Source organism: Paenibacillus sp. 1182, from assembly GCF_017833915.1.
GTDB classification, from domain to species: domain Bacteria; phylum Bacillota; class Bacilli; order Paenibacillales; family Paenibacillaceae; genus Paenibacillus; species Paenibacillus polymyxa_D.
Window position 1 is genome coordinate 173,014 of record NZ_JAFICR010000011.1, and the last position, 57,671, is coordinate 230,684.

The 57,671-nt window shown below is 47.2% G+C and carries 53 protein-coding genes and 1 riboswitch (1 of these 54 running past the window's edge); of the genes, 36 read left to right on the top strand and 17 right to left on the bottom strand.

From position 1 onward, the window contains the following. The 11 genes from JOD82_RS21265 to JOD82_RS21315 form a co-directional block, all read left to right on the top strand. Positions 1-24, top strand: the 3' portion of a protein-coding gene (locus tag JOD82_RS21265) for a GH1 family beta-glucosidase (protein ID WP_209949901.1). Its footprint begins 1,323 nt before the window's first position; the window shows 24 of its 1,347 coding nt (coding positions 1,324-1,347); its start codon lies beyond the left edge, outside the window; it ends in the stop codon at positions 22-24. A 220-nt stretch (positions 25-244) separates the two neighbouring features. Then, the gene (locus JOD82_RS21270) at positions 245-493 is read left to right on the top strand and encodes a hypothetical protein (protein WP_029519233.1); all 249 of its coding nucleotides are present in this window, start codon (positions 245-247) and stop codon (positions 491-493) included. A gap of 344 nt (positions 494-837) precedes the next feature. Further along, positions 838-1,821, top strand: a complete 984-nt coding sequence (cyoA, locus tag JOD82_RS21275) for a ubiquinol oxidase subunit II (RefSeq protein ID WP_029519232.1) — start codon at positions 838-840, stop codon at positions 1,819-1,821. 25 nt (positions 1,822-1,846) lie between these two features. Beyond that, positions 1,847-3,823: a cbb3-type cytochrome c oxidase subunit I gene (locus tag JOD82_RS21280; protein ID WP_025723659.1), complete on the top strand. Its 1,977-nt coding sequence runs from the start codon at positions 1,847-1,849 to the stop codon at positions 3,821-3,823. Further along, positions 3,823-4,431 carry a cytochrome o ubiquinol oxidase subunit III gene (gene cyoC / locus JOD82_RS21285; RefSeq protein WP_013373104.1) on the top strand — a complete coding sequence of 203 codons (609 nt, stop codon included), beginning with the start codon at positions 3,823-3,825 and terminating at the stop codon, positions 4,429-4,431. Before JOD82_RS21280 ends, cyoC begins: the two co-directional genes overlap by 1 nt. Next, positions 4,432-4,767, top strand: a complete 336-nt coding sequence (cyoD, locus tag JOD82_RS21290) for a cytochrome o ubiquinol oxidase subunit IV (protein ID WP_029519230.1) — start codon at positions 4,432-4,434, stop codon at positions 4,765-4,767. A gap of 185 nt (positions 4,768-4,952) precedes the next feature. Continuing rightward, entirely contained in the window at positions 4,953-6,077 is a 1,125-nt protein-coding gene (locus JOD82_RS21295) for an NADH:flavin oxidoreductase (protein ID WP_209949902.1), read from the top strand. 149 nt (positions 6,078-6,226) lie between these two features. Continuing rightward, positions 6,227-6,595: an ArsR/SmtB family transcription factor gene (locus JOD82_RS21300; protein WP_007432172.1), complete on the top strand. Its 369-nt coding sequence runs from the start codon at positions 6,227-6,229 to the stop codon at positions 6,593-6,595. A 188-nt stretch (positions 6,596-6,783) separates the two neighbouring features. After that, positions 6,784-9,120, top strand: a complete 2,337-nt coding sequence (locus tag JOD82_RS21305; protein WP_209949903.1) for a heavy metal translocating P-type ATPase — start codon at positions 6,784-6,786, stop codon at positions 9,118-9,120. A gap of 305 nt (positions 9,121-9,425) precedes the next feature. Then, positions 9,426-10,877 carry an aldolase/citrate lyase/malate synthase family protein gene (locus JOD82_RS21310; protein WP_209949904.1) on the top strand — a complete coding sequence of 484 codons (1,452 nt, stop codon included), beginning with the start codon at positions 9,426-9,428 and terminating at the stop codon, positions 10,875-10,877. Between the two features lie 430 nt (positions 10,878-11,307). Beyond that, a complete protein-coding gene (locus JOD82_RS21315; RefSeq protein ID WP_049817084.1) occupies positions 11,308-13,290 on the top strand; it encodes a heavy metal translocating P-type ATPase in 1,983 nt (660 codons plus the stop codon). A gap of 100 nt (positions 13,291-13,390) precedes the next feature. On the opposite strand, the gene JOD82_RS21320 is transcribed toward JOD82_RS21315, so the two are convergent. Together JOD82_RS21320 and JOD82_RS21325 are read right to left on the bottom strand one after the other, a co-directional pair. Continuing rightward, positions 13,391-14,914, bottom strand: a complete 1,524-nt coding sequence (locus JOD82_RS21320) for a DHA2 family efflux MFS transporter permease subunit (RefSeq protein ID WP_029519221.1) — start codon at positions 14,912-14,914, stop codon at positions 13,391-13,393. 9 nt (positions 14,915-14,923) lie between these two features. Continuing rightward, positions 14,924-15,559, bottom strand: coding sequence for an HlyD family secretion protein (locus JOD82_RS21325; RefSeq protein ID WP_025724158.1), 636 nt, complete (start codon positions 15,557-15,559; stop codon positions 14,924-14,926). A 134-nt stretch (positions 15,560-15,693) separates the two neighbouring features. Between JOD82_RS21325 and JOD82_RS21330 the strand changes: the two genes are divergently transcribed. Both JOD82_RS21330 and JOD82_RS21335 read left to right on the top strand, forming a co-directional pair. Beyond that, positions 15,694-16,251, top strand: coding sequence for an NAD(P)H-dependent oxidoreductase (locus JOD82_RS21330; RefSeq protein WP_165149444.1), 558 nt, complete (start codon positions 15,694-15,696; stop codon positions 16,249-16,251). A 10-nt stretch (positions 16,252-16,261) separates the two neighbouring features. After that, entirely contained in the window at positions 16,262-16,723 is a 462-nt protein-coding gene (locus tag JOD82_RS21335; RefSeq protein WP_209949905.1) for a hypothetical protein, read from the top strand. Positions 16,724-16,804: 81 nt separating this feature from the next. Here JOD82_RS21335 and JOD82_RS21340 read toward each other — a convergent pair whose 3' ends face one another. Further along, positions 16,805-17,536 carry a ZIP family metal transporter gene (locus JOD82_RS21340; protein WP_013311970.1) on the bottom strand — a complete coding sequence of 244 codons (732 nt, stop codon included), beginning with the start codon at positions 17,534-17,536 and terminating at the stop codon, positions 16,805-16,807. 281 nt (positions 17,537-17,817) lie between these two features. Between JOD82_RS21340 and trxB the strand changes: the two genes are divergently transcribed. Together trxB and JOD82_RS21350 are read left to right on the top strand one after the other, a co-directional pair. After that, positions 17,818-18,759 carry a thioredoxin-disulfide reductase gene (gene trxB, locus JOD82_RS21345; protein ID WP_023990316.1) on the top strand — a complete coding sequence of 314 codons (942 nt, stop codon included), beginning with the start codon at positions 17,818-17,820 and terminating at the stop codon, positions 18,757-18,759. 58 nt (positions 18,760-18,817) lie between these two features. Then, complete coding sequence (locus tag JOD82_RS21350; protein WP_007432162.1) at positions 18,818-19,048, top strand: glutaredoxin family protein; 231 nt, start codon at positions 18,818-18,820, stop codon at positions 19,046-19,048. 93 nt (positions 19,049-19,141) lie between these two features. On the opposite strand, the gene JOD82_RS21355 is transcribed toward JOD82_RS21350, so the two are convergent. Further along, positions 19,142-20,314, bottom strand: a complete 1,173-nt coding sequence (locus tag JOD82_RS21355) for an ROK family transcriptional regulator (protein WP_165149440.1) — start codon at positions 20,312-20,314, stop codon at positions 19,142-19,144. A gap of 134 nt (positions 20,315-20,448) precedes the next feature. Between JOD82_RS21355 and xylA the strand changes: the two genes are divergently transcribed. Together xylA and xylB are read left to right on the top strand one after the other, a co-directional pair. Continuing rightward, entirely contained in the window at positions 20,449-21,765 is a 1,317-nt protein-coding gene (xylA, locus tag JOD82_RS21360) for a xylose isomerase (protein WP_039273722.1), read from the top strand. Positions 21,766-21,813: 48 nt separating this feature from the next. Further along, positions 21,814-23,337 carry a xylulokinase gene (xylB, locus tag JOD82_RS21365; protein ID WP_029519213.1) on the top strand — a complete coding sequence of 508 codons (1,524 nt, stop codon included), beginning with the start codon at positions 21,814-21,816 and terminating at the stop codon, positions 23,335-23,337. Between the two features lie 86 nt (positions 23,338-23,423). Here the strand turns inward: xylB and JOD82_RS21370 are convergent, their stop codons facing one another. From JOD82_RS21370 to JOD82_RS29340, 3 genes are read right to left on the bottom strand one after another with little or no spacing between them, the layout of a single operon-like run. Further along, positions 23,424-23,600 carry a FeoB-associated Cys-rich membrane protein gene (locus JOD82_RS21370; RefSeq protein WP_080658679.1) on the bottom strand — a complete coding sequence of 59 codons (177 nt, stop codon included), beginning with the start codon at positions 23,598-23,600 and terminating at the stop codon, positions 23,424-23,426. A gap of 37 nt (positions 23,601-23,637) precedes the next feature. Next, a complete protein-coding gene (gene feoB, locus JOD82_RS21375; RefSeq protein ID WP_029519211.1) occupies positions 23,638-25,647 on the bottom strand; it encodes a ferrous iron transport protein B in 2,010 nt (669 codons plus the stop codon). Continuing rightward, positions 25,638-26,066, bottom strand: a complete 429-nt coding sequence (locus JOD82_RS29340) for a FeoA family protein (protein ID WP_239645267.1) — start codon at positions 26,064-26,066, stop codon at positions 25,638-25,640. The genes feoB and JOD82_RS29340 overlap by 10 nt, the downstream gene beginning before the upstream one ends. A gap of 101 nt (positions 26,067-26,167) precedes the next feature. Between JOD82_RS29340 and JOD82_RS21385 the strand changes: the two genes are divergently transcribed. Continuing rightward, positions 26,168-27,295 carry a transglutaminase domain-containing protein gene (locus JOD82_RS21385; protein ID WP_069012161.1) on the top strand — a complete coding sequence of 376 codons (1,128 nt, stop codon included), beginning with the start codon at positions 26,168-26,170 and terminating at the stop codon, positions 27,293-27,295. Between the two features lie 46 nt (positions 27,296-27,341). Beyond that, positions 27,342-28,718, top strand: a complete 1,377-nt coding sequence (locus tag JOD82_RS21390) for an MFS transporter (RefSeq protein WP_029519207.1) — start codon at positions 27,342-27,344, stop codon at positions 28,716-28,718. 130 nt (positions 28,719-28,848) lie between these two features. Here the strand turns inward: JOD82_RS21390 and JOD82_RS21395 are convergent, their stop codons facing one another. The 4 genes from JOD82_RS21395 to JOD82_RS21410 form a co-directional block, all read right to left on the bottom strand. Continuing rightward, positions 28,849-30,315, bottom strand: a complete 1,467-nt coding sequence (locus JOD82_RS21395; protein WP_029519205.1) for an amino acid permease — start codon at positions 30,313-30,315, stop codon at positions 28,849-28,851. Positions 30,316-30,449: 134 nt separating this feature from the next. Then, positions 30,450-30,652, bottom strand: a riboswitch (Lysine riboswitch). 121 nt (positions 30,653-30,773) lie between these two features. Continuing rightward, positions 30,774-31,907 (bottom strand): virulence factor, encoded by a 1,134-nt coding sequence (locus JOD82_RS21400; RefSeq protein ID WP_069012160.1) that lies wholly within the window; start codon positions 31,905-31,907, stop codon positions 30,774-30,776. 386 nt (positions 31,908-32,293) lie between these two features. Next, the gene (locus tag JOD82_RS21405) at positions 32,294-33,526 is read right to left on the bottom strand and encodes an MFS transporter (protein ID WP_069012159.1); all 1,233 of its coding nucleotides are present in this window, start codon (positions 33,524-33,526) and stop codon (positions 32,294-32,296) included. 91 nt (positions 33,527-33,617) lie between these two features. Beyond that, positions 33,618-34,172, bottom strand: coding sequence for a MarR family winged helix-turn-helix transcriptional regulator (locus JOD82_RS21410; RefSeq protein ID WP_029519201.1), 555 nt, complete (start codon positions 34,170-34,172; stop codon positions 33,618-33,620). 351 nt (positions 34,173-34,523) lie between these two features. On the opposite strand from JOD82_RS21410, the gene JOD82_RS21415 reads away from it, so the two are divergent. From JOD82_RS21415 to JOD82_RS21425, 4 genes are all read left to right on the top strand, one after another. After that, on the top strand, positions 34,524-35,870 hold the full coding sequence (locus JOD82_RS21415; RefSeq protein WP_209949906.1) for a cytochrome ubiquinol oxidase subunit I: 1,347 nt from the start codon (positions 34,524-34,526) through the stop codon (positions 35,868-35,870). Next, positions 35,867-36,898: a cytochrome d ubiquinol oxidase subunit II gene (locus JOD82_RS21420; protein WP_029519198.1), complete on the top strand. Its 1,032-nt coding sequence runs from the start codon at positions 35,867-35,869 to the stop codon at positions 36,896-36,898. Before JOD82_RS21415 ends, JOD82_RS21420 begins: the two co-directional genes overlap by 4 nt. A gap of 6 nt (positions 36,899-36,904) precedes the next feature. After that, positions 36,905-37,015: a cytochrome bd oxidase small subunit CydS family protein gene (cydS, locus tag JOD82_RS29805; RefSeq protein WP_007432143.1), complete on the top strand. Its 111-nt coding sequence runs from the start codon at positions 36,905-36,907 to the stop codon at positions 37,013-37,015. A gap of 211 nt (positions 37,016-37,226) precedes the next feature. Further along, positions 37,227-38,237 (top strand): MBL fold metallo-hydrolase, encoded by a 1,011-nt coding sequence (locus JOD82_RS21425; RefSeq protein ID WP_029519196.1) that lies wholly within the window; start codon positions 37,227-37,229, stop codon positions 38,235-38,237. Positions 38,238-38,358: 121 nt separating this feature from the next. On the opposite strand, the gene isdG is transcribed toward JOD82_RS21425, so the two are convergent. Genes isdG through JOD82_RS21445 form a run of 4 tightly spaced genes read right to left on the bottom strand, consistent with a single transcriptional unit; the run spans position 38,359 to position 41,487 of the window. Continuing rightward, on the bottom strand, positions 38,359-38,709 hold the full coding sequence (gene isdG, locus JOD82_RS21430) for a heme oxygenase (RefSeq protein ID WP_029519194.1): 351 nt from the start codon (positions 38,707-38,709) through the stop codon (positions 38,359-38,361). A 1-nt stretch (position 38,710) separates the two neighbouring features. Further along, positions 38,711-39,502 (bottom strand): ABC transporter ATP-binding protein, encoded by a 792-nt coding sequence (locus JOD82_RS21435; RefSeq protein ID WP_069012157.1) that lies wholly within the window; start codon positions 39,500-39,502, stop codon positions 38,711-38,713. After that, complete coding sequence (locus JOD82_RS21440) at positions 39,499-40,497, bottom strand: FecCD family ABC transporter permease (RefSeq protein ID WP_176715747.1); 999 nt, start codon at positions 40,495-40,497, stop codon at positions 39,499-39,501. Before JOD82_RS21440 ends, JOD82_RS21435 begins: the two co-directional genes overlap by 4 nt. 9 nt (positions 40,498-40,506) lie before the next feature. Continuing rightward, the gene (locus tag JOD82_RS21445; RefSeq protein WP_069012155.1) at positions 40,507-41,487 is read right to left on the bottom strand and encodes an ABC transporter substrate-binding protein; all 981 of its coding nucleotides are present in this window, start codon (positions 41,485-41,487) and stop codon (positions 40,507-40,509) included. 398 nt (positions 41,488-41,885) lie between these two features. Between JOD82_RS21445 and isdC the strand changes: the two genes are divergently transcribed. The 8 genes from isdC (at position 41,886) to JOD82_RS21485 (ending at position 52,470) form a co-directional block, all read left to right on the top strand. Next, entirely contained in the window at positions 41,886-42,401 is a 516-nt protein-coding gene (isdC, locus tag JOD82_RS21450) for a heme uptake protein IsdC (protein ID WP_069012154.1), read from the top strand. A 72-nt stretch (positions 42,402-42,473) separates the two neighbouring features. Next, positions 42,474-42,941: an NEAT domain-containing protein gene (locus JOD82_RS21455; RefSeq protein ID WP_029519187.1), complete on the top strand. Its 468-nt coding sequence runs from the start codon at positions 42,474-42,476 to the stop codon at positions 42,939-42,941. A gap of 31 nt (positions 42,942-42,972) precedes the next feature. Then, on the top strand, positions 42,973-43,470 hold the full coding sequence (locus JOD82_RS21460; protein WP_029519186.1) for an NEAT domain-containing protein: 498 nt from the start codon (positions 42,973-42,975) through the stop codon (positions 43,468-43,470). A 97-nt stretch (positions 43,471-43,567) separates the two neighbouring features. Continuing rightward, positions 43,568-47,551, top strand: coding sequence for an NEAT domain-containing protein (locus JOD82_RS21465; protein WP_209949907.1), 3,984 nt, complete (start codon positions 43,568-43,570; stop codon positions 47,549-47,551). 280 nt (positions 47,552-47,831) lie between these two features. After that, a complete protein-coding gene (gene isdE, locus JOD82_RS21470) occupies positions 47,832-48,791 on the top strand; it encodes a heme ABC transporter substrate-binding protein IsdE (RefSeq protein ID WP_165149420.1) in 960 nt (319 codons plus the stop codon). A 14-nt stretch (positions 48,792-48,805) separates the two neighbouring features. Further along, the gene (locus JOD82_RS21475) at positions 48,806-49,789 is read left to right on the top strand and encodes a FecCD family ABC transporter permease (RefSeq protein ID WP_069011983.1); all 984 of its coding nucleotides are present in this window, start codon (positions 48,806-48,808) and stop codon (positions 49,787-49,789) included. Further along, positions 49,779-50,558, top strand: coding sequence for an ABC transporter ATP-binding protein (locus JOD82_RS21480; RefSeq protein ID WP_069011985.1), 780 nt, complete (start codon positions 49,779-49,781; stop codon positions 50,556-50,558). The genes JOD82_RS21475 and JOD82_RS21480 overlap by 11 nt, the downstream gene beginning before the upstream one ends. Before the next feature lie 283 nt (positions 50,559-50,841). Beyond that, positions 50,842-52,470, top strand: coding sequence for an ABC-F family ATP-binding cassette domain-containing protein (locus JOD82_RS21485; RefSeq protein WP_013311942.1), 1,629 nt, complete (start codon positions 50,842-50,844; stop codon positions 52,468-52,470). Positions 52,471-52,652: 182 nt separating this feature from the next. Here JOD82_RS21485 and JOD82_RS21490 read toward each other — a convergent pair whose 3' ends face one another. Further along, positions 52,653-52,838: a hypothetical protein gene (locus JOD82_RS21490; protein ID WP_029517162.1), complete on the bottom strand. Its 186-nt coding sequence runs from the start codon at positions 52,836-52,838 to the stop codon at positions 52,653-52,655. Positions 52,839-53,292: 454 nt separating this feature from the next. Here JOD82_RS21490 and JOD82_RS21495 point away from each other — a divergent pair, with 454 nt between their 5' ends. After that, a complete protein-coding gene (locus JOD82_RS21495) occupies positions 53,293-54,162 on the top strand; it encodes a cation diffusion facilitator family transporter (protein WP_029517164.1) in 870 nt (289 codons plus the stop codon). A gap of 191 nt (positions 54,163-54,353) precedes the next feature. Continuing rightward, a complete protein-coding gene (locus JOD82_RS21500; RefSeq protein WP_029517165.1) occupies positions 54,354-55,520 on the top strand; it encodes a C40 family peptidase in 1,167 nt (388 codons plus the stop codon). Positions 55,521-55,645: 125 nt separating this feature from the next. Here the strand turns inward: JOD82_RS21500 and JOD82_RS21505 are convergent, their stop codons facing one another. Further along, positions 55,646-55,813 (bottom strand): DUF1328 domain-containing protein, encoded by a 168-nt coding sequence (locus JOD82_RS21505; RefSeq protein ID WP_029517166.1) that lies wholly within the window; start codon positions 55,811-55,813, stop codon positions 55,646-55,648. Positions 55,814-56,073: 260 nt separating this feature from the next. On the opposite strand from JOD82_RS21505, the gene JOD82_RS21510 reads away from it, so the two are divergent. The 3 genes from JOD82_RS21510 (at position 56,074) to JOD82_RS21520 (ending at position 57,603) form a co-directional block, all read left to right on the top strand. Beyond that, positions 56,074-56,595, top strand: a complete 522-nt coding sequence (locus tag JOD82_RS21510; protein WP_029517167.1) for a DUF948 domain-containing protein — start codon at positions 56,074-56,076, stop codon at positions 56,593-56,595. A 51-nt stretch (positions 56,596-56,646) separates the two neighbouring features. Then, positions 56,647-57,165, top strand: a complete 519-nt coding sequence (locus JOD82_RS21515; RefSeq protein WP_029517168.1) for a hypothetical protein — start codon at positions 56,647-56,649, stop codon at positions 57,163-57,165. 96 nt (positions 57,166-57,261) lie between these two features. After that, complete coding sequence (locus tag JOD82_RS21520) at positions 57,262-57,603, top strand: YflT domain-containing protein (RefSeq protein ID WP_023990277.1); 342 nt, start codon at positions 57,262-57,264, stop codon at positions 57,601-57,603. Positions 57,604-57,671: the final 68 nt, after the last annotated feature.

Genomic DNA, 57,671 nt, shown 5'->3' on the forward strand with positions numbered 1-57,671 from the left:
AACTGGTTGGAGACCAGACGTTAAACGAAGAGCAATTTTTTTAAAAAATATAGCAAAGACGGATCTGTCTTCATTCCCTTTTGTTTGAATACTGGGTCTTCCGGGGTAATAATAGTCAGGATATGCAGAGGGTTGTTTCAGGTATGTAGAGACCAAAGGGAATAAAGAAGCAAGATGTGTGCATACTGACAAAAATACCGAACGAGGGCGTTAAAATTATTTTGGACCGAAGGGAGTGGAGGGGATGGCTGCAAATTTTAGAAAATCAGGATCAACTGACGGGCAGATGAGCCGTACGGTATCTGTTATCGCTTTGATCGCTTGTATTGCAGGTATTATCCTTATTTTGCTTGATATAGGAAATTTGACTGATCGAAATATATATTTAATGACAGGCATTGGCTGCGTTGTTGCCGGGATTTTTATTTTTCTCGTTGGGAAATCATTTGTCATTGCACGCAAGAAGGAAGACCAGGAAAACGGTCGCAGTTAATAAAATTAAAAATGATTTAAAGCAAATATATACTGAAAACAACAACGTGGGGCTTCGAGCAGTGTAGGATGATAACTGTAGGGAGTCCCGCTTTTTTCTTTAATATAACTTCTTTAAGATACACAAATAACGTTTTTAATATGTCATCTTTGAATTATAATATATTTTGAATTTGCAAGAGAAATTTTATTTTTAGAGATATTTTTCACAAAAATCGGACAAATAATCGACAATTCTGTTAACAATAAAAAAAGTGGCCGCTTTTCTGCTATCTTATATAGGGGCAACATTACAGGAGTTCGTTAAGTTTTGAGTAATTTATTATTTAAGGAGAGGGGAACAACATGAACAAAAAACCAAAAGCGATTATTGCGTTGGTTTTGACCGTGCTCACGGTAGCATTGCTCATTTGGACGTGTTTTTATGCTGGCGGAAAATACGTTGTTTTCGATCCGAAAGGACCCATTGGGCAAGCACAAAAAGAGCTGATCATTCTTACAACGGCATTGTCTGCGCTAATAATTGTACCGGTCATGATTTTGACTTTCTTCATCATTTGGCGGTATCGTGATACACCGACAAACAAGGTGAAGTACCAACCCCACTGGGATGACAGCAAAAAGCTGGAGACCACATGGTGGGCTATTCCAATTATCGTTATCTGTATTATTGCGGTTATTACTGCAAGATATACCTACTTGCTGGAGCCTTCCAAGCCGTTGGCAAGTACGCAAAAGCCAGTAACCATTCAAGTGACTTCACTGGACTGGAAATGGCTCTTTATGTACCCAGAGGAAGGTATAGCTACAGTTAACCAAGTTCACATTCCTAAAGGTGTTCCAGTCCGTTTTGAACTGACTGCTGACGCACCGATGAACTCGTTCTGGATTCCGCAATTGGGCGGACAAATCTACACCATGTCAGGCATGGCTATGAAACTGCATTTGCAGGCCGATCACGAAGGAACTTACTTTGGTTCGGGTGCAAACTTTAGCGGTGAGCATTTTGGACAAATGCGTTTTGATGTAGAGGTCCAGTCGGATGAAGAGTATAAAAACTGGGTCGCTGACATCAAGAAGCAGTCTAAGCCGCTGACGAAAGACGGCTATTTGGCGCTTGCAAAACCAGGTTTGTCCCAGCCTGATGAGTATTCTTCGATTCCAGATGGCTTGTTCAAAGAGATTGTCAACAAGTATGTAGTGGAAGGGGCTCCTAACCCCCATGCTGGACATGGCGGAGCTACATCCACAGAAGATTCAACCAAGTCCGGCACAGAAGATCATGCTGGAATGGACATGAGTCATATGAATATGAGCGGACACAATTAAATGATTATAAGGAAGGAGGCCCCCAATGCTTGACAAAATAAAAGAGTTTGCATCCACTTTCTTCGTTACTGGAGACCCAATGATCTATGGAGCGGACGTCTCCATCGCATTAGCGACGATCGGGATCGTGTTTGTGCTCACTTATTTCAAAAAATGGGGCTGGCTTTGGAAAAACTGGTTGACTACTGTTGACCATAAAAAAGTCGGTATTATGTATATTCTTGCGGCCATCTTGATGTTATTCCGCGGAGGCGTGGATGCATTATTGATGCGTGTTCAACTGGCTACACCGGATGTGACACTTCTGCATCCTGAGCATTACAATCAGATTTTCACAACTCACGGCACGATCATGATCCTGTTTATGGCGATGCCGTTGATGTTTGGTTTGTTTAATATCGCCGTACCCCTTCAAATTGGTGCGCGCGACGTTGCGTTTCCTTTCCTGAACGCATTGAGCTTTTGGCTTTTCTTTATGGGAGCGATGTTGTTCAACTTGTCCTTTGTTATCGGCGGTTCGCCAGATGCAGGGTGGTTGAGTTATCCACCGCTTTCAGAACTGCAATTTAGTCCTGGCGTCGGTCAGAACTTCTATATCTGGGGTATTCAGATTTCTGGTATAGGTTCATTGGCTACGGGGATCAACTTTATTGTGACCATTATTAAAATGCGTGCACCTGGTATGACTTGGATGAAAATGCCTGTCTTTACGTGGTCCGTATTTTCGTCATGTGTTATTATCATTTTCGCATTCCCGATTCTGACGGTTACTTTGGCATTGCTGTTCCTTGACCGCTTTGGAGGAGGACACTTCTTTACGCTTGATTTCGGCGGTAACCCGATGATGTATATCAACTTGATCTGGATGTGGGGTCACCCTGAGGTATACATTGTAGTTTTGCCTGCCTTCGGTATTTATTCCGAGGTCATCAGTGTATTCTCCAAAAAGAAATTGTTTGGCTACAAATCCATGGTTTACGCTATGTTCATGATTGCGATCCTGTCCTTCTTCACCTGGGCGCATCACTTCTTCACGATGGGATCAGGCGCAGATGTTAATGCATTCTTTGCGATTTCGACGATGGTTATCGCTATACCGACAGGGGTTAAAGTATTTAACTGGCTGTTCACGATGTATCGGGGTAAGATTACATTCAAGACCCCTATGATGTGGTCAATTGCTTTTATTCCGAACTTCTTGATTGCTGGTTTGACGGGCGTCATGTTGTCTGTAGCGCCTGCTGACTTCCAGTTCCATAACAGTTACTTCTTGATCGCTCACTTTCACTCCGCTCTGATTGGTGGTGTAGTGTTTGGTTACTTGGCAGGTCTGTACTATTGGTGGCCTAAAATGTTCGGTTTCACATTGCCTGAAACGCCTGGTAAATGGGCTTTCTGGTTCTGGAACATCGGTTTCTATGTATGTTTTATTCCACAATATTCTCTCGGTCTGATGGGTATGACGCGTCGTCTGAGCACTTATGGCTGGGATACCGGCTGGCAGCCGCTTAACCTCGTTTCGACCGTTGGGGCATTCCTGATGGGGATTGGGTTCTTGTTCCAGGTTCTTCAAATTCTTCTGGGCATCAAGAATTACCGCAAGCTGAAGGATACAACAGGCGACCCTTGGGGTGGCCATACGTTGGAATGGTCGATACCTTCACCTGCACCGGAATACAATTTTGCTACCATTCCACAAGTAGAAGAACGTGATGACTGGTGGGCAGAAAAAGATAAACGTGCAAAAGGTATTTTCAGAAAGCAACCGCCAATTGAAGCGATTCATATGCCGAAAAACTCGGCGATTCCATTCATTATGTCGGTATTCTTTTTCATTGCAGGTTTCGGGTTCGTATTCGGATGGTCGTTCTTCTATATTCCAGGGCTGATCGGTGTGGCAATTTGTATGATTTGCCGTTCGTTCTTCTCCTACGATGGCGACTACTATATCCCTGCGGATGAAGTAAAACGCACGGAAGCGGCAATAAGGGGGTCTGTATAATGGCACAAGCTGCAGCACATCACAGCCATGATCATGACCACGGGCATCACGATCCGCAAGAGCTGAAGATGCTTGGTTTTTGGATCTTCCTCGTAACGGACGTAATCCTGTTCAGTACCTTGTTCGCAACCTTCGTTGTCCTTCGGAATAACACGGCCGGAGGACCAGGTGGCGCAGAGCTGTTTAACATGACGGGCGTTATTATTGAAACGTTCCTCTTGCTCACGAGCAGCTTCACAAGTGGTCTGGCTGTGTTGGCTATGAACAAAGGAAGCATGAAGGGATTAATCAGCTGGTTAATCGTAACAGCGATCCTGGGTCTTGGTTTTATCGGTTTTGAAGTTTACGAGTTTGTTGAAATGGTACACGAAGGAGCCAATTTTGGAACCAGTGCGTTCTTGTCGGCATTCTTCACTCTAGTCGGAACGCACGGACTTCACGTTTCGTTAGGTCTGGTTTGGATGATTGGACTCATGTTCCAGTTGAAAAAACGCGGGCTTACACCAGAGACGAAGGGGAAAGTTTCGGCATTGAGCTTGTACTGGCACTTTTTGGACGCTGTCTGGATCTTCTTGCTGACAGTCGTCTATTTGATGGGGGTGATGTAGATGGCACAGCATCAATCAGGAGCGGGTTCGCATGGTCATGATGATTCTCACGGTTCAGTGAAATCCTATGTTATCGGGTTTATTCTGTCCATCGTACTGACCATCATTCCTCTCTTCGTGGTGATGAATCATATGTTGAGCCGCACTTCGACCATGGTTGTTATTTTAGCCGCGGCAGTGCTGCAATTTCTGGTTCAGCTTTTCTTCTTCATGCACATCCGTGAAAGCAATGGACCACGTTGGAATGTTATGACCTTGATTCTTGGTGTAGTGATCCTGTTGACCGTCGTTGGTGGTTCAGTATGGATTATGGAATACAACATGGTAGCACACTAAAAATCACACAAGTACAAACTAATTAGGAAAGAAGGAGCGGACTTAGAACCGCTTCTTCTTTTTTTGTGTTGCTTATTAAAATTAAAACTGTGGCTTCTTGAACTCAAGTTTACATATGTGTAAAATGGAATTGTATAACAGTAGAGTGAAAACGATAATACTAGTGGAGAGCGGAGGGAAAAGTAATGAACACAGAATTACTGTTTAAACCTTTTAAGGCAGGTAATTTAACTCTTCCCAATCGGATTGTTATGGCGCCAATGACACGAAATTTTTCTCCTCAAGGTATCCCAGGGCCTGACGTGGTGATGTATTATCGTCGGCGTGCAGAAAATGCGGTTGGTTTGATTATTACGGAGGGAACTGCTATTAATCATCCCGCAGCTGTAGAGCACACCAGCATTCCTAATTTTTATGGTGAGGGATTAAAGGGGTGGGCCAAGGTAGTCGAGGAGGTTCATGCGGTAGGTAGCAAGATTATACCGCAGCTCTGGCATGTGGGTACAGCTCGCCAAATAGGTGCGGATAACCAACCGAATCCCGAGGCATTGCCTGTCGGTCCGTCCGGTATTTCTCCTGCCGGTGAAAAGGTAGTTGAGCCGTTGACCGAGACCGAGATTGCTGATATTATCGCAGCCTATGCTCAGGCCGCTGCCGATGCCCAGCGAGTGGGTTTTGACGGTATTGAGCTCCATGGAGCACATGGCTATTTAATTGATCAGTTTTTCTGGGACAAAACGAATAAGCGTACCGATCAATATGGAGGCAATCTGGTCCAGCGTACTCGGTTTGCGGTGGAGGTCATTGAGGCTTGTCGGCGTGCAGTAGGACCGGATTTCCCAATTATACTGCGATTCTCCCAGTGGAAGATGTACCACTATGAAGAAAAGCTGGCACAGACACCTCAGGAACTTGAACAGTTTCTCGCTCCATTAGTGAAGGCAGGAGTGGATGTATTCCATTGCTCAAGCCGCCGTTTTTGGGAACCGGAATTTGAAGGGTCCGATCTAAACCTGGCAGCTTGGACGAAAAAGGTAACAGGTAAGCCAGTTATTACTGTAGGCTCCATTGGCTTGGAGAAGGCGTTTTTGAGTGATTTTGAAAAAAATAATAATCGTCAAACCGAACAATCCAGTAGTGTAGAGGCAAGATTAGAACAACTCGTGGGACAAGTAGAACGAGAGGAAGCTGATCTGGTTGCGGTTGGGCGTGCTTTGCTGGTTGATCCAGCGTTTGCGATGAAGTTACGTGATCAACAAATAGAAGAAATTATTCCTTACAGTGATGAAGTATTAAAGACGCTGAATTAAGCTTTATGTACTGTAAAGCTATAGCGTTAGGCAAGCATTTGAGACTTGGAAGTCTTCTGTTACAGGGCAAGCTGTAATATAAGCTATTCGTAAACTCTACGAATTTGCTATAATAGGAGCATCAAGTCGAAATACACGGGGTGAAAAGGATGAATTCTGAAACGGAAGCTTTGGATTGCGAGCCGGCTTGTCACGGTTCAGATCAGGAAATCGAGCGCATAAAATCTTCCCTTGTTGAGGATTCCATCGCATACAAAATGTCGGAGTTGTTTAAAGCACTGGGTGACCCGACACGAATCAAGCTGATTTATGCCCTGGCACAAAAAGAACTGTGTGTTCATGATCTGACCCAGGTGCTCAATATGGGACAATCTGCGGTATCCCACCAGCTTCGTTATTTGCGCAACCTGCGTATTGTCAAACGACGCAAGGAAGGCAAAACGGTGTTTTATTCATTGGATGATAATCATGTGGAGCAGATCTTTTTACAAACCCATCAACACATATCACATCAATAATCTTTGGGATAAAACAACAGAGGGCGCCAAGCGATTGGCGCTCTTTTGGTGTTTGTTCATTGCATTCGTTTTTTTTTGGCAAAAAGGGCTAGATGTCATTGACTTTTGACCCTGATCCTGAATATAATGACCTTAATAAATAATATATGAACAGTTGCTCATATATAGTTAATTGGAGGCCAATGATTATGGATGCTCTAAAAAGAACGGAACGGCATGAATGGATTTTGGAAGGTTTGGATTGCGCCAACTGTGCGCTCAAGATTGAAAATGGAGTCAGTAAAATAGAAGGGGTCATGGATTGCTCGGTCAATTTTGTTACGAAAACGTTGACGATGACCACAAGTTCGGATCAAAAAGAAGAGGTTTTTCGCCAGACGGAACGGAAGGTTCATAGACTTGAGCCACATGTTCGGATGGTGGTAAAAAGTGCCCGTGGCCACCTACATGAAGACAGTCGAAGCCATGCTGGTGCAGTACAATCAGATAGCGTAGAGGATTGTGCATGCGGTCATGAGCATAATGATGAAGGTGAAGGACATACACACGAGCATCACAACCACCATGCAGAGCACAAACATGGTGAATCCACCCATGCTCATTCACATTCGCATGGAGATGATAGCCACGCTGGGCATACGCATGATCACGGTACGGACGGTATGCGCCGCATGATTGCGCGTTTGGCTATTGGTGCGGTCGTTGCGGCTGTTGCCTGGTGGTTACCTGTCGAAGGTGTAGGCAAGCTGGCCCTATTTTTACTGGCATATATCATCGTTGGCGGTGATGTTGTCTTGCAGGCTGCACGCAGTCTGGTGCGTGGAATGGCCTTTGACGAGTACTTCCTGATGACGCTGGCTACTGTTGGTGCATTTGCGATTGGGGAATACCCGGAAGGCGTAGCTGTCATGTTCTTTTATCAAATCGGAGAACTGTTTCAAGGTGTTGCAGTTAACCGTTCACGTAAATCCATCAGTGATCTGATGGATATTAGACCGGACTATGCGAACCTGAAGACGGCTGAGTCCGTACGGAGAGTGTCTCCAGAAGACGTTCGCATTGGGGATTTGATTGTGATTAAGCCAGGCGAGAAGATCCCGCTGGACGGTAAAGTTGTAGATGGTAAATCGCATGTGGATACCTCTGCGTTGACTGGTGAATCGGTGCCTCGTACTGTGGAGCCGGGAAGTAGCGTGTTGAGTGGATTTATCAATACGAACGGGCTTCTAACGGTAGAGGTTAGCAAAGAGTTTAGTGAATCCGCGGTCTCTAAAATTTTGGAATTAGTGCAAAATGCGAGTGCCAAAAAAGCGCCGACTGAAAAGTTTATCACGAAATTTTCCAGATACTATACTCCCGTAGTGGTTATTGTAGCGCTGTTGTTGGCGGTTGTTCCACCGCTTGTTGTGCCAGGTGCACAATTTGCAGATTGGGTGTACCGTGCGCTTGTTTTCCTCGTTATTTCTTGTCCATGTGCGCTGGTAGTATCTATTCCATTGGGCTTCTTTGGGGGAATCGGGGCAGCCTCCCGTTCAGGTATTCTGATCAAGGGCGGGAATTATCTTGAAGCTCTGAATCATGTAAAATACGCTGTTTTTGATAAAACAGGCACACTCACCAAAGGTGTTTTCCGTGTAACAGGGATTTATCCTGCCGGGGATTTTACAAACGAAACCCTGCTCGAAACCGCCGCTTTGGCGGAGCTGCATTCGACACATCCTATTGCTGCATCTTTGCGTGAATCCTACGGTAAAGAACTCAGAGCAGAACGGGTTCAGCAGTATAGTGAAATATCCGGTCACGGGATTCAGGCACAAATAGATGGTCGTCTGGTATCGGCCGGGAACGCCAAGCTGATGAAGCGGGAACATGTTGCTTTTAACGTGGCGCAGCAAGCAGGGACGCTGGATGAAGGAACGGTCGTACATGTGGCGGTAGACGGAACGTATGCCGGGTGCATTCTGATTTCAGATGAGGTTAAGGAAGACGCAGCCCAAACGGTTACTTCACTGAAAAAGTTGGGTGTGGTGAAAACCATCATGCTGACGGGTGACAATCGGACAGTTGCCGAGGCTGTAGGACGACAGCTGGGTTTGGATGAAGTAAGGGCAGAGCTGTTACCTCAGCACAAAGCCGAAGCCATCGAGCAGTTGTCTGCAAGTAAAAAAACGAGCGACAAAATTTTGTTCGTGGGCGATGGAATCAATGATACACCCGTACTGGCGCTGGCCGATGTCGGTGTAGCGATGGGTGGCTTGGGTTCGGACGCTGCGATTGAGGCGGCAGATATCGTAATCATGAACGACGAGCCTTCAAGGCTGGTTACGGCCATCCATATCGCCAAGCGCACACGTCGTATCGTATGGCAAAACATCATTTTTGCACTAGGTGTCAAAGCTGTGTTTCTTACGCTGGGAGCATTCGGTATTGCTACGATGTGGGAGGCTGTATTTTCCGATGTAGGTGTAACATTGCTAGCCGTATTGAATGTGATGCGTGTATTGAAGGTTCGTTCTTACGAGTAAAAAATAAACACCCCCGGGTTAACATCGGATGTAGGCATCCTGTGAAAACCGGGGGTGTTTATTTTATAGGTTCCTTTTTCGAGTGGTCTTGTACCAGCAGTATAGAGATTACTTGTGGGTTGTAGGGGAGCTGTGCCCAGATGTATAAATGCGTGGCGTGCCTAATACGTTAAGGTAGGGGCTTTACAAGTAAGGCCCATGTAAGATTCGGTTGCTCCATTATGAGTAAGCGTTTTCCTTATTTGGAGGGGTACTCAAATTCGTGTGTGCCAACTTGCTGACGGAAGAAAGGATGGATTAATAGCATGGAGGCTAAACTGATGCATGTATTCGCAGAGCTGTTGGGCGGCAAAAACAGCCGGGATCTCAAAGATCCAGAGTCGGTTATGGAGACTGCTGCACAGAGGTTGGCTATGGAGACGCTAAGGGCAGGCAGCCATGAAGTATCTGCTACGCAGGGGGAAGATCCGTTGGGCTGGCTGGTTGGTTTAGCTGAGCAGGGCGTAATCAGCCGAGCGGAGGCTTTGATGGCTGCGAATCCCGAATTACTTGGGGAAACGATGCTGAATAGCGGCAACGATATTGGGCAAGCAATGGGTACACTCCTAAAATGGAGCGATGAATACAGACGTACCTTCATACGGATTTATGCCGATGCTCCTACAAGTATGAGTCGTATAAGTACAGAGATAGCATCAGAAATAGGCAGTTTCGACGGTTATAGTCTTCTGCATGGCCCCTTGTCACAGGCCTCTGGCCGCGTTGGGGAATTATGCTATGCCTATCTGGACGTAGCTGAGTCTGGACAGACGATTCATGCCCCTGACGGGGAGCCCGACCCCATCCTTATTCCCGGCTCTCGTGCATCTGACACGTACAAAACCTTTAACCAGGCATCTGGCCTGCCTGGATTGTGTGAGCATTTGTCCCGCCGGATTATCAGCTTGCTGGAAACAGAGTATGAAGGCTTATTCGAGTCTCTGAACGGATCGCCACTCACTGTTGCCCTAATGGAGCAGAACAATGCAGTGGGTATTGGCAGCTTGCAAGATATGCAGCTGGAGGCATTACTGCGTGCGGCGTTGCGGAGCGTGCGGCAGGGGGGAGAACCCAAGCTGGAGATTATGGTACGCAATCCGGCTGACGTGGACGAATTCCGGGCAACCCGAGACTGGATTGACGGCGTTGCGGAGCAGACCTTATGCGGACGTCTTCGGTGCATTCCATATCGGGTAGGCGTGCTTTTGACAGTTGCCCCGTCTTTGGTGCCTAACATAAGCCCAACATGGAACAAGGAAGCCGCACGGTCGGAGGAGTCAGCCAACCCCAATAACATATCCAAAGTGGGTGCACGACATATCAAGCAGGTGGCTCAAGCTGCAGATCTGACACGTTTTGCCGATACGGTCATTTTAGAAGTCATACCAACTCCATCCGATGATATTAGGACTGAGGATCAGTTGATTCCACCCGGTGTCGATGGTCATGAGAATACTAGTGATACGATAAAATGCATAATGGAAGCTGTTCGACGTGTAAAGCCCGAGCTTCCTTTATGGGTAGCAATAGATGAAATTAACCAGTCTCTGGATGGGATTTCGATCTGGGAGAATGAGCTGACGGGGGTCATTTGCCCGGACACAGCAGTTCCCGCCGCACGCCTTGCAGCTGCGCGTTTGGGACTGCAACAGCCCGCAGATCGTCAGCGCACTTCTGGGGCTGCACACAACCATGCGTGGAAGTTTCCTTTAGCCTGAAGATAACCTGAATTCATGTAATAGAGGATTTTGCAAAAATCCAATAAGCGATTTTCAAAGAACAAAATATAGATCGAAATGGCCTAGTTCGTCTATATATTACACTTTGGAGCGACTGGAATCGATTTTTGCAAATCCTGAATCGGATGCTCTAAATATGGAGGATACCTGCAGTGTTTGCGCGGGTATCTTTTTTTATTTAGACCATTGCTGGTTTACAAGTGGAAAAGAAAAGGTATATAATAAAACAAAAGTTTCTCTAAACCAAAATAATTGTATAGACGCAAAAATGATTATCATTCTCATTTGCTAAACATGCTGCTTCGGGCTTCCCGAAGCAGCATGTGCTATTTTAGGGCACTTAACAATGGATATCATTCTCAATGAGATGCTAGTACAAGGAACAAAATATGGAAAGGAACGTGACATGATGCAAGCTGTTCAACGATTACAAGATACATTGTCTCCCTCTAACCGAACCCTTTCAAAAAACAGTGGCAGCGGACGACCCGGTCCGAATCGTAAGCCGCAATTTCAGCTTAAAAGTATGCTGAAAAACAAGGAGATGCAAGCTGCTCTAGGTAGTGGATTGCTGATGTTGATGGCATGGGGAGTCTCACATTGGTGGCAATGGCTATCGGTCATTCTGTATGTGGTGTCCTATGCCCTTGGGGGCTGGTCCAAAGCCAGGGAAGGAGTCGAAACACTGATCCGAGAACATGATCTGGATGTTAACCTGCTCATGATTGCTGCCTCCCTAGGAGCTGCGGCCATTGGCTATTGGAATGAAGGAGCCATGCTGATCTTTATTTTTGCACTCAGCGGTGCGCTGGAGAGCTATACCACCGAGCGTAGTAGTAAGGATATTTCTGAGCTTATGGCGTTGAAGCCGGAAACGGCTTTGCGCTTGTCTCGCGAGGGGACCGAAACGGTCGGCATTGAGCAGCTGTTGCCAGGCGACCTGCTGCTGGTGAAGCCGGGCGAACTGATTCCGGCGGACGGCCGAATCTCTAAGGGCGTTTCGGCAGTGAATCAGGCATCGATTACCGGTGAATCTATTCCGGTAAATAAGGTGGAAGGTGACGAGGTATATGCGGGCACCATTAATGGAGAAGGGGTGCTATATGTGGAGGTTAGTCAGTCCTCAGAGAACACTTTATTTTCGAAAATCATTCGTATGGTGGAAGAGGCTCAGACCGAAGTTCCTGATTCCCAGCGTTTTATTAAAACGTTCGAATCGGTGTACGCTCGAATTGTTGTTGCTGTCACGCTGATCGTCATTGCCGGTGCACCCATAGCATTAGGCTGGACGTGGGCAGCAGCGTTTTACAAGGCTATGGTGTTCCTCGTCGTGGCCTCCCCCTGTGCGCTCGTATCATCCATTATGCCAGTAATGCTATCGGCCATTTCCAACCGTGCCCGACGGGGCATCCTGTTCAAAGGTGGTGCACATGTGGAGAATATGGCATTGACTTCTGTTGTTGCTTTTGACAAAACAGGCACGTTAACGATGGGGTCACCTGTCGTCACGGATTGGATTACCGCCGCAGAATACGATGCCGATGAGTTATTGCATATGGTCGCCACAATTGAAAGCTATTCTTTGCATCCACTGGCGCGAGCGATTGTAGCCAAAGCCGAAGCTGATTTGGGACAGAGAGATCTTCTTCCAACCGAAGAAGTGCAGGCACTCACCGGATGGGGAATGGAAGGCATCATAGGTGGGGTGAAGTGGAAAATTGGGCGTACAAATGTACTGGATGAACCTGGTTCTCTGGCAGAGCCAAAGTGGATGGAGAGTCGGGCCCGGCTGGAAGCTGAGGGCAAAACCGTATCCATCATCCTCGCGAATGATCGGATTGCCGGAATGCTGGCACTACGCGACGAGCTGCGTCCGCAGGCCCAAGAGTCCGTGAAACGACTGCAAGCGCAGGGTATCCGGGTTGTCATGCTAACCGGGGACCGTCCAGAAACGGCCGCTGTGATCGCGGCGCAGGCCGGAGTTGACGCCGTGTATGCTGGCTTAATGCCGGAGGACAAAGTCAGCCATATTCGCATGCTGCGGGAGCAGTACGGGCATGTCGTCATGGTCGGCGACGGTGTGAACGACGCTCCTGCGTTGACAGCGGCAACCGTAGGACTAGGCATGGGGATGCATGGCAGCGGAGCCGCACTGGAGGTCGCAGACGTTGTGCTGATGAACGATGGAATCGAGGAGATTGCTCCGACGGTAGCACTGGCCCGCAAGGCGCAGCGGGTGGTTAAACAAAATATGATCTTTGCGGTAAGTGTCATTTTGCTGCTTGTGATCAGCAACTTTGTGCAAGATATAGCCCTGCCATTTGGGGTTATTGGGCATGAAGGTAGCACATTACTGGTTATTTTGAATGGCCTGCGCTTATTACGGTCATAGGGCTAATAATCAGAAGTTTATAAACAGGAAGGAGCATTCAAACCTCTTAAAATCCAAGGGGTGAATGCTCCTTCTTTTGCAGCCTCGCAACGCTGTACGTCTATCTTCGGCGTGGCGTAGACCGTCGTAAGAACAAGGAAAACAATAGCCCTGCCAGCGCAATCCCTGTAGCAATGATAAAGGCATCATTAATGCCATGGATCGTCGATTCCGTAACAGCATTTCGGTACACCTGTTGTAGCGCCAACGATGAACCACTTTCTGTTGAAATACCCGCCGTTTGCGCGAGGGTTTGTCCCAACTGTGCTACCCCTTCGGTTAAAGGAACATTGGCGGTGGTAGCGACATTCGCATAATCCGCTACATGAATCGTGGTCCGGCTGCTCATTACAGTAATGAGCCAAGCGGTACCGATAGACCCGGCAATTTGCCGTACTGTATTGGACATGGCTGTACCATGGCTACCGAGATGGGGAGGCAACTGGTTTAGCCCTTCCGTCTGGACGGACATCATCAGCAGTGACATTCCGAAGCTGCGAATCGTATAGATGATCATAATATGTCCGTAGGTGGTGGCGTCGGTTAGCAGACTGAACTCCCATGTCGTGACTGCCGTAATGATCAGCCCAATGATCGCCAACGGCCTTGCGCCTATACGGTCAAATACTGCCCCTGATATGGGTGACATCACACCCATCAGCAGTGCACCCGGCAACAGCAGCAGACCGGATTGCAACGGTGTAAAGCCGCGTATATTTTGCAAATAGATTGGCAGCAGCAGCATACCGCCAAACATCGTCATGTTGACGGTAGCCCCGACTAAGGTTGATACAGTAAAAATATCATATTTAAACACACGGAACTCCAGCATCGGCTGTAGCATGTTCAGCTCGCGCACGATAAACAATACAATAAACACAATCCCGGCAGCGAGTGTGAGTATTACTGTATTGCTACCCCAGCCTTTGTCCCCAGCTGAACTAAAGCCATACAGCAGGAAGCCAAACCCAAGGGTGGAAAAGACGGTTCCCAGCAGGTCAAAGTTCGGTTTCGTTAGCTTGGATACATTTTTGAGCCAGCGTATGGCAAACAGAATATCAATGACCGCCAGCGGAATAACAAGTAAAAATAGCAGCCGCCAGCTGTAATGCTCCACAATATAGCCGGATAAAGTTGGTCCAATCGCCGGGGCAAACATCATGGCGATTCCCATAGTACCCATGGCAGCGCCCCGTTTTTCTGGAGGAAACACAGTCAGGAACACGTTCATCACCACAGGCATGATGATGCCTGCTCCGCTGGCCTGGATAACACGTCCAACCAGCATAGGCGCAAAGCCGGTACTGGCAGCACAGACGACAGACCCGGCAGTAAATAACCCCATCGCGGAGATGAACAGCGCACGTGTTCCGAAGGACTCAATCAGAAAAGCAGTGATAGGAATCAAAATCCCGTTGGTTAGCATATATCCGGTGGAAAGCCATTGAACGGTTGTGGCAGACACATTGAAATCATTCATTAAGTGTGGAATGGCCACGTTAAGCAGCGTTTGATTCAAAATCGAAATGAAGGCGCCTAGCAGCAGCACGGACAGAATACGTCCGACGGACATTTTTTGATCCATGACAGCCCCCTACTTGTGAACTCTGATAGTCGCACTCATTCCCGGGATAATACCCAGCCCCTTGTAACCTTGAATGGAAATATTGACAGGCACGACCTGCGTCACCTTGGTATAGTTGGCAGTGGTGTTGGAAGTGGGCAGTAGTGAAAAAGTCGATGCGGTCGCCAGGCCGATCTTTTCGAGTTTACCGCTCAGGGACGTATCCGGGTAAGCATCAATATATACATCTACGGTTTGTCCTACTTGAAGATCCTGTACAGCCGTTTCGTCTATATTGGCGGTAATCCATAAATTGTTTAGATCAAAAGCCTTCGCTAAAGGCGTGCCTGCCCCAACAATTGAGTTGTTGACCGCAGATTGCTGCACGATGGTACCATCGGTTGGAATCGTAACGCTAATTCGGCTTCCGCCTCCTTCTACATTACCCAGTGTGCTTCCAGCGGTGTAGGTTTTACCAACTTCAGCATTCCAGCCTGTGAGCTTGCCAGCGCCTGGAGAGGCAACGGTAACCGCTTGTCCACTCACTTGGGCATTATCGGTTTTTATGTAGTTGGCGGATTGATTGTAGTAATAGGCGGCGGCTCCACCTCCTGCCAGAATAATGATAATAACTAGCAAGTTGACTAATATGGCGCGTGAATTCATGTGTTAACATGCCTCCCTAGTTCTTGGATTTTCAAAGTATGCGTCAAACGATTCATAATATTCAGATGGATTTTGGGCAAGGTTAAGAGCGCATGCGAAAAGGATGATTTTGCTGACAAAGGATGATGCGCATAATGACGACGACCAGAATCATGATTGTATATGACAGTGAAAATGGGCATACCGAACGTCTCGCACGCTCAATTGCAGAAGGAGCACACCTTGAGCACACGGAAGTGTTGTTAAAGCATGTAAATGAGGCCGATGTGAATGAGCTAGTGAGTGTGGATGCGATCCTATGGGGTTGTCCGGGGCATTTTGGTACGATCAGCAGCGGTCTGAAAAGCTGGATTGATAAGCTGGGGTATCTGTGGGCGCAGGGCAAGCTGGTGGACAAAATCGGCGCTGTGTTTTGCACAACCGCTACCGTTCATGGTGGATTGGAATCCACACTTCTGAATTTGATTACTCCAATGCTTCATCAAGGCATGATTATTGTAGGACTGCCCGCCAATATTACGGAAAATGCATTATACGGCTCCTATTACGGCGTAGGGATAACATGTCCGGTGGAGACTGACCCCAATGGACCACCTAATCTTCCAACGGGTGATGATCTTGCACTAGGCCGCTCTTTGGGCAAACGGGTCGCTGAAATAGCGGGACGGTACCGTAGCGCTGAAAGAGAATAGGAGGCTACCGATGACCATTGCTTTTATCGTAGTAGCTGCGGTTGCCTTTATTTTTTTGCTGGTATTTAATACGAAGATGACGCGCAAGTCCTCTTCCAAGACTCGCTCTACCGAAGAGGACTCACGGCAAAGAAGCAAACGTCCTTATCCTGTACAGGTGGAACCCGAGGCGCGTGAATGGATAGATCCTGCGCAAGAGACGCCTCCTAAGGATATCGATGTCGAAGAGCATCATGCGGAGGAACAACACAAGGTGCCTGATATCCAGACGGATAAGAAGGTGGAAAAAGATCGCGAGAATATTAAAGATGCTTACGGAGATCAGGATTATCGTGCGGCTTTACGTGGTTTTGCCAAAAAGGACGAAGAAAAGGAAAGACATTCCCCAATATCCAATGGAGAGAAGGAGACTCACAAAAGTGAGGACGAGCAGTATCGTGAAGCATTGCGCTCCATGAACCAAAAAAAATGAGGTATCTCCATGTGAACACGCCAAAAAGGCTGCTTATCTGTCTGGATTACAGGCAGAAGGCGGCCTTTTTGTGTTGCTCGGCTATAGCCATTCGGTTAGCCCAATCATCGTAATTAAGCCGAGAATAAAAGAGAATGTGGCGATCCGCTGGTTGCCATCCCCGTGACTCTCGGGAATCAGTTCCTTGTAGACGATAAACATCATGGCTCCGGCGGCAAAAGCAAGGCCGTAAGGTACCAGTCCGTTCACCCAGCTACTCAAATAAAAGCCGATCAGACTCGTAATGATTTCCACAGCTCCGGTGAGGGTAGCAATGCCCAAGGCCTTGAAACGGCCGATGTTTTGATTCACAAGGAACAACGCTACGATAAAGCCTTCCGGGGCATTTTGCAGGCCGATAGAGAAGGCGATCAGATTGCCGAGATTGTGAGTCTCACTCGCATAGCTGACCCCAACAGAGAGTCCTTCCGGTAAATTGTGCAATGTAATAGCTGCGATGATGAGAAAAGATTTGGATTCCAGTTGAAAGGTCTTGGAATCTGGGTCCTCCAAATCCGCATGGGGAATGTACATCTCCATCACCAGTAATACGAGGCAGCCGAGCAGAATTCCCGCAGTCAGCACGAACCAATTGGAATGCTGGATCGCTTCGGGAATGAGGTTATACACGGAGGCAGAGGTCATAATTCCTGCGGCATAAGCCAACAGAACATCGCGAAGCCGATGCGTGATATTACGCATAAACAGTATGGGCACGGCGCCGAGTCCAGTGGACAGGGCAGAAATAAAGCTACCTACAAAAACGTCATTCATAATCGGGATAATCCCTCCATACCTGATTTATCTTTAAGCTTCGCTTCATGAAAACTTCATTTGACTGTTTACAGCTATTTCCGCATAATGAAATTAGGATTTAGAATCAGTCTAAGTCATAAAAAGCTACAAAACAAGTGATTCGTTTTTGTAATATCCGGGTGTCCACATTTTGGGATAAGCTTCTGGCGGAATTACTTTTAGAGTATATGCAGTTGCCCAGCGCCCGGTTCCGAAAACTCGTTATATAATACTTATGATATTTTAGGAGGAACCAAGATATGTACAAGTCCATTATTATAGGTACCGGCCCTGCCGGTTTGACCGCTGCAATTTATCTGGCACGCGCTAACATGAGCCCACTGGTGATCGAAGGACCACAGCCAGGCGGACAATTAACTACGACTACGGAAGTTGAAAATTTCCCAGGTTTTCCGGAAGGAATCATGGGACCCGATTTGATGGATAATATGCGTAAGCAAGCGGAGCGTTTTGGCGCTGAATTCCGCACAGGCTGGGTAAACAAAGTAGACACAACTGCTCGTCCATTTACTTTGGATGTAGAGGGTTTGGGTGAACTGGTTACCGATACGCTGATTATTTCCACAGGAGCGACTGCCAAGTACCTGGGTATTCCCGGTGAACAGGATAATATCGGACGTGGCGTAAGCACTTGCGCAACATGCGACGGCTTCTTTTTCCGTGGCAAAGAAATTGTTGTCATCGGCGGCGGAGACTCTGCACTGGAAGAAGCCAATTTCCTGACTCGTTTTGCCTCTAAAGTAACGTTGGTGCATCGTCGTGAAGAAATGCGCGCCTCCAAAATTATGCAGGATCGTGCTCGTGCGAACAACAAAATTGAATGGGCGCTTAATCGTACTCCTGTAGAAGTGATTGCGGACGAGAACGGAGTCACTGGCTTGAAAGTACTGAATAATGCAACAGGTGAAGAGGAAATCATTACAGTTAGCGGCGTATTCGTGGCGATTGGTCATCATCCGAATACGGGCTTCCTCGAAGGACAAATTACAACGGATGCGAACGGTTATATCGTCGTAAATCCGGGTACTTCCGAAACAAACGTGCCTGGCGTATTCGCTTGTGGCGACGTACAGGATACACGCTACAGACAAGCAATTACCGCAGCAGGTAGTGGCTGCATGGCTGCTATGGACAGCGAGAAATACATCGAAAGCCTGGAGCACAGCGCACTGGCCCTGTAATGATCCACGCAAGTTTGAATAAATATGATGTAACAAAATAAATGATGAGGTGATATTCATGGAAAAAGCAATCGTATACACATCTACAAACTGCCCGCATTGCCGTCAAGTAAAAAGCTACTTGAGTGAAAAAGGCGTGGAGTACGAAGAACGCAACATTGAAACCAATGAAGCTTTTGCTCAAGAGGTTTGGGATATGGGCATTCGTGCCGTTCCATTGACTTTGATCGGGGAAGAACGTATTTCCGGTATGAACAAAACCAAGTTTGAAAAAGTGTTGAACGCTTAATCCAACCTAACAGCAGACGACGGTCCTATGATCGTTATATGGTTAAGAAAAGGCTCCTATCGCAGCTACATACTGCAATGGGGGCCTTTTTACTTATAAGGACACGCGTACACGCCCGAGAAAAGGAGCGGTTGCTGCATAGGCGGCGCCTAGCATCGTCGAACGGCTGCCAAGCGTGGAGAAACGAATCTGTAGTTGCCGACGGTGATAGGGCAAGGCACGTTCGTCAATCACTTCACGCATACTTTGCTCCAACCAAGGTCTGGCTTCCGCCAGTGGACCGCCAATGATAAGCATCCCGGGGTTAAGGCTGTTCACAATGCTGGTAATACCCACACCCAAATATCGTCCAATATCTTCAAGGACGCTTAATGTACTCGCTTCACCTTGCTGAGCAAACGGCAGTAGTTCCGCTGTATTATGTGCAGGCAGTTTCAATGTGGATGATGCATACGCCTTCTCTGAAGCATACAGCTCCCAGCAGCCGCGACTACCACAGGAGCAGAGCCGTCCGTTCCAATCAATGGTCATATGACCCGTCTCTCCGGCGTACCCCCAAGCTCCTTGATACGGTTTGCCGTCAATGATAATCCCGGCCCCGATTCCAGACCCTGCACTGATGTAGACCAGATCCCGCACCAGCTGTCGGTGATCGCCGTCCATACCATAGTACAACTCGCCCTGCGCGCCGACGTTGGCTTCGTTATCTACTACGACGGGCAGACCTAGCTCAGCCTCAAGCTGCTGCCGCAGCGGAACCCCTTCCCAGCCCAGATTGGGTGCGAACAGCACGGTTCCGGTCTCATCCACCATACCCGGTACCCCCAGTCCAATGCCGACAATACCATGAGGGGAGGGAGGAGTGACCTGCATAAGCTCCTGAACGAGCTTTCGAATCTGTTCCATAACAAAGGCGGGATCATGCTGGGTTAGAGAAAAGGTAAGCTCCGTTTCAATGGTACCTGCCAGATCGGTCAGAGCGCCCTTGATGTACTGTACGCTGACCTCAATACCGAGTACAAAGCCTGCACGGCTATTGAACAGCAGCATTAAAGGCTTACGCCCACCGCTGGATTCTCCTAATCCTGTCTCATACACCAATCCATCGGTAATGAGCTCTGCCACCAGATTGGAAACGGTTGCCTTGTTTAATCCAGTTTGACTGGATAACTGTGCCCGGGATAGCGGAGCATGAAGGCGAATACGCTCCAGCACAATGGATTTATTCAGCTTTTTGACAAGCGCCTGATCGCCAGTGACATTCATGGTTCATTCACTTCCTGTTGGTGTAATTCCTGATATTATATCATAAAAACAAACTTAGTTTAAGCAATAGACAAAGTCTTTTGGCTGTGCTAGAATCGTTTTTGTAAACGTTTACTATAAAGGAGGAACTTATAATGGCTTATTTCGAACAGGTATCTAAAATTAACTTTGAGGGCAAGCAATCCGACAATCCTTTTGCGTTCAAATTTTATAATCCACAGGAAATTGTAGCGGGAAAAACGATGGAGGAGCATTTACGTTTTAGCATGGCCTACTGGCATACACTGGTTGCAGGCGGCTCCGATCCTTTTGGTGTAGAAACAGCGGAACGTCCATGGTCCAAGTTTACCGGGCTGGATTTGGCGAAGGCACGTGTGGAAGCTGCCTTTGAACTGCTGGATAAGCTGAATTTACCTTATTTCGCTTTCCACGATGTGGATATTGCACCGGAAGGCGCGTCATTGAAGGAATTTTACAGCAATCTGGATACCATCGTGGATCTGATTGAGGACCATATGAAAGCTACGGGGAAAAAACTGCTGTGGAACACGGCGAACATGTTTAGCCATCCACGTTATTTGCATGGTGCTGCCTCGACTTGCAATGCAGATGTATACGCACACGCAGCTGCTCAGATTAAAAAAGGACTGGAAGTGGGCAAACGTCTGGGCGCAGATAACTATGTTTTCTGGGGAGGCCGTGAAGGCTACGAAACACTGCTGAACACGGATTTGAAGCTGGAGCAGGACAATTTGGGACGTATGTTCCATATGGCCGTAGACTATGCGCGTGAAATTGGCTTTGACGCTCAGTTCCTGATTGAGCCAAAACCGAAGGAGCCAACGAAGCATCAGTATGATTTTGATGCTGCGACGACGATTGCTTTCCTGCAAAAATATGATCTGGATCAACATTTCAAGCTTAATCTGGAAGCTAATCATGCCACCTTGGCGGGTCATACTTTTGATCATGAAGTGCGTGTAGCACGGATTAACGGCATGCTGGGATCACTGGATGCAAACCAGGGAGATTTGCTGCTGGGCTGGGATACGGACGAATTCCCGGTTGATCTGTATGATGCGACCCTGACGATGTATGAAGTGCTGCAAAATGAAGGCTTGGGCCGTGGTGGTATCAACTTTGATGCCAAGGTACGCAGAGCATCGTTTGAGCCAGAAGACTTGTTCCTCGCGCACATCGCAGGTATGGATACGTATGCGAAGGGGCTGAAGGTAGCTGCCAAACTGATCGAGGATCGTGTGTTTGAGGACTTTATTGAGAAGCGCTACAGCAGCTTTAAAGAAGGTATTGGAGCAGACATCGTATCCGGAAAAGCAACGCTTGCTTCTCTGGCTGAATATGCTCTGGCGAACGAAACACCACGTAAAAACGTATCCGGTCGCCAGGAATATCTGAAAGCAACATTAAATCAATACATTTTGGCTGACTAAGCATATATAAAATAAGGAATACACGATAACAGGGAAGGAGGAACTCCGATGCAGGAGAAGCTAAATCAGGAGCAGGAACGCTATGTCATCGGCGTAGATTTGGGTACCAGCGCGGTCAAAACGGTGCTGGTTAACCTCAAGGGTCAGGTGGCTTATGAAACCTCCCAGTCTTATCCACTCCATCAGCCGAAGGCAGGATATAGCGAACAGCATCCTGAGGACTGGGTCAGTGGCACGTTAGCATCACTGAAACAGCTTGTGGAGAAGGCCGGAATCGGCGGCACAGATGCCGTAGACGGTATTAGCTTTTCGGGACAGATGCACGGGCTTGTGCTGACTGACAAGGAAGGCCAAGTGCTTCGTCCGGCTATTCTGTGGAATGACACGCGTACGACAGCACAATGCCGTCGTATTGAAGAACAGCTCGGGTCGGACCTGCTGAATATCGCACGTAATCGCGCGCTGGAAGGCTTCACGCTGCCCAAGCTGCTGTGGGTGCAGGAGCATGAGCCAGACGTGCTGGCCCGTGCGGCACATTTTATGCTACCCAAGGATTATGTGCGCTACTGTCTGACAGGAGAGCTGGCGACGGAGTATTCGGATGCGGCGGGCACGCTGCTGCTGGATATTGCGAACAAGCAGTGGAGCGAAGAGATCGCTGCCGCGTTTGATCTACCGTTGTCGCTGTTCCCGCCGCTGGTGGAATCCTTTGATCAGACGGGTACGCTCTTGCCGGAGATTGCGAAGCAGATCGGGCTTTCGCCTGAAACGAAGGTCTTTGCAGGTGGTGCGGACAACGCATGTGGCGCGATTGGTGCCGGCATTTTGAGTGAAGGCCGCACCCTATGCAGCATCGGCACCTCAGGGGTTGTACTTTCTTATGAGGAACGCAAGGATATTGATGTGCAGGGGCGGGCGCATTTTTTTAATCATAGTGAGCAGGATGCTTATTATATTATGGGGGTTACGCTCGCGGCCGGATACAGCTTGACTTGGTTTAAGGATACCTTTGCACCAGAGCATTCTTTTGATGCACTATTGGCAGATGTGAATTCTATTGAGCCGGGCAGCCAAGGGCTGCTGTTCACGCCTTATATCGTTGGCGAACGTACACCTCATCCGGATGCAACCATTCGAGGCAGCTTTATCGGGATGGATGCGGGACATAAGCTTGCGCATTTTACACGAGCGGTACTGGAAGGAATAACGTTTTCGCTCAAGGAATCTATAGATATTCTTAGAGGGACGGGCAAAACGGTGAATGAAGTGATTTCCATCGGCGGCGGTGCGCGTAATGAGGCATGGCTGCAAATGCAGGCAGATATTTTTAACGCGGATATCATCAAGCTGGAAAGCGAGCAGGGACCTGCCTTGGGGGCGGCCATGCTGGCTGCTTATGGTAGTGGCTGGTTTGAATCTCTGCAAGCGTGTGCTGAAGCATTTCTGCATGAAGCAGCGAGATATTCGCCGAACCCGGACCGTGTGGCACAGTATGAAGGTCTATACGAGCTGTATCGTGAAGTTTACTTGCACACGCGAGAGCTAAATGAGCATTTGGCAGTGTATCGCTGAATACGGTGAGCTTTAAGCGTAAATAAGAAACGGCTTCGGGTGTAAGAAACCCCCGAAGCCGCTTTTCATGTGATGATGAGTTGGAATTAAATACTTTTCTTGATTTTCGCATAATCTTCATGCATAGAGCTGGCTGCACAACCCGGACATGACTTGCTCGACGAACACCCCGCACAGGCGCCTTGACGGCTTTTTCGCAAAAATCGTACCAGCACCCACGCACTATAACCGAGGATCGCCAATAAAATGATGATATTGATCATGGAATTCACTTCCTTTTATTTACTATAGGGCCTGACTTTAACCCCAACCTAATAATCTGCCGCATTGATAGATCAAGACGGCAATGATATATGCAACGGCCAAAGGATAGATCACAGAAAATGCGGTCCAACGCCACGAAAGGGTTTCTTTACGAATGACCGCTACCGTAGCCAGACACGGAACATACAACAGAATGAACACCATAAAGCTAAGAGAGGCAAGCGGTGTAAAGGCATGTCTGACTTGTAGTTCAAGTCCCTGCATATCAGGAACGTGGTAAATAATATTCATCGTTGATACGACAACTTCCTTGGCCATAAAGCCTGTGAGCAGGGAAGCCCCTGCTTGCCAGGTGCCAAAACCGAGAGGGGCTAGTAATGGAGCGAACCAACCTCCAACGGTGGCAAGCAGGCTGTCATCCATTTCTACCCCGAAGCCCTGCGGACCGAAATTGGACAAGAGCCAGATGCCAACGGAACCTGCAAGAATAATGGTTCCGGCTTTACGGACGAAGCCTTTAACCTTCTCCCATGTGCTGCGGAATAGTGTAAGAGCCTGCGGCACTCGATAGGGAGGAAGTTCCACGATGAAGAGGGAGGGCTCACCCGACAAAATGGATACTTTGGAAAAAATTTTGGCAAGTATAAGTGAAACGACGATTCCTAACACATACATCAGCATGATGATGCTTGCCGCATGTGTTGGGAAAAACACACCCGCAAACAACGCATATACCGGCAGGCGGGCCGAACACGACATAAAGGGCACCAGCAACGTGGTAATGAGACGCTCTCTGGGCTGTTCAATGGTGCGTGCTGCCATAATCGCAGGGACATTGCAGCCAAATCCGATGATGAAGGGAATGAAGCTTTTCCCGTTCAAGCCCACGGCTTGCATCAGACGATCCATTAGTATCGTGACCCGTGCCATATACCCGGAGTCTTCGATCACCGAGATAATCAGAAATAAAATAGCAATTTGAGGCAGAAAAACAAGCACACCCCCGACTCCAGCCACGATGCCGTCCACGACTAGACTTTGCGTAAAGGCAGACGCGTTCAAGTGAACGAGTAATTCAGAAATCCAACTGCTGAGTGCACCTGAAAAAAATCCATCCAGCATATCTGAAAGGATCGTACCCGCCCAATCGAAGGTGAACTTGAAGGTAGCGTACATCAGCAGCAAAAAGATCGGAATCCCCAGATACCGGTGAGTTAATAGTGCATCTAGCCTATCCGTTAGGCTGTGCGGCTTGAGCTTGGAGGTGTCGAGTGCCTTGGTACACAGATCAGCAATCCATGCTGTTCGTACAGAACGAATATGCTGAGCAGGCGTGATGGCACAGCCTTCACTGAGCAGGTCTTCTTCGCAATGGCGAATACGCGCAGTTACTTGTTCACGCTGCACCTCATCCGTCATCCATTCCATGACGACAGGATTGTTTTCCAGACATTGCAGTGCGGCCCACCGGAGTTGCGGTACAGATGCATCCGGCAGTAAGTTGCAAATATCATGAATAGCCGCTTCGACGGCTGGGCCGTAATCCAGTTGAAAAGTATTGGATGCATGTCTTACTTCTCGAAGAGATGCGAGCATTTGCTTACTTCCACTACCTGTGCGCGCCACCATAGGAATGATGGGAACGTTCAATTGTTCAGCCAACAATTCCTTGTTTACGCGAAGACCCGTGGCATCAGCTACGTCAGTCATGTTTAAGCCAAGTACAAGGGGACGGCCATATTCCAGTAGTTGTACGGTCAGATAGAGATTACGCTGGAGCTGGGAGGCATCCACGATATTGATCAGGGCCGCAGGCGGCTCTTCCAGCAAATATCGGGTTGCAACACCTTCATCCAGCGAAAGAGGGAGTAAAGAGTAGGCACCTGGCAAATCCACCAATACGGCAGACTTGTCACGCAGGAGCCCTGTTTTCTTTTCCACGGTGACGCCGGACCAGTTCCCTACTTCTGCATACGTACGAGTCAGCTTGTTGAATAATGAGGTTTTTCCTGTATTGGGATTGCCAAATAGAGCGATCATGTCCATGTCGGAACGACCTCCAGTTGTTTCACTTGATTTTGACGGAGGCCGACCAGTTGGCCGTTGCATTCAATGACGATCGGGCCGCCCAATAAACTGATTTTTTTTAAGCGTATGATGGAACCTTCGTTGATGCCCATGTCTGTCAAGCGGCGGCGCAATGAGGGATGAAGAGGGTCAAGGGATTGCAAACGCACAGTCTGACCTAGTGGCGTACGAAGAAGTGAAATACATTCTGGCATGGTGTTCAGCCTTTCTGATCTAGAATGAGAATCAATATCATTTACTTCCGATGCCAGTACCATATCATGAGGATACTTAGATTGCTGTGATAAAATTCGCTGCGAACGACATGTTTGCCCCTTGCTCCCATCTGTTATATCGCCGAGTATGTGTGTCGCAACCTGTCTTTTTAACTGTCCCATTACTCGTCTGCAACCGACAAAACTAGAGCGCTTGGGGCAACTGTTTTTATGGTAAGATAGAGCTGTTTATAACTATGCTAAGAAGGGCAGGAACGCTCTGTATGAACAGAAAAATCGGGGTTAGGCTTGTAAAATGTCTGGTTGCGGGTGCAGCGCTGGCTGTGTTGCTGCCGCAGGCTGTGGAGTGGGGCAGCAATGTGTATGCGGCGTCGATCAAGCCGGCTCCATCGGTATCATCGCAGCAGCTTCAGAACAAGCTTTTACAGGCAATGGCTACGCGGAGTGAAACGCTGACCTTTACATATCAAGGGCGAGTGAACGGTCTCAAACAGCAATTACAGACGGCCATCCAACAGGCCATGGAGAGCGATCCGTATGTGAATTATACGATCAAAAGCTACGCATTCAGCTATACAGGCACAACGACCTCCGCTCAGGTTACGATTCGTTTAAGCTACCGGGAGACGAAGGAACAGACAGCTTATGTGGATAGCACAGTTAAAGCGGTGCTGGGGGATATTATTACGAAGGGAATGACGGATCATGAGAAGGTGAAGGCCATCCATGATTGGATCGTCGTTCGCCTGAAGTATGATGAAGCACAGCAAAAGTACACAGCCTACGATGGCCTGAAAACGGGAAGCACGGTCTGCCAGGGTTATTCACTGCTAGCCTATAAAATGCTGGAACGTGCAGGCATTACGAATCGGATTGTGGAAGGTAGAGCAGGGGGACAGCTGCATGCATGGAATCTTGTTTTATTAGATGGTCGATGGTATCACATGGATACGACATGGGATGATCCAACCCCAGATCGCGCGAACGAAGTAAGCACTTCATATTATCTGCTGACGGATACCGAAATGCGGCGGGATCACTCATGGGTGAAACCGTATCCTCAGGCGAATACATCGTATCGGGAAACCTTATCAGCACTGGTAGCTGCCGGAGGATTAAAGGCTGCTGTGTATCAAAAACTGTACAATACCCTCGAATATCCGCTGCAAGATGGTAAGGGTCTGGTTAAATCATCCGCCGACATCAAGGAACAGGTGCGTAAGATTGTAAATAAGGGAGGGACGACGCTTACCTTCGCCTATCAGGGAACAGAGCGAAGTCTCAAGGAGGATTTACAGTCCTTATATCAACTCGGCTTAAAATCCATTTCTTATCAGATTACGGACCTTGGAAGTACCGGCAATCTTCGGGTAACCCTGAAATGGACCTAATCATCTGCTGTAAAAAGCTACATTAACAAAGGAGTATTTTATTTATATGCACAGGCGTTCCTTTACCTATTTGCTTGGCACGCAGACCATGTCCAATGCGGCCGACATTCTTTATATTATGGCACTTGTGTCTTTGGTTTTTCATGAAACAGACTCCATCTTCTCTTCGGTGCTCGTTCCGTTGCTGCGAATGGGGGCACAGATGATCAGCGGCTTTTTAGCACCGCTCATTTTGGCCCGATTCCAGCTTCCTTTTATTTTATTCGTTTCTCAGTTCGGGCAACTGGCTTTCTTTGCTGTTCTGCTGGGCCACTTGTGGTCAGCAGGCACGGAGCCGATATGGGTGATTGTGTTTACGTTGGTGGCAGCCATGTCCTTTCTGGACGGATGGACTACGCCTGCGCGTAATGCGCTGATTCCTCGCCTTGCGTCCGGGGAAGGACTTATGCGGGCAAACAGTCTGGTATCGGTCAGCGATCAGACGGTGCAATTAGCGGGGTGGGGGCTTAGTGGTGTGCTCGTAGCCATGCTAGGTTCGGAAAAAACACTACTGGTTGCTGGCGGATTATATATGATAGCCATGATCTTCACCAGCCTGATTCGAGATCCACTAGAGGGCAAAGCTCATTATTTGCTGCAACCTGGAACAAGGGTGCGAGGTGGAGATGTCTCAGTTTTCGAAGCTCTAACTGAACCCGGGCAAGGGCATCATGACTTGCCTCCTGCACAGTTGGAAGATACACTATATGGCCCGGAATCTGAGAGCCCCACACTACCTCCCAAGCGTAAAAAGGAAATACTTCGTGAAGGCTGGAGCCTCATCGGAGCCAGTCGCAGACTGAAAGCTCTTATTTTTATGGATATGATTGACCTTCTAGGGGGTTCGGTTTGGGTAGGCGCGTTCACGCTTGCTTTCGCTCAGCAGGTCTTGCACAAAAGTGAGGCATGGTGGGGATACATCAATGCAGCGTATTTTGCAGGAGCGATTGGCGGCGGTATCGTGGTCCTCGCCTGCGTCAAGTATTTGCAGCGCAGACTGCTGCCCGCCATGTTGGCGGGGATGGCAGGTTATGGGCTGCTGACAGCTTGGTATGCACTGAACACATTACCGCCACTAACGCTGCTTATCGTGCTGTTGATGGGACTACCTGCGGAAATGTCCGTCGTATCCCGCCGTACGATGATGCAAATGAGTGTGTCTGTACATGATTTGCCTAAGGTGCTGTCCGCCCAGGCTACGCTGACAAGCCTAACGTTTTGTATTTCGCTGCTTTTAATGGGCTGGATTGCAGATCATTTGGGTATCGTTAATTTGTACTTGTTTTCAGCAGGGTTGACGCTGATTGCTGTCATATACGGTATTTTTAGTCGTCGTGCCTTATCTATGTCTTTATCAGCTGAAGTAGCTGCTTCTTCCAAATAAACAGAAAAAGAAAAAGAAAAGGCCCGTCTCCGGGCATATACAGGTGAACATGCGGATAAACAGTCTTGGACCAGGTTTACCAGCGTGTTCTCCCTGATATGTGGAGACGGGCTTTTTTTAATGTCTTCTATTATTTATCCGAAGAAGCATCCGGGCTCAAATCACATTCTTTTAATGGCACGATTTTAGTACGTTTGGTCCATTTGTAGCCGAGCCACAGCAGAAGGAATAGCGGCACACTCATGTACGTAGCGATCATCGTTTTCCAGTCAATCTCCTGTCCGGTGAAGGCATCCGCCCCTTGCCCGATAATGACAATGATACACAGAGCGAAGGCGAACAACGGGCCAAATGGGAACCAACGGGCTTTGTATGGAAGCTCACTCAGACTGTGACCCTGTGCATTAAAGGCACGGCGGAAACGATAATGGCTGACTGCAATTCCGACCCACGTAATAAATCCGCACATTCCAGAAGCATTCAGCAGCCAGTTATAGACTACACCGTCTCCATACAGGGAGGCGAGAAAGGCTAGCATACCGACAGCGGTCGTGATCAGCAGCGCGTTCATAGGAATGCCGCGTCTATTGATACGTCCGAGGAAACGCGGGGCTTTACCTTCTCGTGCCAAAGCGTACAGTACCCGAGTGGCCGCGTACATACCCGAGTTACCTGCCGACAATACGGAAGTCAAAATAACGGCGTTCATAACAGAGGCAGCAATCGCAAGCCCTGCTTTTTCAAATACGAGCGTGAACGGGCTGACCCCGATATCACTGATATCTCCCCGCAGCAGATTCGGATTGGTGTACGGAATGATCAATCCAATCACGAGAATTGCGAGAATATAAAAGAACAGGATGCGCCAAAAGATTTGACGGATGGCGCGCGGCACATTTTCACGCGGATTTTCGCTCTCTCCTGCGGCTACCCCAATCAGCTCCGTTCCCTGAAAGGAAAAGCCCGCTGCCATGAATACACCCAGTACAGCAAAGAATCCACCATGGAACGGGGCGTCTCCTACCGTGAAGTTGGCAAAGCCGACCGCAGGACCACCCATAATGCCGAAGATCATCAGCACACCTACAGTCAAAAAGATGACCACAGTCACAATTTTAATCATGGCGAACCAGTATTCAGACTCACCGTAGCCTTTGACGGTCAACGCGTTCAGTGCGAAGATTACGGCCAGGAATAACAGACTCCACCAGGCAGAGTGACTTTCCGGGAACCAGTATTTGATCAGCACGGTCGCTGCTGCCAATTCGGCAGCAATCGTCACCGCCCAGTTGTACCAGAAGTTCCAGCCCATGGCGAAACCAAAAGCCGGATCGACGAAGCGACCTGCATAGGTGTTAAAAGAGCCGGATTCAGGCATAAATGTAGCCAACTCACCGAGGCTGGTCATAAGGAAGTAGACCATGAGGCCAACTGCTGCATAAGCCAGCAGGGCACCACCGGGTCCAGCTTCGGCAACTGCGCCTCCACTGGCGAGGAACAGACCTGTTCCGATAGAACCGCCGAGGGCGATCATCGTCATATGGCGGGCTTTGAGACTTTTACGCAAGGTTCCGTCAGATGTTGCTCTGTGTTGCACGTTCAAACACTCCTTCATGAAATTGTATTTCATGTCAGGGCAAGAGCTAGAAGGAGGGGGAGTATATAAATCAAAAAACCGCAGGGAATACGCCTGCGGTTTTGTCTATGCATTCCGCACCATACCTTCTTCTATAACAAGATAGCTCAACACACGTGTCTGTGTTAGGACAGCGTGTGACAGTTCTGCTCCTTTCGGTTAGCAGCCCCAGCATTCGGAGTATTTACAAAGAGTCAGCTCCGCATACTTCGGCGGGTGTACCTTTCCACTGGAATCTCAGACGGCTCTTATCGTCTCCTCCGGTGTACCGATTACATCCGCGACCTCTACCTCATCATAAAACAGGGTTGATGAGGTGTATGACATGATATTTTATTGTATAGCGAATTACAGTATATCGTACCTGTACATCTTCTGACAATCGACAATTTTTTGAAAATCACTCGTAGAATCTTAAATTAAGAGTTCCGCTTGGCCATCTGCTGCCAAACTGTGCCCGCGGCTTGTTCGCCTGATTCGATGCGTTCCAGCGCCATTTTAGCCTGTAGACTGACCTCGAATTCGGGATCATCGACCGCCTTCTCCAACGCATCACGCGCATCCTCGGTTCCCACCTCGTATAAAAAACGTGCCGCCCGCCAGCGTACCAACTTGCTGCTATCCGACAGGGCTCCGATCATTGCACTGGTAGCGACCGGATCGCCGATGTCCGACAACGTGTCGCCTGCGGTGCGGCGTACTGCCGCTGAAGGATCGCGCAGCGCCTCGGCTAGCAGTTCCATCGCTTCCGGAGAGCGAATATCGCCCAGATAGACCACGCCCAGCCGCCGCAGCTGCATTTTATCGTCATGCAGCGCTTGCCGGATAAGCGGCAAATGCTCGGGCGTCGGTTCCAGCCGATCCAGCGCAGCGTAGCGTGTGCGCCAATCCCCGTGCTGCAGGGCCTGCTCCAGCTCGGCATCACTCCACTCGCGGCGTTCCTCCACGAATTCGCTGTTGTTTGCACCGTGGGCAATCGCTTGTTGGATAATCTGCTCCAGCCGCTCTTGTGGAAAGGCTGCCTCCAGTTCCTGCTCAACCTCACGTGCAATGTCCGGCAGTTCACCATAGCGGACGCCGTAATCACTCAGCTTGCGTTCCTTAATCAGCGTTGCACTCGCTACACGGGTAACGGCCTGCACGAATCGGTCGGACAAGGAAATTCGTTCCTCCTGCTGCCCTGCCTTGACTCGGATTTGCATAGGAAGGCCGCGAAAAAATTGCACAAAGACCTGTGCTTCGCCAAATGCTTCTCCAGAGGTTTCCTCTGGCAAATCCCAATTGGCGTCAGCGCCTTCCTCGCCTAGCTGATCCCGGACTTGACCCAGAATGGTGGACCAATCTGCATTCCCTTTGCGGTCAAGGGCTACGAAGTCGGTTGTGTGAAACACGCTTTTGACCCCTTCAATGTCCAACATGCTCCGGATAAATGGGGGAGCGGAACGCTCATTGTCCCGTGTATATGTTCTGCGGATACCCGCTTCCAGTCGCTCATCCAGATGCAGCATCATGGTGTTCGGACTGGGAGTTGGCTCGATAGATGTTATTTTCATAGCTCAGTACAGCCTCCTGTTCAAAAGTTCTCCATATATATCTTATCTGTATTGTAACTCATTCTGCGAATCTCTCCAAAGAGAAGTTGGCGTTTCCGAGGAAAACACAATGACATATCTCACACTAATTCAGGTAAACATGTCTGATGAATATGGAGGTTTTTTAATAAAAACAGGATGCTATATAAGCCGAACTCGGAAAATTAACATGAAAACGGAGTAGGCGGAATGGTGCTGTACAAGCGTAGCGGTCGCTTTGGTCCCCGGATTTTTACCCTAATCATAGGCCTTATTCTAGAAATCCGGGGGCGGTGGCGATGGGAAGTAGCATCCGAATGCGCAGTGGCACTATAGGTATCTTTATTCGGTTTATAGTTTGATGCTGTTTATGCATTCCGCCTCAGCGGATCGTTCTGGTGGCTGCGAATGAGCAGGGAGGCGATAAATCCCACAGACAGAACTGCCGCCAGCAGCATAAATGTAGTCATCTGATTGCCGCCATTCCCCATCAAACGAATGGAGAGCATAGGAGCTAGACTTGTACCGGCAAACAGGATGAAGGTATATAGTGAGACAGCTATAGCTCTCGCTGCACCGCCGAGCTGGCCGACGATTGCTATGAGTGAAGGAACACTCAGGGCAATGCCGCTGACAAAGCATACACTCAACACCACGATAGTCATAAGAGAGTGTGTCATTCCCATCAGCGCCAAACTCAGAATGGAAAGAATAAGAGCTGTACGTAATATAAGGTGCACACCGTATTTCTGGGCTAGCTTTCCTGCGAATGGTGAAAGGAGCATGCCGATGATACCAGCGGATCTGACATAAAGCATCTGTCGGCTATTCAGGCCAAATTCAGGGCCGCCAAGATAGTTACCCAAAACCGTATACATGCTCACAAAGGACATCAGGAGAACAAAAGCAACCGTGTAGCTTAACCATAAAGGATACGAGCGCAGAACGGTCTCCAACTGACTGAAAGCTGCCCAAATGCGAACATCTCGTTGAGGGGAGGGGGTTTTAGGTAGGAAAAAAAGGACGATTAGGAAGGTAATTGCATACAAAATGCCTAGCATCCGAAATACCGTATTCCACCCCATTTGTTCGCTAATGACAATACTAAATACCTGACCAGCAATACCCGCTACTAGAAAACCGGTGCTGATAAAGCCGATAGCTGTTACCCGTTTTTCGGCCGGAAACATATCGACGGCGTATGCGAGAGCAACGGGGGAAAAGGTGGCTGCAGCCAAACCTTGAAGCAAGCGCAGTGTAACTAATACAGAATATTGACTGGTTAAGCTGATGGATAACGAAATAATCGTTAATGCGAGCAGTCCGATGACGATAACCTGCTTTCGTCCAAAGCGGTTAGACAATCCACCATAAACAAGACATCCCGCCGCAAAGCCTAAGGAAAAGATACTGCCCGGTAGGGCTGCTTCGGCAAGCGTTTTTCCAAACACTTTAGCAAAAAGAGGGACCAAAGGGATCGTCACATACAGGCTGGACATAACGGCAACCGCTGACCAGCATAGGATTACAGTCATCCATGCATAAGGGAGAGCCACATTTTCTTTCTGTATAACGGTATGATTGGTTCGTAATTTACTCATCAATTGAACACTCCTTGATCATAAAATAAGTGGCTTGGTAATACACGAAATTAAATATATTAGGTAACCTAATTATATGTTTAAAAAAAATTTATCTGCCCACCCCCAATCTGTTTTCCATATGATGATGGATTTTTTCTATAATCCGCGAAAAAACGACCTGCTCCTCAGGCTCCAAAATACTCGCTAGAGAAGCACAGGAAGACCAAAATACAGGAAGCACTTGCTGTACAAGATGAGATCCCCCTTCTGTAATGCGCACATGAATTTTGCGTCGATCTGAGGAATTATGTTCTCTGATAATCCAGCCTCGTTGCTCTGTCCAGTCTAGGAGAGATGTAACAGATGCACGACGAATTCCCAGACGGTCGGCAATCATTGAAGGGCTCATCTGAGCCTGGGATTGGTGTAGTGTCAACAGCAACAATAAATCTAGCTTACTCTCTGTCAGGCCATAAGCAGCTAGATCCAAATCTATTGCGTCGAGCGTATTATCACCCGTCCATAGCAAGAAGAGACCAATACGGGCGAGTTGTCGATTCGTTTCTGCAAGAGCAGTTTGATCCATTAGCTCCAGATAAGGTTCTGGACCCAGACGGGGAAGAGGTTGCTGGACGGTGTCCCGCATACTTTGTTTTGGTGGCATACATTCACTCTTTTCATATAATTAGGTTATCTAACTATATATCAATATAGCGTATTGAAATGCATAAAACAATATCTAAAAAGAAATACTGCTACATTCAATGCAGAAGCAGGGTTAAAACTCGACAGAATGAACCAAACTGTGAATAGGTTACCAAAATGCGCCAATAGATAAGTGAAGGAGGCGTTCCTATGTTCCGCAAGCAGGAAAGAACGCTCATTATTGTATGTATAGTAATTGCGGCCATTATGCTATATGCCGTAATTAAAAGCATAGCTCGCTTGACTCCTTAGTTGGTAATCCAGAGTGATCCGCGATGTTTAAAATGTGAAATGAAGGAGTGAAACCCATTTGTCTTCACTGGACCCTGTATTACTAAGCCGGATGCTGACCGGAATTACCCTGTTTGTTCATATCGTATTTGCATCTATCGGCGTCGGCGTACCCTTAATGATTGCACTAGCAGAATGGCGCGGGCTGCGAACTGGTGATCCGCATTATACCCTGCTGGCCCGACGGTGGGCGCGAGGGTTTGTCATTACCGTTGCCGTGGGTGTCGTTACAGGTACCGCCATTGGTTTGCAGCTCAGCTTGCTTTGGCCCACCTTTATGCGGGTGGCTGGACAAGCGATTGCACTGCCTCTGTTTTTGGAGACGTTTGCTTTTTTCATCGAAGCTATATTCCTGGGCATCTATTTGTATACTTGGGATCGGTTTAAAAGCAAATATTTTCACCTGATGCTGCTCATCCCGGTAGCGATTGCCTCATCTGCATCAGCGGTTTTTATTACGACTGTGAACTCGTTCATGAACCAACCTCAAGGCTTTACACTCAAAAATGGAGTCATGACAAATATTCATCCCATCGAGGCCATGCTAAATCCGGCTACGCCGACCAAAGTTTCTCATGTACTGGCTTCCTCGTATACATTGAGCGCTGGGGTGCTGATGGGACTGGCTGCTTACAGTATGCTGCGGGGACGTAATCACGCTTATTTTAAAAAGGCGCTGAAGCTCACTGCCACCTGTACCATTGTGAGTGCCATCAGTACAGTGATGATTGGAGATGCATCCGGTAAATTTCTGGCCAAATATCAGCCGGAGAAGCTGGCCGCCGCCGAATGGCATTTTGATACGATGACGCACGCGCCCTTCGTATATGGCGGATACATGGATAAGAACGGTGAAATCAAATATGCCCTGAAAGTGCCTTATGCACTTAGTGTGTTGGCCGGGAACCTGCCCAGTACGGAGGTCAAGGGATTAAATGATTATCCCGTAGATGAGCGTCCGCCCCTGTCTATCCATTATATGTTTGACCTCAAAATCACCACAGGGGTGCTGATTCTCGTCATTCCGCTGTTGTATCTGATCCGCAAGCGTTTGCCAGGTCGCAAACCATACCCCAGATGGCTGCTGTTGGCGCTCATTCTGGTGGGGCCGATGGCGATGGTAGCTATTGAGCTCGGATGGATGTTCGCGGAGGTCGGTAGACAGCCGTGGATTTTACGCGGATATATGAAGGTGTCCGAAGCAGCAACCACTTCTACGAGTGTTGGGTGGATGCTGGTGTTGTTTGTTATTTTGTATCTGGTGTTGTGCTTCTCGGCCATTAAGGTACTCAGCAAGCTATTTCGCAATAAGGATGCGGTGGAAGAGATAAGACAGCTCGGCCTGGAAGGGGCTGATGGTAAGTGAGCTATGAAATTGTAGGCATCGCCATTTTGTGGACGTTCCTGTTCGGATATTTGCTTATAGCATCTATTGATTTTGGTGCAGGGTTTTTCAGCTTTTACAGTGTGTTAACAGGCCACCAGAACAAAATCCACAATATTATTCAACGGTATCTATCCCCGGTGTGGGAGGTAACAAACGTATTTCTCATCTTTTTTGTGGTGGGATTAAACGGGTTCTTCCCGGATGCGGCATATTACTATGGTACGGCGTTACTCGTTCCCGGCAGTATTGCGATTGTACTTCTCGCCATCCGGGGAGTGTATTATGCATACAATACGTATGGGCATTCCGGCACCAATAATATCGTCTACATGGCGTTGTACGGTGCGACAGGGTTACTGATTCCGGCGGCACTGTCGACGGTCCTCGCTATATCGGAAGGCGGCATTATTGTGGAGAACAGTACAGGTGTGCACCTGCAATGGGGGCAGCTATTAAGCAATCCCTACACGTGGGCGGTTATTTTTCTGGCGTTGGTAAGCGTACTGTATATCTCGGCGATGTTTTTGGCCTATTATGCCAAAAGGGCAGGAGACAAGGTCGCTTTTGAAATCGTACGAGGATATGCACTGCTTTGGAGCGGTCCAACGATTGTTGCGAGTCTGCTCGCATTTTTTCAGATTAACAAACAAAATCCAGATCATTTTACCAATATGCTGAACATAGCCTGGATGTTTGTCGCATCCTTCATATGCTTTGCGGGAGCAGTTTATCTGGTATGGCAGCGGCGGCATCTAGGGGTTTCGTTCATATTGGTGATGCTGCAATTTGCATTTGCCTGGTATGGCTACGGCCGCTCGCATCTCCCGTATGTTCTGTATCCCTACATTAATGTCTACGACAGCTTTACAAATTCTACGATGGCGTATGCGTTGATTACGGCGTTTGTTGCGGGTCTGCTGGTGCTGATCCCTTCGCTGATCCTGATATTAAGATTGTTTCTGTTCGATGCAAAATATGTGCGCGGACATGAAGGGAAGAAAGGGTGAGTTAGAGTGGCTGCTTTCGAGCATTTTACGATTATGTATGAGTCACCTATCATTATCGTCGTGGCGATTGTGTTTTTGTTTATTTATTCGGCACGCTTTAAAAATCCACAAGATTGACAACAACAGGTGGAACAGGCCTTCCTGATTGATCCGGGAGGTCTGTTTTTGCTGTATTATCGCAGAATTTCCTTTACAGACGTGATTGAATTATACTTTACATAGATCAGGATGTTGCATCATTTTATGTTCACACTCGAATGACAATATATAGTTAAATTGAACCGCTGCGTTTTTTGGAGAACGGGTTCATCAGGGAGGGAGCTGCATCATGCCCAAAGTTCGCTTTAACAATATGGATCATGTAAATACCGATAAAACCATCAAGCAATTCAGACAATGGCGGCAGGAGCGACGCAGCAAAATAAAGGATTATACGTTCGTTGTGCCAAACCATCCCCCGGAGCTGGAGTTTCTGCATAGCAATCGGGAGATGGCGACAGCCACCTGGGTGGGACATTCCACCTTTTTCATCCAGTATCTTGGGCTGAATATCATCACCGATCCGGTGTGGGCAGAGCGTATGGCTTTTGATAAAAGGTTGGCCCCGCCCGGCATTCGCATCCAGGATGTACCACCACTAGACATCATTCTGCTGTCTCATTCACACTATGATCATTTACATTTAGAATCCTTACGGAAATTATATCGTGCAAATACGCTGATGCTTGTACCCACAGGGTTAAAGGCAAAAATGATCCGCAAAGGTTTTCGTAACTGTCATGAGCTGCAATGGTGGGAGCATTTTACGGTAGGAGGGGTACGATTTACATTTGTTCCAGCCCAGCATTGGACACGACGCACGCCGTTTGATACGAACACTTCGCATTGGGGTGGATACGTTCTGCAAAGTGAACAGCAGGTGATTGGCTCTGCCACGTCCGTCACGGAATCTCATCCTCATTCGAATACAGATTCAGAGCATACACCGACGTTGTATTTTGTGGGAGACACTGGATATTTTCGTGGGTTTAAGGAGATTGGCGAGCGCTTTGCCATTGACCTGACCTTTATGCCGATTGGCGCGTATGAACCGGAATGGTTCATGACCTCGCAGCACGTGACACCGGAGGAGGCATTGCAAGGGTTTGTAGATTGCGGCGCAGATCAGATGATTCCGATGCACTACGGAGCCTTCAAACTAGCGGATGATACGCCAAGAGAGGCGCTGGATCGTCTCGAAGCGGAGCGTGAGCGTATGGGTATTGCGAAGGAACGCATTCATGTTCTAGGGCACGGAGAGACGCTGAAAATTGGACGTCGCTGTTCAACTACAATCTGAGAGATTCGACATCATCCTTATATAAGAGGATTTTGCAAAATCCTGATAAACAAAGCGGCTCGGCGGACAATTAACTTTGCCTGCCGAGCCGCCTTTTTTGGTTTTTAGCTATAATGCAGGGTTAAACTGCTTCGGAATCACTTGCCAAAGAGGAATCGCTGTTGGCGATGGGATGACGAACGATTTTAACTTCATAGAACGTGATTTTATTTTCAATAATATAGTCCGGAATTTGACGATGGCTATGGGATTCGCGGAAAGCTTCGCTTTTCGTCCAGCCTTGGAAGTTCTCTTTTTCTTTCCATCGTGTACTGATCGTTACTTCCTCATAATCCTCCGTGTTTTCAGTCAGCAGCACTTCCAGACCGAGAAAGCCTTCCATTTTTTCAACTTTTCCTTCTTTGTTAAATCTTTCGATGAGTAGATGTGCATTGCCCGGTGTGATTTTAGATGTATTTGTTACGATAACCATATTAAATTCCTCCTGAATGATGTGGTATGGTCGGTATAATAACCGGATAGCCATCCTCAAATTTGATGGTAGCGTTCATTTCATAAATGTCGCGAAGAAAAGCAGACGTCAAAATCTCATGGGGTTCGCCGACAACGGCGATTCGTCCCTTTTTAAGCGCAATCATATGATGACAATAGGCCGCAGCTTGCTGCAAATCATGTAGTACCATAACAATCGTCAAGCCGGACTCGTGATTGATACGCCGCAGCATATCCATAACTTCAAATTGGTGGGCGATATCCAGAAAAGTGGTCGGTTCATCGAGCAAAAGAATACCCGTTTGTTGGGCCAAGGCCATTGCAATTCGCGCTTTTTGTTGTTCACCTCCCGATAGAGTATGGAACATCCGATCCGCATAGGGCTGGATACCCGTGATCTTCATGACATGGTCCACGATTTGCTGGTCCTGTCCGGTATAGCGTACCTTCAAGCCCTTGGCATGAGGAGATCTTCCGTAAGCGACCAGCTCGCGGACCGTCAATAACGGCAGCATATCCTTCATTTGCGGTAGCATTGTAATCGTCTGGGCAAAATCACGCCGCTTGTATTCCTGCACGGGCTTGCCCAATACGGAAACCTGACCCTGATCCTGCTTGAGCAACCGGGTCATAATCCGCAAAAGCGTGGATTTGCCTGAACCGTTCGGCCCGACGATCGCGGTGAGCTGACCAGCAGGCAAGGTGATATTCACATCGACCAGCTTGAAATACCCACGTTGTAAGGAGATATGCTCACCCTGAATGGCTGTCATCCGAAATTCCCCCGTTTCTTGAGTAAGATTAAGAAGAACGGTGCCCCAATGACGGCCAGCAAAATACCTACAGGCAGTTCAATCGGGTCAAACCAGGATCGCGCCACCGTATCTGCGAGAACAACCAGCGTTCCGCCGCCCACAATGGAAAGGGGAAGGAGGAAACGATAATCTTCCCCGATTAGCAGCCGTATGACATGGGGAACGACCAGTCCTACAAAGCCGATCAACCCGGCTACACTGACTGCTGTACCGGCCAGCAGGGCAGAAAGCAGGATAATGAGCATACGTTGAAGCTCTACTCGCTGGCCCAGCAGCTGTGCTGAATCGTCGCCCAGTAGCAGTAAATTAGCAGGTTTAATCGCAAAGAAAGAGGCGATTAATCCAATGATGGCGTAAGGCGCCATGAACTCCAGATGATGCCAGCTTCTTCCGTTTAATCCGCCGGATAGCCAAGGAAGAACGGCCTGTACGCGGTCGCTGAACATGACCATTACGCCGTTGGTGAGTGCGCCCAGCAGCGCATTGATCGCAACGCCAGCCAGCACAATTTTGACAGGCGACGCCCCTCGGTCCCAAGCCAGCAGATAAATGACGATTGCGCTCAGAAAGGCTCCCAAAAAGGCGGTTATCGGAAGAAGGTAGCTAAGCTGGGGAAGCATCACCATCGTAATGACGGCGGCAAGTCCACCTCCAGCCGATACACCAATAATGCCAGGGTCAGCCAATGGATTTTTCATGACACCTTGAAGAAGGGCTCCGGAAGCTGCAAGACAAGCTCCTACCAGTAAACCTACTAATACTCTGGGTAGCCGGAGATCCATCAGGATCGTGCGATATGTAGATTCATCATTATGTAGCAAAACATGATTGATTTCTTGAAGTGGAATCGACACCGAACCGTAGGCTAGACCGTACACAGAGACGGCCAGCAGTAGAATCGGAAGGGTAATCCAGGCGATGGTGCGTCTTCTGGCGCGCTGTAGTTTGTTCATCGCCATCGCCTATTTCGCCGGATACAGCTTTTGATGCATCAAATCCAGCGCTTTAGTGACCCGTGTGCCCGGATTCGTACCGAACAGATCTGAAGGTAAAACCTCGACCTGATTGTTTTTAACTGCTCGGATTCCGTTCCAAGCTGCATTTTCCTGCATTTCCTTTATAAATGCAGCTTTAACATCTTCTGTATTGCCATGAGTCATGATGAAGATGTAGTCAGGGTCAGCCTGTATGATGCGTTCTGTGTTCAGCTGCGCATATTGCGGGAAATTTTGCAGGCCCGGAAAATCAGCGGCGATGTTAGAGCCACCCGCAGCTTCCAGAATGTTTCCACTCAGTGAATTCGGCAGTGCCGCCATGTACGTAGCCGGGGCTCCGTAGACGAGCAACACCTTCGGTTTGGAGGCAGAAGCGGTTTCCTTTTGTAGCTTGGTTACTTGTTGGTCAATTTGCTGGTTCAGCTTTACGGCCCCGGCTTGCTTTTGTAGTAATTGTCCGAACAGTGTAATTTGTGTCTGGATATCCTGAACTGAATTGGCACTAGTCAGCAGCAGCTGTGAACCTACTCCTTCAATGGCTGGAATGTCTTTTTCATTCATAGGATAATTGCCTAGCACGACATCCGGTTTGAGCATCGTAATTTTCTCCAAATCTACTTCATGAGTGGAGCCTATTTGCTGAACGTTCTCAGCAGCAGGTACGACGACAGGTCCATTGGAGTTGGGTCTTCCTACGGCTGTCCCGCCCAATGCGTATATAATATCCAGATCGCCATTGCTGAGCGCAACGATATGTTGAGGAACCTTTTGAAACGCCAACGTCCGTTTTGAAAAATCAGTAACTTGGATGGCTGCACTGCTTGTCGTGCCAGAAGTGGCAGATACGGAGGCACTGGTTGGTTTATGATCTGTGGTCGGGGCACCATTACTACATCCGGTAACTGCCAATAAAAGCACTGCGGACGACCACAACATATAAGATTTCATGTTATTCCTCCTGCAATTTTCGAGTTAAACAATAATGATAATCATTTTCAATTATATATAAGAGAATGATAATGAATATCACTGGGCAATGTCAATTAAAAAAACAAAATTTTTAAATAAATTTTGAACTAAAAATAAAAGGGATATATTCGAATTAAAGAAGAAGGAACTACAAATTTTTCTTAAAAAATAGCATATATCAAGGGATTTCATACACGCAAATACATATTGACATTTTCGAAAAGTGTAAGATATATTGGTGATGGGTTTACTTTATTTTGCGAAATTATGGAATAGAGAGGTGGGGAGACAAGCTCGAAAAGAGCTATTTTTTTTAAATTACCAATTGAGAATGATAATCAATTAGTTTATTCTCGTGGGGAGGGACTGCTGTCAAAATGAAGAAGGGGTATTCTGCAATTATTGCTGTGTTTCTGCTGGTGAGTGTGCTGAGCTTTTGGCCAACTTCGTCATCTGTAGGAGCCGCTGCGGCTTCTCCAAAATTGGCGGATGGTACATACACGCTCAAATACAATATCCTCAAGGCAGAAAATGACTCGGTGTCCATGGCTAATGATTATTTTGAAAAACCAGCTAAGTTGTATGTGAAAAAAGGTCAAATGACCATGCAAATTAAGCTGAATCATAGCGAATGGACAACTGGGTTTAAAGTAGATTACAAAGGCAAAATCATCGATACCAAGGTCATCCATAAGGATGCCAAAACCGATACCCGCACCGTACAATTTCCAATTACGAGTGTGAACAGCCCGCTAATCTCTAAAATCCATGTTACTGTCCCTGCGTATAACTACGATCATGACTATACGATCCGCTTCGCTTTTGATTCCAAAAGTGTCAAAAAAGTAGCAGCCGTCCAGTCAGCAAAATCAACTAAATCTTCCAAAAAGTAAATTCAAGCCATCTCTATCGTTCATAAAATCAACACAAATTCAAGCATAAAAAATGGAGGAGTGTGTGTAGATATGAATATGGTAATGAATCGCTTTGAGCAATTTTCTTTTAAGAAGGTATTCGTAGCATTGATCATGACAGCGCTTGTTTTTGCACTTGTTGCTCCATTCTCAGCTAAAGCGGCAGCAGCCGACGGCACGTACAACGTAGACTACACCGTTCTGAAGGATCAAACCAATGAGACTTCTCGATTGGATAGCTACCTGACGAAGCCTGCTCAGGTTACGGTAGCTAACGGCAAAAATGTCGTTCGTCTGACTGTGAAAAGTAGCAATCTGATTACAACGTTCAAAGTAGAGCAAAATGGCGTTCTGCAAGATGCGACTGTAGTAAGCACAGATACTGCTAGCAACACTCGTGTAGTGGAATTCGAAGTTGCTGATCTGAATGCAAAAGTGAATGCTTACGCTGAAATCACAATCCCAGTAATCGGCTACACAGGCAAGTATGATGTACAACTGCAATTCGACGAAATCTAATCCAAAATAAAACGTAAAGGAGATTAAGAACATGAACATGATTATGAATCGTATGGAAAAATTGTCTTTGAAAAAAGTAATGCTTACTGTACTGATGGCAGCGCTTGTTTTTGTGGTACTAGCTCCATTTTCTGCCAATAAGGCGAATGCGGCTTTGCCTAATGGGACGTATCAATTGCCTTATACCGTTTATAAAGATGGAACCACTCAGCCATCTTACATGGATACAAACGGTTATGTGAAAAAACCAGCCACACTGATTGTTACGAATGGTCAATATAAAGTGCGAGTAGCTATTACCAAGAGTGCATGGGTTACTGAATTCAAAACTCAGCAAAACGGTCAGTATGTGAATGCGACTGTGGTAAGCACATCAGGGGATACAAGAATAGTCGAATTCCCTGTAACTAGCTCGTCTCAAAAATTGAACGTTAAACTGCATGTAAGTGTGCCTGCAGAATACACTGGTGGTATTCCATACGATCACGACTATGTTGTTCAATTCCAATTCGACGACAGCGATATCTAAGGCTTCTTTTTGAAAATATAATTTTGAATTGAATACTCATTGGAGCTTACTTTCAATGCTCCAAATGAGTATATTTTAAGTAGGGGGATACATCACCTTGAAAAGCCGATTTAACAAATACATTACGACATTCGCTGCTATTCTAATGTTGTTTTCTTTATTTTCACCATACGTAGGAGCAACCCCTGAAGTTGATTCCACTTCCCAAAATTTGACTGATTCAAGCACTACAGTCACTAGTGCTACTTATGCTACTTATGAGATGCCGGTAGAAGTACCCAGCACATATGCTGAGCCTACCAATGCTGTAACTACCACAGATGCGACCTATGCAGATGGAGAATACCTGATTGATTACAAACCTTTAAGAAAGACAGTCAGCGGTAGCACCAGAGATTCGAGTTTCAAAACAAACTATACCTATCCTGGAGATTTGATCATTAAGGATGGAAAATACCATTTTTCATTTAAGTTTGCGGAAACTCAAGGGCTATCGAAATTTTTAGTAGAACAAAACGGGGAAACAGTTCCCGCAAAAATAGAGGTGGATTCTGGGAAAGCTTCCGGGACTGTAAGCTTCGATGTTTATGATTTTCATCAAAATGTAAATACGGAGTTTGGATTTAATAGCAGTTCTCCGTGGTATGTAGATACCGATCCAGATCGTTCAGTGAAGGAATGGATTGAGTTTGATCCTTCCAGCTTGAGACTTAAAAACTCAACGGAGAATCCAACGGTTCCACCTGTAACACCACCGGTGACGCCTCCTAATGCAGGAGAAAAACTTTCTGATTTGGACTTTACCCTTTTGAAAGATGGAACCAATGAAAAGTCTATGATGGATGGGTATACGGAGAAACCAGGCTCACTAATTGAGCGTGGAGGTAAACAATATGCCCAGTTCACATTAAAGAACAGCAAACAGATTGATGGTTTTAAGGTAGAGCAAAATGGGGTGTTAACCGACACTTCTGTTGTAAGTGAAGATCAAACTGCGAATACACGAGTGATCGAGTTTGAAGTGAAAGAACTGCCTGCCAAGCTCAACGCATGGGTGAGCATCAACTGGCCTGAGCTGGGCTACGTGCATACTTATAATGTAGATCTTCAGATGTCTTCTGCACCCGCCCCATCAGATTTGGCGGATGGAACGTATTCTATTAATTTTAATACCCTGCACGCCACAAAAGATCAGCCATCAGCCATGGCACAGTATCTGTTGTCTCCGGCAACTTTGACGGTAGCGAAGGGACAAAAAGAAGTTTCCTTCACCATTAAAGACAGCACTACAGTGACGGAATTCAAAACTGATCAAAATGGAACGTTGACGGATGCAGATATTGTAAGTGTGGACAAGACCGCCAATACACGTATTGTGAAATTCAAAGTAGCGGATTTGGACGCGATTTTGAATGCGCAGGTACATGTGAGCACGACCTATCCAGGTGGGGTTTATGAGATGGACCATAAACTTCGTCTTCAGTTCGATAAAAACAGTATCTCGGGAACGGACAACGGTTCAACTCCAGTAACGTCAAATCTGGACTTCACGCTGTTAAAAGACGGTTCAAGTGAAAAGTCCATGATGGATGGATATACAGAAAAACCGGGTACTCTGGTTGAACGTAAAGGCAAGAAATATGTACAGTTCACTTTGAAAAACAGCAAACAAATTGACGGCTTTAAAGTAGAACAAAATGGAGTATTGACCAACACGACCGTAGTAAGTGAAGATCAAACGGCGAATACACGTGCTATCGAATTTGAGGTTAAGGAAGTGCCTGCCAAACTGAATGCATGGGTAAGCATCAACTGGCCTGAGCTGAACTATGTAGAAACCTATGATGTCGATCTTCAATTAGGAGCGGCAACAACCCCGGTTGATCCTGGGACGCCAGGCACACCAGGCACGCCCGGAAAGAATTTAGCTGATGGAACGTATTCAATCAACTTCGATGCGCTGCACGCAATCAAAGATCAAAAATCGGCCATGGCACAATATTTATTGTCTCCGGCCACACTGACGGTATCAAAAGGCAAGTATGAAGCCTCCTTTACCATCAAAGACAGCACCACCGTGACAGAGTTTAAAACAGAACAAAGCGGGACACTTACGGATGCAGATATCGTTAGTGAGGACAGGAATGCTAATACACGTGTTGTGAAATTCAAAGTGGCGGATTTGGACGCTATTCTGAATGCACAGGTACATGTGAGCACGACCTATCCAGGTGGGGTTTATGAGATGGATCATAAGCTTCGTCTGCAATTTGACCGCAGCAGCATTACAGCTAAAGGACCGGATAACGGAACCACAACCCCAGTTGAAAATGGCAGATACAGCATTGATTTCTCCGTACTCAAAAACGGAAGCAATGAAATATCTGTGATGGATGGATATATGCAAAAGCCAGCCACACTGTTAAAACAGTCTGGTAAAAATATCATTCAGATCAAAATGGACAAGAGCAGCTGGATCAAAACGTTCAAAGTAAATGGTGCAGAGGCTCAGGTTGTCGATCAATCGAGCTCCGCAAATACAAGAACAGTACAATTTGAAGTGCCAAATCTGTCGGATAAAGTGACAGTGAACACGCATGTCATCGTACCTGGATTGGATTTGAGTGGTATCCCATATGATCACGTGTATGATGTGCAGTTCCAATTCGAGCCTGCTACCATTCGAAGCTTTGTTGAGCCTACCTCTTCAGGGGCGGCTGATCCCATGATTAAACTGGATTTTGACAAGCTTGCCAATGGTAAATATGCTTTGAAATTCAGTATTGTTTTGTCAGATGGCTCAACAGCAGCAGATTCACAGGCTCAACGCTTCATCACTGACGAACCGGCGCAATTGGTCGTGGAAGGCGACAAACGGTTTGTAGGTCTGAAGCTGCAAAACAGCAATGAAGTGAAGGCGCTGCGTATTTGGGACAACGCAAGCGGGGACTACCGAGATGCAGAAGTGACCCAGGAAGATGCAGCAAGCAATACGAAGCATGTTCGTTTTAGCGTAAGTGACTTTAAGAGCAATGTAAAAGGCCAACTGGTTGTCTACGAAGCTCCTAAAGTGGCAAGTAGCGCTCAGATGGTTTTCAAGGCGGAGGATCGAGTAGAAAAGGTATATGATTTTGAATTTAAATTCGATACCAGCAATGTATCTTATCACAACGAAACCAAAGCAGACGAAGTAGAACAGGGGAAAAATAACTTGGCCGATGGAGAGTACACTGCGAACTTCCGTGTACTGGCGAACGGAACAGACAAGGATTCTCTAGTGGCTCCTTTTGTGCAGAGTCTAGCGAAGTTGATTGTGAAAAATGGCAAGGTTCAGGCTCATGTAACCGTTACGGACAACCAGGCTTTGAAGCTATTCCAAACGGATTTTGAAGGCCGTTATGCCAATCCGATGATTATGGGTTCGGACACTAAAGGTGACACGCACACGATTGCGTTCGAAGTACCTGATCTGGATAAGAAGTTAAGTGTGTACACACAGGTATATCTGCCTGAGAAATACATTCTAAATGAGAAATTCGGCGGACAGATTCAATTTGACCGTGCATCGCTTAAAGGTGAGGGGGTCAATACAGCTACAACCGTAACCCCTACTGAACCGATAGTAGCTTCTACGGACAAGGCAGCAGAAACAACTGCATCTGTAGCTGAAACCAAACCAGTAGTTGAGCAACCGGTTCAAATGGCTTCCGAGAAGCAATACACGATTAATTACAACGTATTTAAAGACAAAACGAGTGAAGCTTCCGTTATGGACGGTTATCTCGACAAGCCAGCCACACTGATTGAAAAGGGAGACAAGCGCTATATCCAAGTGACATTGAAAAATAGTTCTTGGATGCCAACTTTACAAGTGGAGCAAAACGGTACCCTGAAAGATGTAGAAGTGATCTCGACATCCGGCGATACACGTGTCGTTCAATTCGAGGTAGGGGACTTGTCCCAGAAAATCAGTGCTTACACACACGTTATTGTGCCTGGCTTGGTTCTTGGCGGAGTGCCGTATGATCACTGGTATACAGTTCAGTTCCAATTTGATGAAGCAAGCCTGAAAGCGAAGTAGCCTCAGGTTGTGACCTCAATGAAGCCCGAATAACAGCAAAGTTTGTATGCAAGCAAGTCTTGGTGCCTCGGCGTCAAGACTTGTCAGCATTTACATACCCGAGGAATTTGCAAAAATCCAATAAGCGACTTCTAGTGAACAATATGTAGATCAAACAGTCTAGTTCGTCTATATATTGCACTTTGGAGCGACTGGAGTCGAATTTTGCTAAATCCTGATACCCGAAAAGTTAGGGTTCCTAATGCAGTTCTATATTTTGAATTGAGGTGACTGGATTTTCATGAAACGATATATAGCATGGGCTCAAGGAAGATCGTTTTGTTTGTATATGTTAATCGGCATCGTGATCTTGTTGCTGGCCGGATGTTCGGGAGGAGGACAGGCTGGACAGAATCAGAGCGATGGTTCGAAATCAGCGGCAACATCTGATGCAACCGGAAAGTCGTCTGACGGTAAAGCTCAAGCTCCTCGTATTGTGGCGACTACGGTAGCCATTGCGGAAATCACGGATGCGCTGGGCCTGGATTTGGCAGGTAAGCCGACAAGCACGAAAGTGCTGCCTGACCGTTACAAGGATGTGCCTGATGTGGGTAATCCGATGAGTCCCGACATGGAAAAAGTGATGTCACTGAAGCCGACGGATGTACTGTCGGTGACGACACTGAAATATGATCTGGAGCCTAAATTTAAAGATTTGAACATCAATGCCGAATTTTTGAATTTTGAAAGTCTCGCGAATATGCAAAAAGAAATTCAAAAGCTGGGAGACACGTTTGGCAAAGCCGAAAAGGCTAAAGAGATTAATGGAGCGTTGGATGCCAAAGTAACTGAGATTCAACAAAAGATCAAAGGGAAGAAATCTCCTAAAGTATTGATTTTGCTGGGAGTACCGGGAAGCTATCTGGTGGCTACCGAGCATTCCTATATTGGGGATCTGGTTAAAATTGCAGGCGGAACAAATGTGGTTCAGGGCGAGAAGGTGGAGTTCATTGCCCACAATACCGAAGCCTTGCAGCAATCCAACCCTGATATCATTTTGCGCGCTGCACACGGGATGCCGGATGAAGTAGTGAAAATGTTCGATGAAGAGTTCAAAACCAACGATATCTGGAAGCATTTCAACGCTGTGAAAAATGGGCATGTCTATGATCTGCCTGAACCGTTGTTTGGCACAACAGGGAATCTAGCGGCAAACTCGGCGCTAGATGAGCTGATGAAAATGCTGTATCCTTCGAATTAAAGGAGGCTGATGACATGTCCAAAAAAGGTTGGAGTCTTATTGTTGTAATGGTCTTGCTCGTCGGCGTCATGTTATATTCAGCGATGACAGGTAGTCTCAAGGTGGATTTGAGTCAGTTGGTCACCGGATTGTGGACAGGTACAGATGATCAGGTGAATGTGGTCAAGGACCTGAGACTACCGAGAATTATCGTAGCCGTTATGGCAGGTGCAGCACTTGCAGTGGCGGGTGTCTTGCTGCAAGCTGTTATGAAAAACCCGCTGGCAGATGCCGGAGTTATCGGCATTTCTTCGGGAGCAGCATTGATCTCGCTGATTGCGGTGACGGTCTTTCCAATGCTTTATTTCTGGATGCCGTTCTTTTCATTTATTGGCGGTGCGATAGCTTGTTTAATGGTTTATGGATTTTCATGGAGATCCGGCTTGCATCCGATTCGTCTCATTCTGATCGGGGTAGCTGTGAATGCCATTTTTTCTGGTTTAGGTCAGTCATTTAATTATCGAGGCAGTTATGCGGTCACCAGCATTAACCAGGTTACTACTTCAACCTTGTCTATGAAAAAATGGATAGATGTCGAGGTTATTGTGACCTATGGCGGGATTGGACTAATTTTGGCCATGCTCGTGTTCTCTTGGTGCAATTTCTTGTCCCTTCAAGATAAAACAGCTAAAAATCTGGGATTCAATGTAACGCGCGCACGACTTTTGATTTCTGTGATTGCAGTGCTGCTTGCAGCAACGGCTACAGCCATCGCAGGAGTGATTGCCTTTATCGGCCTGCTCGTTCCGCATTGTGCCCGCTACCTAGTTGGCTCGGATCATAAGTGGTTGATTCCATTTTCAGCCTTATGCGGTGGCTTGTTGCTGCTGCTCGCGGATACTCTGGGGCGGACGGTGCTTGCTCCCAATGAAATCCCGGCTTCTATTATTATGGCCGTCATTGGCGGGCCGTTCCTGATATTCCTGATCAGAAAGGCGGATCGCACCTATGGACATTAAGGATATAACCTTCTCATATGATCGGAAAACAGATCGTCTGCACGCTATTCATGCTGTTATTGAGTCGGGACGGATTACGACCATTATTGGTCCCAACGGATGCGGCAAATCGACGCTGCTCAGCGTGATGTCCAACAATGCTGTTCCCCGCTTGGGCCAGGTGATTCTGGACGGCAAAGAAATAGCCCACTACAAGCCCAAGGAGCTGGCCCGTCAATTGGCGGTAGTCCATCAGCAGAACGAGGCACCTTCCGACCTGACTGTAGAAAAGCTCGTAAGCTTCGGCAGGTTGCCGCATAAGAACATGTTCACAGCGAGGCGTGACGAGGATGAGGAGGCGATTGAGTGGGCGATAGCCTGTACTAACCTGAACGAACGTAGAACTCGCACGTTGGATCAACTCTCAGGAGGAGAACGGCAGCGTGTATGGATTGCAATGGCCTTGGCACAGCGGACGCCCATTTTATTTTTGGATGAGCCGACCACCTATTTGGATATGTACTACCAGCTTGAAATTTTAGAGCTCATTCGGCAGTTAAACCAGGAACATGGACTGACAATCGTGATGGTGCTGCATGATATCAATCATGCTATTCGGTATAGCGATGTAATGATTGCCATGAAGGAAGGGCGTATTATAGCGAACGGCCCACCTACAGAGGTCGTTACATCTGAACTGATCCAGGCAGTTTATGATGTGGAGGTCGTAATCAAACAGGATGATGAAGCGGGCATGTATCTCATTCCGATAGGAGTCGGGGCTTCCTGACATTTACAAGCATACGGAACATTATTGCTGCGACTGAATAACGCGTTTGTCCTCACGGCATTTCAACGAATTTAAAACATGAAAATGGCTCTGGTCCATGTGTTTTGTCAGGTGACAACCGTGGAGACAGAAGCATTTTTTATTTTATTTATAAGATATTGGATGAGATTCAGGGACGGTTATGCTTATACTACGGTTCGAATCCGATCTTTTGTGTGTTATACTATTGCCGTCGGTAATTTTGTGTTTAGCACTTTACTAATGATAAGGATGGTATGCTTATATGATCAGTACAAGCGGCGTAACGCTTCGTTATGGGAAACGCCCACTTTTTGAAGACGTAAATATCAAATTTACTCCTGGGAACTGCTACGGCCTGATTGGGGCGAATGGCGCGGGCAAATCCACTTTTTTGAAAATTCTTTCCGGTGAAATCGAAGCCAATTCAGGCGAGGTTCACATGACACCGGGCGAACGGATGGCAGTGCTCAAGCAGAACCATTATGAATACGATGAATTCCCGGTTCTGGAAACCGTTATTATGGGTCATACGCGTCTGTATGAAATCATGAAGGAAAAAGATGCGCTGTATGCCAAAACAGAATTTACTGAAGCAGACGGCCTGCGTGCCGGTGAACTGGAAGGCGAATTTGCGGAGCTGAACGGTTGGGATGCTGAGCCGGATGCAGCTTCCTTGCTGATCGGTCTTGGTATTCCTCGCGACCTGCATGACAAGAACATGTCTGAGCTGAGTGGTAATGACAAGGTACGTGTTCTCCTGGCTCAAGCGTTGTTTGGTCGTCCGAACAATTTGCTGCTTGATGAGCCTACCAACCATTTGGACCTCGAATCCATTCAATGGCTGGAAAATTTCTTGATGGACTATGAAGGCACCGTCATCGTCGTATCCCATGATCGTCACTTCCTGAACAAGGTATGTACGCATATTGCGGATATCGATTTTGGCAAAATCCAGATGTACGTCGGCAACTACGACTTCTGGTATGAGTCCAGCCAGCTTGCGCTTGCCTTGACGCGTGATGCCAACAAGAAAAAGGAAGAGAAGATCAAGGAACTGCAAGCCTTTATTCAGCGCTTTTCCGCGAATGCTTCCAAGTCCAAACAAGCTACTTCACGTAAAAAACAACTGGATAAAATTACGCTGGACGACATCCGTCCATCGAACCGTAAATATCCTTTCCTGAACTTCAAGCCTGAACGCGAAGCAGGCAAACAACTCTTGACAGTAGACCGCCTCAGTAAAACCGTTGAAGGCGAGCAAGTGCTGAATGAGTTCAGTCTGGTTGTGAACAAAGGCGATAAAATCGCGTTTGTTGGGCCGAACGGTTTGCCTAAATCGACGCTCTTCCAAGTATTGATGAACGAGATTGAAGCAGACAGCGGAGAATTTTCTTGGGGGATTACAACTAGCCAAGCTTATTTCCCGAAAGATAATTCCACCTATTTTGAAGGTGTGGACATGAATCTTGTGGAATGGCTCCGTCAATATTCCAAGGATCAGGACGAAACGTTCCTGCGTGGCTTCTTGGGACGTATGCTTTTCTCTGGTGAAGAAGCACTTAAGAAAGCAAGTGTACTGTCCGGGGGCGAAAAGGTTCGCTGTATGCTGGCGAAAATGATGCTGAACGGTGCCAATGTGCTGTTGCTGGAAGAACCGACCAACCACTTGGATTTGGAGTCCATTACAGCGCTGAACAATGGTCTGATTGATTTTGACGGTACTATATTGTTCACATCTCATGACCATCAGTTTATTCAAACGATTGCGAACCGCATTGTGGAAATTACACCAAACGGCGTAATCGACCGTACGATGAGCTATGATGAATACTTGGAAAATGAAGAAATCGCGAAATTGCGTGAACGTATGTATCCGGTAGAAATCGGCTAAAATTCCAACCGGCTATCTTCAACAACTAGATAAACGAAAGAGGAGCTCCTTTAGGCCATTGAGATGGCAGGGAGACTCCTCTTTTTCGTTTTTGTGCCATGCCCATAGCTTACCTGGCTCTGGCCGTGAGGTAAGATAGACCTCGCCAGACCTTTGGTACCCTATAAAGGCTATGAGGTGGCTTATGATCCGCCTGTACGACGGCGTTGGTTGTTCGGCTTCTTCGTATTTTGGCTTTTCAGTGTTTTGGTGGAACCGCCTTGAAAGCCGCCCTGCTGTGAAGCGCCGGACTGCTGTTTTTTTTGTGCCAGCTTTTCCCGAATGGCATCTGCGAGATTAACTTTACGTGGTTCATTGGCATCGCTCATGAATAAATTCCTCCTGTTGCCGCCAGATTCATGTCAATCATGTTGGATTGAAGAAAAACGCGGCTGTGTCCTCATTTTATATGTTTTTAAAAGAAGGGACAAGGGCAACAATGATAACACCCATCTGGGGTGGGGCGGGAGAGAAAACGTCTGTTTTTTGTGTGAAGGAAAAAATGTTTTGTGTAACCTACAGGAATGGGGCCTGGCAATACTTTTTCGTTGTTCCTACAGCGATGCAGAGCGGAAAGACTGTTTCTCTAGACCCACACAAAGTTCGTCTGCTATCCTGAAAATAACAGTTACCCAAAGGTGAATTGTTATTTTCAGGATAGCTACGCTGCTTGTTTGAAAAGTTAATGTTGAGGGTTCAAGGCAGCGATGCTGCTATTTTTATTTTTGGGCCCGGTGAGGTCGTTCTGCTGGGAACTATATATTTGAAGGAGTGTCCTACGTTGTGGTAAATGTCTATGATGAAATCCGAAAAGGTGAGCGTGGGGCGTGGGTAAGCATTGCTGCTTATCTCTTGCTGTCCGCCTTTAAGCTGATTAGCGGGTATATATTTGCTTCTAGCGCATTGCGGGCGGATGGCTTCAATAATGTTACCGATATTGTAGTGTCGGTTGCTGTACTGGTTGGACTGAGAATTTCCCAAAAGCCACCGGACTCTGACCATGCCTATGGACATTTTCGGGCAGAAACGATCGCGGCGCTGCTGGCGTCCTTTATTATGGCTGTCGTCGGTTTGCAGGTGCTTATTGATGGGATTGGCAGCATTTTCAAGGGCGGAAAGCAAATACCGGATATCACCTCCGCGGGTGTAGCTGTGATTTGTGCCGTGATTATGCTGGGAGTGTACTTGTACAATAACAGGCTGGCACGGCAAATTAACAATAAGGCTTTGCTGGCAGCGGCCAAGGATAATCTATCGGATGCACTTGTCAGTGTTGGGGCAGCAGTTGGCATTATCGGCGCACAGTTCGGGCTACCCTGGCTGGATACTGTAGCTGCGATCGCGGTAGGATGTATCATTTGCAAAACAGCGTGGGATATTTTTAAGGATTCCACACACAGCTTGACCGATGGATTTGATGAGCAAGAACTGTCTGACTTACGAAGTACGATTGCCCGTATACCTGGAGTAGAGGGGATTCGGGACGTTAAGGCACGTGTACACGGCAATCATGCACTAGTGGATGTGGTCATTGAGGTGAATCCGCAACTCAGCCTGATTGAAGGGCATCGGATCAGCGACCGGATTGAGGAGCGCCTACAAGAGGTTCATAATACGATGCATGTCCATGTCCATGTAGAACCCAAATTATAGATTAATTATTAAATAGTTAGTATTAAAAATGACTTTAGACCTATATGTAAAAGGCGTATACGCTTCCTTTTGTGACGTTTGGATTATATCTCTCTTCCTGCTGCTTTTACTATAATGAAGGCATGTCCGGCTATATTCGTCGGAATTGGATATGCTCTTCAAATTCGTAAAAACAGCCAGGAGGTGCAACATTGAGAAGACGCGTGATGGGAATGCTCATGACGTCAGCCGCGCTGTTGACAGCAATTCATGTGGCGCCGGGTCAGGTTGACGCAGCGGCATCAACAGCATCCACGGGACAGAAGGCGGTTATTCAGGCGGCTGTAAAGCTTAGATCCGGTCCTTCGACTACAGGGGATGTAGTCAGCTTTATGAAGCAGGGAGAGGCCGTAACGGTATTGGAGAAAACCAACAGCTATTGGTATAAGATCAAGACTTCTGATGGAGTAACCGGATACACTAGCAGCTCCGACAAGTACATAAAAGTTGGCGCTACCAGCGTCGCTGCTGCTGTCACCCCGTCTACCACTCGTAAATCGGAAGCCACAGAGTCAGTTAAAAATGTTTCAGCTAAAGAGGCTGTGGCCTCAGTGAATAGTTCTGCCGGTCAAACGAAAGCTACGATTCAAACGTCCGTTCGTTTGCGGGCGGAGGCATCCACTTCTTCCGAGGTCTTGGGCTATTTGAATGCAGGGGATGTCGTTACGATTACCGATCCAAGTAATGCCTATTGGTTCAAGGTTACCAATGCTGGTGGTACGGTGGGTTACGTCAGCTCGTCTCCACAGTATATTCGTATTGGTGAGGGCGTTGTTGTGCAGCAGCCTGTGTCTGCTCCGGTGACAACCACTCCTGATACTACTGCAATACCTGTGACAGCCTCTCCTGCGTCAACTATGAACATATTTTCCGGTGATGCAGCGGCTGCAATAGAGCAGGTTATTAACACGGGGATGACTTATCTCGGAACTCCATATGAATATGGTTCGGATCGTAGCAGTACGGCTACTTTTGATTGCTCGGCATTTACCCGTCAAATTTTCCGTCAGGCTGTAGGTATCCAGCTTCCGGCAGATTCTCGTTCACAGGGTGAGTGGATCAAGCAAAACAGTCAGCCGAATACGGACATGACTACGCTGAAGCGTGGCGATTTGCTCTTCTTTACAAATTATAATGCATCTTCCGGGGCGTACACGTCCTTGGATAACTCCTCCCAAACGATTACACACGTAGCTGTATATTTGGGAGACAACAAGCTTCTCCATACGTTTTCTGTAGCGGGTGGCGGTGTAAAAGTTACGGATTTCAGCAAGCCTTGGCAGGACCGTTTCCTGTTTGGGGGCAGCGTGATTCAATAAAAGCGCCGCTAACTGTTAAAAAGCTGCATCAAAAAGGATGTTCCACAGCCCTGTTGACCAGGGTGGGAACATCCTTTTTTTATAGACATTTAGAATATTGCTTTTGTGCAGCTAGCATCCGATAACTATGAAACCCGTTTTCTTCTGGTGAAGAGTGAAATGACGAACAACACCAGAAATATCACAAATAATATTTTAGCGATTGTAGCAGCTACGGACACGACGATACCAAAAAAACCTAAGATACCGGCGATCACAGCAAAAATTAAGAATAAAGCGGACCATTTTAGCATGTTCTGTATCCTCCTTTAATTGTATATAATGTGGCATACTCACGCCCCGATAGAGCATGGTTGCAGATGATGGAGACTTCTATAGAATATTCGTGTCTGTGCCATCGTTATACGTTGTTTTAAACGGTGTGAGAGTCCGTGAATCATAACGTTTGGAGCGGAGAAGAAGCCAGCCTGGACGTTGTTTCGTGTCTGAATCTAAAGGGTAACTATGCAGTAATCATAAACATCATCGTGAAAGACGAAAGAGAGGTTACGCTATGTTAACACAGGTCAGCATTTTTATTATTGCTATCGCATTTGCAGTTCTCGTTATTTTCCTCATTAAAACGTTGAAAGCAGCACAAGGCTCTTTGGATAAGGTGACTCAAACCTTGCAGGATGTACAAAAAACGATTGATGAACTGAGTTATGAAGTAAAACAAACGGTTCGACATGCGAATGACATCACCGCAGATGTTGATCATAAATTGAAGCAAGTGGAGCCAGTGATGGAATCGGTTAGAAATTTGGGGGAGGTACTCAGCGAAGTGACGTTGGCTGCCAAGCAGGCTTCAACAGCGTTAATGACACGGTTTCAGAAATCGCATAGCGCTGCGAGTAATACTTCCAGAACGGATAACGCGATCAAGGCAACGACATCGAATAGACCTTTGACCGCAACGGAGCGGACGGTTCAGAGCTACAATGCGACTTATGAGGAGCCTGCGGCCAAGCCAGGTAAAAACTGGTTGGGTTATGTAGACATCGCTGCTGGGGTGTGGCAGAAAATGCGTCAGTAGCATAGTGGCTGAACCGTAAACTACAGGAAATTCATTGAAAGGGTGAGATTTATGATGAAGACGTTATTACTAGCTGCTGGTTTGCTCACTCCCTTTTCCGGACAGGATACGGTTCAGCAAACCGTTTCCCCGCAAATAGCGGGACATGTGGTTAGGACTGTGCAGACGATACCCGCTCCACATGCTGTACCAGCAGATTTTCATACCTTAAATGGCATATCTTTGGATGATACACGTGCTGATGTATTGAAAAAGCTGGGCAAGCCACAGCGAGTCAAAAAGGATAAGTTGCTGCTTTCTACAGAATACCAATATCCAGATGTTGTGGTAGGTATGCGTGAGGACGTCGTTTCTTATGTGCATGTAGATCCTGCTGCCGGTCGAATCAAGGTGAATGATAAGTGGCTGCCGCTGCAACGGAAAACGCTCGATCAGGCGCTGGGTGGCTCGCAATTCACGGCGGAAGACGGAGAGGTATATGTACGCGGACAACGTGCAATCAAAGTGTTTATGGATGAGACGTCTGATAAACCTAAGTATGTTGAGTTTTTTGATGAAACGGAATGGTAATTGATTTTTTTAAGGCATGACATAACATGGAAGTTTCAAATGGATATGTGAAGTGTAATAGTCAGAGAAGTCAATCCTTAAAGGAGCGTGAGAAACATGAATCAGACCAATCATAAATCTTATGCCAAAGTGGTAGATAACGGTGTACAAGCCGTTGAAGCAGTAAATGAGTTGCGTAACACAGGCTATCGTTATGAGGATGTGTTCGTGCTCGCTCATGATCAGGATCGGACAGATCGTATTGCCGATACGGTGGATGCCAAGGAAATCGGGATTAAGGAAGAGGGCGTTTTCGATTCATTAGCCAACTTGTTCCGTTCCCGCGGCGATGAGCTTCGCGCTAAAATTACTTCCTTGGGATTTACAGATACGGAAGCTGACTTTTATGAAAAAGAACTGGATCAGGGGAAAGTGCTGGTCATTGCTAAAAAAGCGTGATATCGCTGTTCACTATAAGAGTAGCGTGACATTAGATTCGAAAAAGAGGAAGTTGACCGCAGCACAAG

What these genes read in the sequence shown, in the direction of transcription:
- JOD82_RS21270 (WP_029519233.1), top strand. Translation starts at nt 245, where the DNA reads ATGGCTGCAAATTTTAGAAAATCAGGATCAACTGACGGGCAGATGAGC.
- cyoA (WP_029519232.1), top strand. Translation starts at nt 838, where the DNA reads ATGAACAAAAAACCAAAAGCGATTATTGCGTTGGTTTTGACCGTGCTC.
- JOD82_RS21280 (WP_025723659.1), top strand. Translation starts at nt 1,847, where the DNA reads ATGCTTGACAAAATAAAAGAGTTTGCATCCACTTTCTTCGTTACTGGA.
- cyoC (WP_013373104.1), top strand. Translation starts at nt 3,823, where the DNA reads ATGGCACAAGCTGCAGCACATCACAGCCATGATCATGACCACGGGCAT.
- cyoD (WP_029519230.1), top strand. Translation starts at nt 4,432, where the DNA reads ATGGCACAGCATCAATCAGGAGCGGGTTCGCATGGTCATGATGATTCT.
- JOD82_RS21295 (WP_209949902.1), top strand. Translation starts at nt 4,953, where the DNA reads ATGAACACAGAATTACTGTTTAAACCTTTTAAGGCAGGTAATTTAACT.
- JOD82_RS21300 (WP_007432172.1), top strand. Translation starts at nt 6,227, where the DNA reads ATGAATTCTGAAACGGAAGCTTTGGATTGCGAGCCGGCTTGTCACGGT.
- JOD82_RS21305 (WP_209949903.1), top strand. Translation starts at nt 6,784, where the DNA reads ATGGATGCTCTAAAAAGAACGGAACGGCATGAATGGATTTTGGAAGGT.
- JOD82_RS21310 (WP_209949904.1), top strand. Translation starts at nt 9,426, where the DNA reads ATGGAGGCTAAACTGATGCATGTATTCGCAGAGCTGTTGGGCGGCAAA.
- JOD82_RS21315 (WP_049817084.1), top strand. Translation starts at nt 11,308, where the DNA reads ATGCAAGCTGTTCAACGATTACAAGATACATTGTCTCCCTCTAACCGA.
- JOD82_RS21320 (WP_029519221.1), bottom strand. Translation starts at nt 14,914, where the DNA reads ATGGATCAAAAAATGTCCGTCGGACGTATTCTGTCCGTGCTGCTGCTA.
- JOD82_RS21325 (WP_025724158.1), bottom strand. Translation starts at nt 15,559, where the DNA reads ATGAATTCACGCGCCATATTAGTCAACTTGCTAGTTATTATCATTATT.
- JOD82_RS21330 (WP_165149444.1), top strand. Translation starts at nt 15,694, where the DNA reads ATGACGACGACCAGAATCATGATTGTATATGACAGTGAAAATGGGCAT.
- JOD82_RS21335 (WP_209949905.1), top strand. Translation starts at nt 16,262, where the DNA reads ATGACCATTGCTTTTATCGTAGTAGCTGCGGTTGCCTTTATTTTTTTG.
- JOD82_RS21340 (WP_013311970.1), bottom strand. Translation starts at nt 17,536, where the DNA reads ATGAATGACGTTTTTGTAGGTAGCTTTATTTCTGCCCTGTCCACTGGA.
- trxB (WP_023990316.1), top strand. Translation starts at nt 17,818, where the DNA reads ATGTACAAGTCCATTATTATAGGTACCGGCCCTGCCGGTTTGACCGCT.
- JOD82_RS21350 (WP_007432162.1), top strand. Translation starts at nt 18,818, where the DNA reads ATGGAAAAAGCAATCGTATACACATCTACAAACTGCCCGCATTGCCGT.
- JOD82_RS21355 (WP_165149440.1), bottom strand. Translation starts at nt 20,314, where the DNA reads ATGAATGTCACTGGCGATCAGGCGCTTGTCAAAAAGCTGAATAAATCC.
- xylA (WP_039273722.1), top strand. Translation starts at nt 20,449, where the DNA reads ATGGCTTATTTCGAACAGGTATCTAAAATTAACTTTGAGGGCAAGCAA.
- xylB (WP_029519213.1), top strand. Translation starts at nt 21,814, where the DNA reads ATGCAGGAGAAGCTAAATCAGGAGCAGGAACGCTATGTCATCGGCGTA.
- JOD82_RS21370 (WP_080658679.1), bottom strand. Translation starts at nt 23,600, where the DNA reads ATGATCAATATCATCATTTTATTGGCGATCCTCGGTTATAGTGCGTGG.
- feoB (WP_029519211.1), bottom strand. Translation starts at nt 25,647, where the DNA reads ATGGACATGATCGCTCTATTTGGCAATCCCAATACAGGAAAAACCTCA.
- JOD82_RS29340 (WP_239645267.1), bottom strand. Translation starts at nt 26,066, where the DNA reads ATGGGACAGTTAAAAAGACAGGTTGCGACACACATACTCGGCGATATA.
- JOD82_RS21385 (WP_069012161.1), top strand. Translation starts at nt 26,168, where the DNA reads ATGAACAGAAAAATCGGGGTTAGGCTTGTAAAATGTCTGGTTGCGGGT.
- JOD82_RS21390 (WP_029519207.1), top strand. Translation starts at nt 27,342, where the DNA reads ATGCACAGGCGTTCCTTTACCTATTTGCTTGGCACGCAGACCATGTCC.
- JOD82_RS21400 (WP_069012160.1), bottom strand. Translation starts at nt 31,907, where the DNA reads ATGAAAATAACATCTATCGAGCCAACTCCCAGTCCGAACACCATGATG.
- JOD82_RS21405 (WP_069012159.1), bottom strand. Translation starts at nt 33,526, where the DNA reads ATGAGTAAATTACGAACCAATCATACCGTTATACAGAAAGAAAATGTG.
- JOD82_RS21410 (WP_029519201.1), bottom strand. Translation starts at nt 34,172, where the DNA reads ATGCCACCAAAACAAAGTATGCGGGACACCGTCCAGCAACCTCTTCCC.
- JOD82_RS21425 (WP_029519196.1), top strand. Translation starts at nt 37,227, where the DNA reads ATGCCCAAAGTTCGCTTTAACAATATGGATCATGTAAATACCGATAAA.
- isdG (WP_029519194.1), bottom strand. Translation starts at nt 38,709, where the DNA reads ATGGTTATCGTAACAAATACATCTAAAATCACACCGGGCAATGCACAT.
- JOD82_RS21435 (WP_069012157.1), bottom strand. Translation starts at nt 39,502, where the DNA reads ATGACAGCCATTCAGGGTGAGCATATCTCCTTACAACGTGGGTATTTC.
- JOD82_RS21440 (WP_176715747.1), bottom strand. Translation starts at nt 40,497, where the DNA reads ATGAACAAACTACAGCGCGCCAGAAGACGCACCATCGCCTGGATTACC.
- JOD82_RS21445 (WP_069012155.1), bottom strand. Translation starts at nt 41,487, where the DNA reads ATGAAATCTTATATGTTGTGGTCGTCCGCAGTGCTTTTATTGGCAGTT.
- isdC (WP_069012154.1), top strand. Translation starts at nt 41,886, where the DNA reads ATGAAGAAGGGGTATTCTGCAATTATTGCTGTGTTTCTGCTGGTGAGT.
- JOD82_RS21455 (WP_029519187.1), top strand. Translation starts at nt 42,474, where the DNA reads ATGAATATGGTAATGAATCGCTTTGAGCAATTTTCTTTTAAGAAGGTA.
- JOD82_RS21460 (WP_029519186.1), top strand. Translation starts at nt 42,973, where the DNA reads ATGAACATGATTATGAATCGTATGGAAAAATTGTCTTTGAAAAAAGTA.
- isdE (WP_165149420.1), top strand. Translation starts at nt 47,832, where the DNA reads ATGAAACGATATATAGCATGGGCTCAAGGAAGATCGTTTTGTTTGTAT.
- JOD82_RS21475 (WP_069011983.1), top strand. Translation starts at nt 48,806, where the DNA reads ATGTCCAAAAAAGGTTGGAGTCTTATTGTTGTAATGGTCTTGCTCGTC.
- JOD82_RS21480 (WP_069011985.1), top strand. Translation starts at nt 49,779, where the DNA reads ATGGACATTAAGGATATAACCTTCTCATATGATCGGAAAACAGATCGT.
- JOD82_RS21485 (WP_013311942.1), top strand. Translation starts at nt 50,842, where the DNA reads ATGATCAGTACAAGCGGCGTAACGCTTCGTTATGGGAAACGCCCACTT.
- JOD82_RS21490 (WP_029517162.1), bottom strand. Translation starts at nt 52,838, where the DNA reads ATGAGCGATGCCAATGAACCACGTAAAGTTAATCTCGCAGATGCCATT.
- JOD82_RS21505 (WP_029517166.1), bottom strand. Translation starts at nt 55,813, where the DNA reads ATGCTAAAATGGTCCGCTTTATTCTTAATTTTTGCTGTGATCGCCGGT.
- JOD82_RS21510 (WP_029517167.1), top strand. Translation starts at nt 56,074, where the DNA reads ATGTTAACACAGGTCAGCATTTTTATTATTGCTATCGCATTTGCAGTT.
- JOD82_RS21515 (WP_029517168.1), top strand. Translation starts at nt 56,647, where the DNA reads ATGATGAAGACGTTATTACTAGCTGCTGGTTTGCTCACTCCCTTTTCC.
- JOD82_RS21520 (WP_023990277.1), top strand. Translation starts at nt 57,262, where the DNA reads ATGAATCAGACCAATCATAAATCTTATGCCAAAGTGGTAGATAACGGT.